This window comes from Bacillus sp. PK6-16 (genome assembly GCF_056530295.1).
Map to the genome: position 1 here is coordinate 288,358 of NZ_CP096512.1, position 57,671 is coordinate 346,028.

The 57,671-nt window shown below is 32.7% G+C and carries 35 protein-coding genes, 1 tRNA gene and 21 pseudogenes (2 of these 57 only partly in view); 18 read left to right on the top strand and 39 right to left on the bottom strand.

Translation table 11 applies throughout. The features are described from left to right. Positions 1–316, bottom strand: a pseudogene (locus M1D66_RS28700) (S8 family peptidase) (it extends 908 nt beyond the left edge of the window). A 592-nt stretch (positions 317–908) separates the two neighbouring features. Between M1D66_RS28700 and M1D66_RS28705 the strand changes: the two are divergent. After that, positions 909–1,112: a hypothetical protein gene (locus M1D66_RS28705; RefSeq protein WP_479831974.1), complete on the top strand. Its 204-nt coding sequence runs from the start codon at positions 909–911 to the stop codon at positions 1,110–1,112. 362 nt (positions 1,113–1,474) lie between these two features. Here M1D66_RS28705 and M1D66_RS28710 read toward each other — a convergent pair. The 5 genes and pseudogenes from M1D66_RS28710 to M1D66_RS28730 all read right to left on the bottom strand — a co-directional run. Continuing rightward, a pseudogene (locus M1D66_RS28710) lies at positions 1,475–2,463 on the bottom strand (RNA-guided endonuclease TnpB family protein). Between the two features lie 11 nt (positions 2,464–2,474). Then, positions 2,475–2,769: pseudogene (gene tnpA / locus M1D66_RS28715) on the bottom strand (IS200/IS605 family transposase); the annotation flags it as partial. Between the two features lie 334 nt (positions 2,770–3,103). Continuing rightward, on the bottom strand, positions 3,104–3,322 hold the full coding sequence (locus tag M1D66_RS28720; protein ID WP_479831975.1) for a helix-turn-helix domain-containing protein: 219 nt from the start codon (positions 3,320–3,322) through the stop codon (positions 3,104–3,106). Between the two features lie 1,433 nt (positions 3,323–4,755). After that, a pseudogene (locus M1D66_RS28725) lies at positions 4,756–4,900 on the bottom strand (N-acetylmuramoyl-L-alanine amidase); the annotation flags it as partial. A gap of 823 nt (positions 4,901–5,723) precedes the next feature. Next, positions 5,724–5,834 (bottom strand): annotated as a pseudogene (locus tag M1D66_RS28730) (N-acetylmuramoyl-L-alanine amidase); the annotation flags it as partial. A 1,052-nt stretch (positions 5,835–6,886) separates the two neighbouring features. On the opposite strand from M1D66_RS28730, the pseudogene M1D66_RS28735 reads away from it, so the two are divergent. After that, positions 6,887–7,018, top strand: a pseudogene (locus M1D66_RS28735) (IS982 family transposase); the annotation flags it as partial. Between the two features lie 105 nt (positions 7,019–7,123). Here the strand turns inward: M1D66_RS28735 and M1D66_RS28740 are convergent. Together M1D66_RS28740 and M1D66_RS28745 are read right to left on the bottom strand one after the other, a co-directional pair. Then, complete coding sequence (locus M1D66_RS28740; protein ID WP_479831976.1) at positions 7,124–8,182, bottom strand: alpha-helical endospore appendage domain-containing protein; 1,059 nt, start codon at positions 8,180–8,182, stop codon at positions 7,124–7,126. 88 nt (positions 8,183–8,270) lie between these two features. Continuing rightward, a complete protein-coding gene (locus tag M1D66_RS28745) occupies positions 8,271–8,450 on the bottom strand; it encodes a hypothetical protein (RefSeq protein ID WP_479831977.1) in 180 nt (59 codons plus the stop codon). Between the two features lie 115 nt (positions 8,451–8,565). Between M1D66_RS28745 and tnpB the strand changes: the two are divergent. Next, positions 8,566–9,664: pseudogene (tnpB, locus tag M1D66_RS28750) on the top strand (IS200/IS605 family element RNA-guided endonuclease TnpB). A 1,126-nt stretch (positions 9,665–10,790) separates the two neighbouring features. Continuing rightward, positions 10,791–11,795: pseudogene (locus M1D66_RS28755) on the top strand (RNA-guided endonuclease TnpB family protein). Between the two features lie 753 nt (positions 11,796–12,548). Here M1D66_RS28755 and M1D66_RS28760 read toward each other — a convergent pair. The 10 genes from M1D66_RS28760 to M1D66_RS28805 all read right to left on the bottom strand — a co-directional run bounded on the left by M1D66_RS28760 (position 12,549) and on the right by M1D66_RS28805 (position 23,266). Continuing rightward, positions 12,549–12,737, bottom strand: a complete 189-nt coding sequence (locus M1D66_RS28760) for a glycosyltransferase (protein WP_479831979.1) — start codon at positions 12,735–12,737, stop codon at positions 12,549–12,551. Between the two features lie 147 nt (positions 12,738–12,884). Further along, positions 12,885–13,319 carry a YncE family protein gene (locus M1D66_RS28765; protein WP_479831980.1) on the bottom strand — a complete coding sequence of 145 codons (435 nt, stop codon included), beginning with the start codon at positions 13,317–13,319 and terminating at the stop codon, positions 12,885–12,887. Positions 13,320–13,843: 524 nt separating this feature from the next. Beyond that, positions 13,844–13,990: an alpha-helical endospore appendage domain-containing protein gene (locus M1D66_RS28770; protein WP_479831981.1), complete on the bottom strand. Its 147-nt coding sequence runs from the start codon at positions 13,988–13,990 to the stop codon at positions 13,844–13,846. Between the two features lie 49 nt (positions 13,991–14,039). After that, positions 14,040–14,297 (bottom strand): hypothetical protein, encoded by a 258-nt coding sequence (locus M1D66_RS28775; protein ID WP_479831982.1) that lies wholly within the window; start codon positions 14,295–14,297, stop codon positions 14,040–14,042. Positions 14,298–15,133: 836 nt separating this feature from the next. Beyond that, entirely contained in the window at positions 15,134–16,273 is a 1,140-nt protein-coding gene (locus tag M1D66_RS28780; RefSeq protein ID WP_479831983.1) for a glycosyltransferase, read from the bottom strand. A 708-nt stretch (positions 16,274–16,981) separates the two neighbouring features. Continuing rightward, positions 16,982–18,553, bottom strand: coding sequence for a YncE family protein (locus M1D66_RS28785; RefSeq protein ID WP_479831985.1), 1,572 nt, complete (start codon positions 18,551–18,553; stop codon positions 16,982–16,984). A 162-nt stretch (positions 18,554–18,715) separates the two neighbouring features. Continuing rightward, a complete protein-coding gene (locus M1D66_RS28790; protein WP_345742480.1) occupies positions 18,716–19,513 on the bottom strand; it encodes an alpha-helical endospore appendage domain-containing protein in 798 nt (265 codons plus the stop codon). 293 nt (positions 19,514–19,806) lie between these two features. Further along, positions 19,807–20,820, bottom strand: coding sequence for a glycosyltransferase (locus M1D66_RS28795; RefSeq protein ID WP_242555251.1), 1,014 nt, complete (start codon positions 20,818–20,820; stop codon positions 19,807–19,809). Positions 20,821–22,148: 1,328 nt separating this feature from the next. Then, positions 22,149–22,595, bottom strand: coding sequence for a hypothetical protein (locus M1D66_RS28800; RefSeq protein WP_242555252.1), 447 nt, complete (start codon positions 22,593–22,595; stop codon positions 22,149–22,151). A gap of 5 nt (positions 22,596–22,600) precedes the next feature. Further along, the gene (locus M1D66_RS28805; RefSeq protein ID WP_242555253.1) at positions 22,601–23,266 is read right to left on the bottom strand and encodes an alpha-helical endospore appendage domain-containing protein; all 666 of its coding nucleotides are present in this window, start codon (positions 23,264–23,266) and stop codon (positions 22,601–22,603) included. Positions 23,267–23,994: 728 nt separating this feature from the next. On the opposite strand from M1D66_RS28805, the gene M1D66_RS28810 reads away from it, so the two are divergent. Beyond that, positions 23,995–24,195 carry a hypothetical protein gene (locus M1D66_RS28810; RefSeq protein WP_242555254.1) on the top strand — a complete coding sequence of 67 codons (201 nt, stop codon included), beginning with the start codon at positions 23,995–23,997 and terminating at the stop codon, positions 24,193–24,195. Positions 24,196–24,947: 752 nt separating this feature from the next. On the opposite strand, the pseudogene M1D66_RS28815 reads toward M1D66_RS28810, so the two are convergent. The 4 genes and pseudogenes from M1D66_RS28815 to M1D66_RS28830 form a co-directional block, all read right to left on the bottom strand. Then, positions 24,948–25,190: pseudogene (locus M1D66_RS28815) on the bottom strand (IS200/IS605 family accessory protein TnpB-related protein); the annotation flags it as partial. 32 nt (positions 25,191–25,222) lie between these two features. Continuing rightward, a complete protein-coding gene (locus tag M1D66_RS28820; protein ID WP_242555255.1) occupies positions 25,223–26,335 on the bottom strand; it encodes a glycosyltransferase in 1,113 nt (370 codons plus the stop codon). A gap of 481 nt (positions 26,336–26,816) precedes the next feature. Continuing rightward, positions 26,817–27,866 carry a glycosyltransferase gene (locus M1D66_RS28825; RefSeq protein ID WP_242555276.1) on the bottom strand — a complete coding sequence of 350 codons (1,050 nt, stop codon included), beginning with the start codon at positions 27,864–27,866 and terminating at the stop codon, positions 26,817–26,819. 354 nt (positions 27,867–28,220) lie between these two features. Further along, positions 28,221–28,349: a hypothetical protein gene (locus tag M1D66_RS28830; RefSeq protein WP_281976287.1), complete on the bottom strand. Its 129-nt coding sequence runs from the start codon at positions 28,347–28,349 to the stop codon at positions 28,221–28,223. Between the two features lie 83 nt (positions 28,350–28,432). Here M1D66_RS28830 and M1D66_RS28835 point away from each other — a divergent pair, with 83 nt between their 5' ends. Then, on the top strand, positions 28,433–28,699 hold the full coding sequence (locus M1D66_RS28835; RefSeq protein WP_479831986.1) for a hypothetical protein: 267 nt from the start codon (positions 28,433–28,435) through the stop codon (positions 28,697–28,699). Between the two features lie 381 nt (positions 28,700–29,080). On the opposite strand, the gene M1D66_RS28840 is transcribed toward M1D66_RS28835, so the two are convergent. After that, a complete protein-coding gene (locus tag M1D66_RS28840) occupies positions 29,081–29,401 on the bottom strand; it encodes an alpha-helical endospore appendage domain-containing protein (RefSeq protein ID WP_437263820.1) in 321 nt (106 codons plus the stop codon). Between the two features lie 826 nt (positions 29,402–30,227). Between M1D66_RS28840 and M1D66_RS28845 the strand changes: the two are divergent. Next, positions 30,228–30,671, top strand: a pseudogene (locus M1D66_RS28845) (CotG/ExsB N-terminal domain-containing protein); the annotation flags it as partial. Between the two features lie 98 nt (positions 30,672–30,769). On the opposite strand, the pseudogene M1D66_RS28850 reads toward M1D66_RS28845, so the two are convergent. After that, positions 30,770–31,411 (bottom strand): annotated as a pseudogene (locus M1D66_RS28850) (helix-turn-helix domain-containing protein). 405 nt (positions 31,412–31,816) lie between these two features. Here M1D66_RS28850 and M1D66_RS28855 point away from each other — a divergent pair. Beyond that, complete coding sequence (locus M1D66_RS28855) at positions 31,817–32,611, top strand: hypothetical protein (protein WP_242555257.1); 795 nt, start codon at positions 31,817–31,819, stop codon at positions 32,609–32,611. 418 nt (positions 32,612–33,029) lie between these two features. After that, positions 33,030–34,712 carry a CyaA/EF/ExoY family adenylyl cyclase toxin gene (locus tag M1D66_RS28860; protein WP_242555258.1) on the top strand — a complete coding sequence of 561 codons (1,683 nt, stop codon included), beginning with the start codon at positions 33,030–33,032 and terminating at the stop codon, positions 34,710–34,712. 600 nt (positions 34,713–35,312) lie between these two features. Here the strand turns inward: M1D66_RS28860 and M1D66_RS28865 are convergent. After that, entirely contained in the window at positions 35,313–36,674 is a 1,362-nt protein-coding gene (locus M1D66_RS28865; protein ID WP_281976288.1) for an alpha-helical endospore appendage domain-containing protein, read from the bottom strand. Between the two features lie 1,086 nt (positions 36,675–37,760). On the opposite strand from M1D66_RS28865, the pseudogene M1D66_RS28870 reads away from it, so the two are divergent. Continuing rightward, positions 37,761–39,062: pseudogene (locus M1D66_RS28870) on the top strand (IS3 family transposase); the annotation flags it as partial. An 86-nt stretch (positions 39,063–39,148) separates the two neighbouring features. On the opposite strand, the gene M1D66_RS28875 reads toward M1D66_RS28870, so the two are convergent. Together M1D66_RS28875 and M1D66_RS28880 are read right to left on the bottom strand one after the other, a co-directional pair. Next, the gene (locus M1D66_RS28875) at positions 39,149–39,670 is read right to left on the bottom strand and encodes an IS3 family transposase (protein WP_242555259.1); all 522 of its coding nucleotides are present in this window, start codon (positions 39,668–39,670) and stop codon (positions 39,149–39,151) included. A gap of 160 nt (positions 39,671–39,830) precedes the next feature. Continuing rightward, positions 39,831–40,139, bottom strand: a pseudogene (locus M1D66_RS28880) (transposase). Between the two features lie 183 nt (positions 40,140–40,322). On the opposite strand from M1D66_RS28880, the gene M1D66_RS28885 reads away from it, so the two are divergent. Next, positions 40,323–40,396 (top strand) — tRNA-Ile (locus M1D66_RS28885). A gap of 460 nt (positions 40,397–40,856) precedes the next feature. Here the strand turns inward: M1D66_RS28885 and M1D66_RS28890 are convergent. Together M1D66_RS28890 and M1D66_RS28895 are read right to left on the bottom strand one after the other, a co-directional pair. After that, on the bottom strand, positions 40,857–41,033 hold the full coding sequence (locus M1D66_RS28890; RefSeq protein ID WP_425592572.1) for a teichoic acid D-Ala incorporation-associated protein DltX: 177 nt from the start codon (positions 41,031–41,033) through the stop codon (positions 40,857–40,859). Between the two features lie 117 nt (positions 41,034–41,150). Beyond that, positions 41,151–41,984: a polysaccharide deacetylase family protein gene (locus tag M1D66_RS28895; RefSeq protein ID WP_242555260.1), complete on the bottom strand. Its 834-nt coding sequence runs from the start codon at positions 41,982–41,984 to the stop codon at positions 41,151–41,153. Between the two features lie 910 nt (positions 41,985–42,894). Between M1D66_RS28895 and M1D66_RS28900 the strand changes: the two genes are divergently transcribed. Beyond that, entirely contained in the window at positions 42,895–44,325 is a 1,431-nt protein-coding gene (locus M1D66_RS28900; RefSeq protein WP_281976289.1) for an AcpB/EbpR/MafR family transcriptional regulator, read from the top strand. Positions 44,326–44,523: 198 nt separating this feature from the next. On the opposite strand, the pseudogene M1D66_RS28905 reads toward M1D66_RS28900, so the two are convergent. Then, positions 44,524–45,618, bottom strand: a pseudogene (locus tag M1D66_RS28905) (transposase). Positions 45,619–46,216: 598 nt separating this feature from the next. On the opposite strand from M1D66_RS28905, the pseudogene M1D66_RS28910 reads away from it, so the two are divergent. The 3 genes and pseudogenes from M1D66_RS28910 to M1D66_RS28920 all read left to right on the top strand — a co-directional run. Continuing rightward, positions 46,217–46,327, top strand: a pseudogene (locus M1D66_RS28910) (helix-turn-helix domain-containing protein); the annotation flags it as partial. Positions 46,328–46,424: 97 nt separating this feature from the next. Further along, entirely contained in the window at positions 46,425–46,643 is a 219-nt protein-coding gene (locus M1D66_RS28915; RefSeq protein ID WP_479831987.1) for a MerR family transcriptional regulator, read from the top strand. Positions 46,644–47,528: 885 nt separating this feature from the next. After that, positions 47,529–49,040: a BglG family transcription antiterminator gene (locus M1D66_RS28920; RefSeq protein WP_479831988.1), complete on the top strand. Its 1,512-nt coding sequence runs from the start codon at positions 47,529–47,531 to the stop codon at positions 49,038–49,040. Between the two features lie 125 nt (positions 49,041–49,165). Here the strand turns inward: M1D66_RS28920 and M1D66_RS28925 are convergent, their stop codons facing one another. Further along, positions 49,166–49,690 (bottom strand): hypothetical protein, encoded by a 525-nt coding sequence (locus tag M1D66_RS28925; RefSeq protein ID WP_242555265.1) that lies wholly within the window; start codon positions 49,688–49,690, stop codon positions 49,166–49,168. A gap of 881 nt (positions 49,691–50,571) precedes the next feature. Between M1D66_RS28925 and M1D66_RS28930 the strand changes: the two are divergent. After that, positions 50,572–51,186, top strand: a pseudogene (locus tag M1D66_RS28930) (RNA-guided endonuclease TnpB family protein); the annotation flags it as partial. Between the two features lie 234 nt (positions 51,187–51,420). On the opposite strand, the gene M1D66_RS28935 reads toward M1D66_RS28930, so the two are convergent. From M1D66_RS28935 to M1D66_RS28955, 5 genes and pseudogenes are all read right to left on the bottom strand, one after another. Beyond that, positions 51,421–51,561 carry a L,D-transpeptidase family protein gene (locus tag M1D66_RS28935; protein WP_242555266.1) on the bottom strand — a complete coding sequence of 47 codons (141 nt, stop codon included), beginning with the start codon at positions 51,559–51,561 and terminating at the stop codon, positions 51,421–51,423. Positions 51,562–52,081: 520 nt separating this feature from the next. After that, positions 52,082–52,234, bottom strand: coding sequence for a BC1881 family protein (locus M1D66_RS28940; RefSeq protein WP_242555267.1), 153 nt, complete (start codon positions 52,232–52,234; stop codon positions 52,082–52,084). Positions 52,235–52,427: 193 nt separating this feature from the next. Then, positions 52,428–53,540, bottom strand: coding sequence for a transposase (locus tag M1D66_RS28945; protein WP_242555268.1), 1,113 nt, complete (start codon positions 53,538–53,540; stop codon positions 52,428–52,430). 16 nt (positions 53,541–53,556) lie between these two features. Continuing rightward, a pseudogene (gene tnpA, locus M1D66_RS28950) lies at positions 53,557–53,921 on the bottom strand (IS200/IS605 family transposase). A 425-nt stretch (positions 53,922–54,346) separates the two neighbouring features. Beyond that, positions 54,347–54,712: pseudogene (locus M1D66_RS28955) on the bottom strand (hypothetical protein). Between the two features lie 336 nt (positions 54,713–55,048). Here M1D66_RS28955 and M1D66_RS28960 point away from each other — a divergent pair. Beyond that, on the top strand, positions 55,049–55,264 hold the full coding sequence (locus M1D66_RS28960; RefSeq protein WP_242555269.1) for a hypothetical protein: 216 nt from the start codon (positions 55,049–55,051) through the stop codon (positions 55,262–55,264). Positions 55,265–55,366: 102 nt separating this feature from the next. Here M1D66_RS28960 and M1D66_RS28965 read toward each other — a convergent pair. Both M1D66_RS28965 and M1D66_RS28970 read right to left on the bottom strand, forming a co-directional pair. Continuing rightward, positions 55,367–55,728, bottom strand: a pseudogene (locus tag M1D66_RS28965) (hypothetical protein); the annotation flags it as partial. 169 nt (positions 55,729–55,897) lie between these two features. Continuing rightward, complete coding sequence (locus tag M1D66_RS28970) at positions 55,898–56,053, bottom strand: hypothetical protein (RefSeq protein ID WP_479831989.1); 156 nt, start codon at positions 56,051–56,053, stop codon at positions 55,898–55,900. Between the two features lie 463 nt (positions 56,054–56,516). Between M1D66_RS28970 and M1D66_RS28975 the strand changes: the two are divergent. Beyond that, a pseudogene (locus tag M1D66_RS28975) lies at positions 56,517–57,005 on the top strand (tyrosine-type recombinase/integrase); the annotation flags it as partial. Here the strand turns inward: M1D66_RS28975 and M1D66_RS28980 are convergent. Further along, positions 56,935–57,671, bottom strand: a pseudogene (locus M1D66_RS28980) (N-acetylmuramoyl-L-alanine amidase); it runs 62 nt beyond the window's last position. The pseudogenes M1D66_RS28975 and M1D66_RS28980 sit on opposite strands and share 71 nt — an antisense overlap.

Below are 57,671 nucleotides of genomic sequence, written 5' to 3' on the forward strand. Positions count from 1 at the left end.
CGATTTTCTTTTCATAATACGGATCATTCGTTTTGCACCCACAGTGCCTATATTTACACCTTGAACACATGCATGATTTTCCATATAAATTTCGAATCACATTATATTCAACAAATTGAACATCTGGGTGCTGTTCATATAAATTTTTATATTTTGTTTCTTCTCCTACAGGGACTTCAATCAGCTCTACAAAAATTTCGGTAACTTCCTCTATTTTTTTACCACCAAATTGAATATGAGTTTGTTTTTTCATTTTGGAGTTTACTTGCTCATAAAATTTGATTAATAATTGTCCTTTTTTATCATACTTTCTCATCCTCTTCAGTTTGCTACTATAACGTATGCAAACAATCGGACAAGTGTTTCCCTTATGGATAAAATAGGTCTATATATCATACTTCCAGTCTCCCCTTTTATTCTAACCGAGCTACGTTTTGATAACGGTGTAACGCTATTCCCACAAGCTATTGTTTTTTCAAAGAATAATCCACTTTAGAAATGTCGCAAATTTAAGAGTGCCTAATTGTCTTTTTCATAAAATTTCCGTCGCACATTCGTACGCACACCCAAAACATACATATAATGTTAGTGTAGTAGCTTTTTTGATATAAGTCTTGGTCATAGAGCGCCGTAAAAAGCACTCTTTTTATTTAAAATAAGAATTTTTTTACATTCCATTCATCTTTTGCATTCTTTCGAATAGACTATTATCATTCAAAGGAATACATGGTTATCCTGGGCCCGTCTCCTTGAATGTCTTGTGCAAGAAACCTGTTATCCCTAACAGGTTCTTTAATTTTTCCGTCATGCAGTAACTATTGTATTAACTTTCTCCGCATACCAATGAAAAAATTCATATAAATTGAACAATTGCCCTTTAAACTCTTTAAAAACACACATTTTAGGAGATGATTAACTTGGAAAATAAATTAACAACATTAATAATTCCTCCTGATACGAAATTTGATTTCACTTTTTTTTCTTCCTCTGGCGAAATAATTTTCAAACAAACTCTTGCCAATGAAACTTTAAACCCCATCACAATTCCTGTTCATTTTCCTATTAAATACGAAAGATTTAAAGCTAAGAGAATGCCATTATCAAAAAAATAGTTCCATCTAGATATTTACGAACCCCCTTGAAATTTAAGGGGATTCCATACCTATTTTTTTGATGAAAAATGCCTTTAGTCCGGCTCCATAATTTCTTTTAATGTTCGGTTGGATACATATGCTTTAATAATTTGAATTCTATCGTATGCTTCTCCTGCCTTTTCTTTTGCTTCAGATTATTTCTTTAAATTGTCTCAAACAAATATTTTGCTGAATTGACGTCGCAAATTTCAAACTTGTGACAATACTTCTTTTTATTTGTAGTAATATCTAGTGAACTCCCCCCACTTAACGTCCTAACGGACTGTTTGAAGTGGGGGCTTCTCGGTTAGTCGTTACTTTTGGTAGCTAACGAATTCGTCCTAAGACAACCGGGCTAACACCCTTATTTTATTGCTATCTACGTACGCTAACGCTAATAGGCGTATTGCTTCATTTTTGATATTGATAGCTGCGTTAGATTTACACCGCATATACAAGAATAGACTCGCTCAGACAATGACATATTTTTCACATTTCCACAACTGCTACATGTTTTGGTAGAAGGAAACCATTTGTCTATTTTCACAAGTTGTTTTCCTTGTTCATTTAGTTTATAAGCTAAGAAAGAAGTGAACATACCCCACCCATTATCAGCGACACTTTTTCCAAAATGAAGTGCTTGCGACATTCCTTTCATGTTTAGATTTTCAATAGCTACGACATCAAAATGAGTAGCTACCTTTTTAGACTCATGATGAAGGAAATCCTTACGTTGGTTCGCTATTTTTTCATGTAACTTAGCTACATGTTTATGCCAACGCTCAGAACTGACGTATAATTGATCCATCGCAAAGTCTAATCCAACAACTGTTTCTACTTCTTTTTGTACGATCTCTTTTTCGTATTCAGGCAAAATGGACACATAGTATTTACCAGTAGGTGTCATAGAAATCGTACATGACCTGATTATATGGCCTTGTGGTATTTCTCTATGCTGTTTGATACGTACCATTTTCAGTTTTGGCAATTTGATATGACGGTTAAGCAACACAATATTTCCGTACACTACATTCGTTGTATAAGACTTTCTGCCTTTATAGGCAGTTTGCAAGTGTAGTTGAGCATTTGCAACAGCTAATGAATCCACTTCTTTTAACCACTCAAATTCTGCTTTGTATTTCGCAGGAGTGGGAAGCTTTTGTTTCTTTAGTTGATCCTTATCATCTTTATATTTTTCATACGCTTCTTTCCGTTCAGCTAACATTCTGTTATACACGAAACATACACAACCGAAGGTTTTACGCATAAGATGTGCTTGGTCTTCTATTGGATACAAACGGAATTTATATGTTTTATTCTGCTTTGTCATATCATTTCACCTCACTTTTCACTTTGATTTTCAATATATGTTTTTTACTACGTCTATTGGCGAACCACCAGTAGTTAGTAAGCAAAAACTCCTTGAACAAAACATCTCTTTCCAAAGTTTCTTTTTCACTTGTGGAAAGTCTCTTTTCATAAGTCGAGAACTTGTATTTTTATAAGCATTGATGAATTTTGTCATTTCTGTATTAGGGTGTGCCTTGAACAAAATATGAACATGGTCTACATCATGATTCCATTCAACTAATGTGATGTTATAGTTTTCAGATAGTCGAACAAACATATCTTTTGCAATAACTTAGCTATCAAAAGTAACAACTAACCGAGCCAGTCCGTTAGGACGTTAAGTGGCGGGCTGTTCACGCTAGAATAATAGGTATTCATACAATGCCCCATATATATTCATGCTGTAACCTCGCTCAATAACTTTTTACAAATCGCTCATCGAGTTCATTTTCGATTGCAGATGTTAAATAAAATAAAAACAAATAACCATTTTGTCTATTCGACGGACAAAATGGTTATTTGTTTTTATTTGTTAAAATTTTATAATAAATTTTATAATTTAATAAATTACATCCTACTTCTAATTGAAATTTACATAGAATAGATTATAAATACCCGCGCTATATTTCAAAGAAATCAGAGCTTTTAACGTGAGGGTCTACAGTCTTTATAGCTTTTATTACCGCTCGAATAACAGGTAACGATGGAGTGTGTTCTGAATCATTACACAAGCGATAACATGTAGTCCTGCTTATTCCAGATGCCTTTTGTAAAGCAGTTTGATTAATTCCCTTATAAGCTAACCATTGACCTAGTTTTGTTTTTTTCTGTTGTTTCATATATATCCCTTCTTTTAATAAGTATTATTGTAATTAAAAAACCTTCCATTTAAATCCGTGCATAAAATACAAAGCGCAATGTTTTAATTCTTTTTCCTGTTATATTACATTTACCATGGCTCATATAGATAAAATGATGTGTAATAATGAATTAAAAATAGCTTACAAATTAAAGAACTAGCTTTGTTGGATAAATTTCTTCGTAAAAATGTATTTAATTTTAATTCTTTTTCTTCTTTAGTAAGGGACAGTTATATATCTTGGTGATTTTTTTTAGATAGCCTTTCAAATTTTAATTTTTTATAGAATTTATATTTAATCGCACCTCCCTAAAGAAATTTTAATCCTCAATTATCCAAAAGATAATACCTTTCATTTTAAAACATAGTCCATCTTTTAAAATAAAAGCTAATTTATCTAAGGTATCGTATATTAATAATCATTCAGCATTCTTACCATATTCCCTTCTTATCTTGTTTTAAGTATCAACAAAATGCATTCATCGGTTAAATAGTTGAAAAAAAATACTTAAACTTTTCTCAGGACTAAAATAGTAATTAACTACAACTATAACGCATTATAAATCGAACACTTTATTCTCTACATGCTGACAAAAACAAAATATCCACCGTAAAATAATGTATCATACAATCGAAAGTAGGATCGTATCATCCTACTTTACAAGCTAACGCATCGCTTATCGACGGGTTGTTTTGCTTTATATTCAATACATTAGGTAAAAATTAATAGATTCTAAAAAATAACGGGACCCTCACAAACACAGCACAGGCTTTATTTTCTCATGTTTATTCGAAAATAACATCCAAACCTGTCTAGAATTCACCGAAATTCTAATACAAGCTCTTTTGATTCTAAAACGATTAATGAGGTTTTCAAAAATGCTAAGAACATCACGGAAAAAGCAGAAAAAAATGTAGTTTACTAGCAAACACAGTATATTTCGCAACCGCATTGCGAATACTTTTCCTATCCTGTTCTCTAAAACGTATGAGCACGAGCGTCACAGTACTCTGAAAAAAACAATTCACTATTTTACACGAATGTTCAAAAAGATAGCATATGATTACATCGATAACTTTAGAAAAATACATATTATTACACAGTGAAGGGAAAATGTACTCATTTATAGTCTGGGAGGTTATACATTTTTTTGAGGAGCAGAAGATACGTACGAGGCAAACAATTAATTTACGTATGTATACCGCATAATTTTCTAGATATAAATATCCATTTTATCTTTCATGATTTACGAAATTCTTAAAATACACACTTGTCAAAAACGATATTTTATCAGGATAGCATATTTCTTCCTACTTTTATTACATAATTACTCCTTTACCAAATGAACAATTCACAAAATTAATTAACTAAATAATTGTTACCACTGGAATATCGTGTTTTTTCAGGAATTACGCCGCAACAATAGCTGAATTATTTTCTGCTTTATAATACCTATCTCCACAAGCTCATACACTCCGTTCTAACAGAAGACCTTGTAAAACTTCTATATCATCTACCGCAATATTAAAATGACACTTCATTATTATTTCGTATCATGCAGGTTTATTGTATACGGACACTTATACATTATTAAAAGTTGGATTAGAAGCCATCCCCCTTGGATTTATGAATCCAGATATTGTAGCAATTCGAGAAAAATTTGCAACATCAACCACCGAGACAGATCCATTTCCATCATTATCTATAAAAACATTACAAATTTTCTTCACTCCGAAAGTGTTTTTTATTATAAAGCACCCCACACATCGATATCTTATTACTCATACTAGGAACCAATTTCATATGCTATGGCTTCTTCACACGAATTTTTTTGCTTTTTTGGATTGGGGGATGATTTTCTCATTCACTGCTATCATCATGCTTTCTCTTGACCTCTTGTGATCAATTTTATAATAAACCTTCAATTTATCATCTAACATTTCTAAATTACATTGATATTGGTTTACTATACATACCCCTTAGAGAATTACTACCTAAGAGAAACCTTCAACTGAGGAAAGTGTATTTTTTTGTTCTATTTCATATTCATTGTCCATATACTTGTATTGCCGACTCCATAAAGCATTATAATAAGCGACTGAGCAATCTCTCCCAACCTGAGATTGCTCTTTTTTTGTGGGCATATTTCCGCATTTCAGTGCATATATTTCTATTACTCCTAGCGCTAGGCATACACAAAAAGGCATTCTAGTTCACCACCATGCCTTTTTGTATATTCTCACGTATGATTTTACATACACTTATACTACGCGATCAAAACACCCACAATTCCCTTCACCCGAAGGGCACCTTCTACTCACTCCGAAGACGCTCTTTTTTATGTGATTCCCTACACCTCTTTAGGATTTCTTAATCTTCTTTATCCTTCAAATCTCACATACTCCCCAGATACCCATTGATTTCCCCCAACGTTGTACTAACCATTTTAAACGCCCCAAGATTGATATCGTTCCCCTTGGTACACCTCCTCATATGGTAGCTTGAGAGGAAAAAAATAGATTGTTGATTTAGACTGAAATCAGGCTGAAAACTAGGTAACCAAGAAAAATTTATTTGCTTTAGTTGGTACACCAGGGTTTGAAGAATTAAAAACAGAATTAGAAGAGCGTTTAAAATAATAGTAACTACTCAGCCTCCTCACGGGGGCTTTGTTAATTTACTAGTCTGATATGTACTTTTTGTGTGAATACTATATATACCCTATTGAATAAATATTTAAACAAGGAATTGAATAAAAAAAATCTCAAATACCTTATAACTGTAAGGATGAGATGTCAAAAATGAGTTCTAATATGTTTAATGGGTTTAATTTTTTAAAACAGGATTTAGTTAAAGAAAAGGATTCCTATTCTTCATACAAATAAATCCGCATAAGAAACACGAAAACCCCTCTTATCAAGTTGATAAAGACTTTATTCACTATCGTACCCCCATATCTTATTCGTACAAATTTGACTCCTGCATTTGATTCAAAAGTTAATAACAAATTGTTCCATCATCCTGTAAATATTGCTAATAAAACTCCAATACATAATTACGGGCATAACAGAAAATCGATAAAAACCCGATTGGCTACTTTACACGAACATTCAAATGTTCAACATGTGGTGAAAAAGTAAATATCCAGACTCGCAAATACTTTTACCTTGTGAATGTGGAGGACGCTGTCGAAGAGCATAACCGAATGATGGACCTAATAGACGAATTCAATAAAAATCAATAATTCCAACAGGATTGTAAACAACTTAATGGACAAGATTTATTTTAACAGTGAGTTTATGAGTATAAAAAAACACCCAGTTCTAGTAACTAGGTGTTCCAATTTTAAAATATACATAGCATGAATTTCATTTTATATTTCTTTTTATCTGTGGCGCTAGTTGATTTAGAATCTTAAAAGATACTGGAAAAACAAAAAAAGATTGCATATATTGAACTCAAAACGCTTAAGAAATGAGTGAATGATATGCAATACCCTAAATACACACATAATTATACTGGTACCTATACCGTTTTCAATCAAATTTTCGAAGTCGCTCTACAGCAAGATTTGAAAGTAAACTAAAAATCATTCTACTTGTTTATTGTCTCCTATTATATAAAACGAGGGAACAATTTGAAAATACTTTGAAGCACTCTTTAGGATGCTTCTAAATCAACTAACACCACAGATATCTATTTTAGAATAACATAAATATTCCTAAGTGGATGTTCGAAATTGCTGAATATACAAAATTCAAAATAAAATTATTTACTTCATTATGCTATTTGTATGATTGTAATCGAAGCATTGATAGAATTTGTTGCAGTCCAATCTCCAGTATAATCCGTAGGCGATTGCAATGTCAATGTAGTTGTATTCGCAGCATTAAAAATACTTATTTGATCACCTGCATTCAACGGTAGTATAATAGGTTGCGTCAAGTTTTGTGCATTTACTCCTGTAAAACGAAAATTATTACCTGGCACAGCCCCATTTACTCTTAATCCTAAATAAAAATTATTAAAGCCTGCATTCACATTTATATCCAATCTATATATCCCCGTATTATTCACTGTTACTACGCTTGATCCCGGAACAAATATTACATTATTTAAAGTTAAAGGATCTGCATTTGAAAAACTAATACTCGATCCTGCTGAAATAGTTCTTTGAGCAGTAGTGCCCGTTGCAATATTGAAAATATAACCAAAAGCTTGTGCTGCTAATCCTGTTGCTCCCGTTGGACCTGTTAAGCCTGTCGCCCCTGTTGCAACAGGACCCGTTGCTCCTGTCGGGCCTGGAATACCTTGAATCCCTTGTGCACCTTGAGGCCCTTGGACACCTTGCACTCCTTGAGGACCTACTGGACCATCATTACCTTGCGGACCTGCTGGTCCTTGAATCCCCGCTGGTCCTGTTGGACCAGTAGGCCCTGTCACTCCATTTCCTGTTCCCCCAGTTCCTGGAGGTCCCTGTGGTCCTGTTGCCCCCGTCGGTCCTGTTGCTCCGGTGGCTCCCACACCTGTTCCTCCTGATGCGCTAATTAATCCACTAACAGTATTTAATTTCGAATCCAACAGTAATTCTTTTTTCATTGCCACATCAAGTGTATCCCGGACACTATTATTAATATTCAAAACATCCTGCAACGAAGCTCCTGGTCCTGTAACTCCCGGTAAAGTCCCCAATACAAATTGAATTTTTTCCCCTTCTGCGTTTATAATATGTGCTAACCCTAGCTCTTCAAATGCGATGGAAGATAACAATAAATTTAATGCATCATCCCTTGTTAATGTAATATTCGGGGTTATATTTGGCAAATTAGGTTGTGACACTATCTCACCTCTCCTTTACATCTATTAGATACCTTATAATACTTAGCTATACTAATCTCCGACTTTTTGAAATCTGAACCGTATTTCCTTACCCTACACTAAATATCATAAATCTCACTCCCATAGTATGATGAGGAATAAGATGATGTTCGTTCATTTTTCTTATTTCCCTAAAAATAAGAAAAATCGATTGGTTAGCTGCTACATCAAAGTGAGAAGTCGTTCTCATTATAAATAATGCGATTTTTGTTTTTATCATTTTAGCCAAGAAGACTCCTTCTCAAGGAGCGTGGAGGGTCACAGCCCAGTAAATAGGTGAGAGATGAATTGTTCGACATACATAAAGTATCACTCCGCTACATACCGAACGGAAGGTGAATGAAATGATGATTCATAAAGCCTATACGTTTCGTATAAGCGCAAATAATCCTAATCAACAAAACGCTTGGTTGTTCTTACTTTGTATTCAATCATTTCCTATCTTTATGGGCTCACGCATACAAAGAGACAGGAAAAGGCTTGACCTATGGTACATGCTCTGCCAAACTTCCTGCCATGAAGAAAGAGTTTGTTTGGCTAAAAGAAGTGGATCGTATTGCGATTCAGTCGTCTGTCCGCAACCTTGCGGATGCCTATACACGCTTTTTCAAAAAACCAAACAGCCCCCTCCCCGCCGCTTTAAATCTAAGAAAAATAACGTACAATTTTACACCACAAAACAAACAAATGAAAACATTTCCGTTATAGAAAACAAAATTTAATCACCAAAACTAGTGCTTGTTCGATTTACCAAAAGTCGTGACGTAAAGGGGCGTATTTTACATGCTACAGTTAGACGGAATCCTTTTGGTAGATATTTTGTGTCAATATTAGTTGAAACAGAAATACAAGAATTTCTGAGAACACATTCTTACATTGGAATAGATGTAGGGCTAAAAGATTTCGTTATTCTGTCAGATGGAACACCCTATAAAAATCCGAAGTTTTTCCGATCATTAGAAGAGAAGTTGATAAAAGCACAGCGTGTTCTTTCTAGAAGTATGAAAGAATCTTCTCGCTGAAATAAACAACGAGTAAAAATAGCTAGAAAAGATGACTTAGACAAAATCTCAACTGAAACCATCAAAAAACACGATGTTATCGGTATGGAGGATTTGCAAGCATCGAATCTGTTAAAAAATCATAAGTTAGCAAAAGCAATTAGTGAAATATCTTGGTCACAATTTCGAATTATGTTGGAATACAAAGCAAAATGGTACGGCAAACAAATCATTGTTCTATCGAAAACATTTGCTTCCAGCCAATTATGTTCTGGTTGTGGATATCGAAACAAAGACGTTAAAAATCTAAACCTACGTAAATGGGGCTTTCCTTCTTATCGTACACACCATGATAGGGATAGTAACGTAAGTATCAAATGAAGCGATACGGCTTCTAACATCAAGCACTGCTGGGGTAGCCTTATCAATTAGAGTTCAATAGAACTTTTTACTTAGGAATCCCTCACTTCTAAACAAAATGAAAGTGGGGTAATTCAATTGTTTAGGCTAAGTAAATAAGAAACTTTTCAAACAACAATAAAATAAAAACCTATTATGACTCAATATCATTACTTGAAAACATCACTAAACTTATATATATCCAAAATAAAATTTATAAAAAATCTCTCTTAAAAAATTGCATTACAATTAAACGCCCCTTCAGCTAACTTTTTTAATTTATGAAATTCTGTGTTATCCCCCCTAATATCACCTCTTATTTGTCTATTCTAAAGACAAATAAGAGGTTTTTTATTCTTTCCTAAACAATAATAATAAATTTGTAGTGTTTTAATTTAATTAATTTTATTATTCACTTCCATCATAATAAAAACAGCACCACTAAAATCTAAATCTGTTAATTTGAGTTGTTTTATTTGATTAAGTTCTTTTTGCTACTTAATTATTGATCTATGTTTTCCAACCTAATATTCTTTTCCTTACAGATTTTTCATTCAGATTATAAATTTCATATTTTATATCCATATTTGAAACATAAGTTTATTTTATGAAACATATAATAAACTATATTTTAAATTTTTGTGTTTTTTTCTCGGAATATAGCATACATATACATTGCAACACTTGTTGTTAAAATCATGTGTAGTGACAAGTGTTGCATATCCACTTTCCTAAATAAAAAATCGAATTATCACTATAATAAGTATTTTTTCGATTTTTTTGTCGATTATCATTTTAAATGGTAACGCTTTGAGAATTGTTCGGCCCTTGATACTGCACTGATACATATCAAAATAAAACATAATAATATAATAACTACATTCTAGTTAAAAAACAGACTACAACTAATAACGATTCATTTTAATATCACTTCTAAAGAACGTAATTTCCAGACAATTAACACCTTCAATTATCTGATTTTACCATTTTAGCCAAGAAGACTCCTTCCTCAAGGAACGCGAAGTGAGTAGCTGGAAGATGAATTGGATTTGGACAAGAGATGGCAGAAAGCCACCTTAATTGTTCGATATACATAAAGTGTTACGTCATTATCTGTCGAGTGTATGTTCGTTATATAATAGGCACATGCCGAAATGGAGGTGAAATGAATGATGATTAATAAAGCATATAAATTCCGTATCTATCCAAATAAAACACAAGCAACCCTAATTAATAAAACAATTGGCTGTTCTCGTTTTATATTCAATCATTTCCTATCTCTATGGGATAACACATACAAAGAGACGGGGAAAGGTTTGACATATGGTACATGCTCTGCCAAACTTCCTGCCCTGAAGAAAGCGTTTGTTTGGTTGGATCGTATTGCGATTCAGTCGTCTGCTCGCAACCTTGCGGATGCTTATACACGCTTTTTCAAAAAACAAACTAGGTCCTGTTCGATTTGCCAAGAGTCGCGAAGTAAAGGGACGTATTGTAAATGCTGCAATTAGACGGAATCCTTCTGGCAGATACTTTATTTCCTTGTTAGTTGAAACAGAAGTACAAGAACTTCCGAAAACACAATCTTCCATTGGAATGGATGTAGGACTAAAAAATTTCGCCATTTTGTCAGATGGAACAATCTATAAAAATCCGAAATTTTTTCGATCATTAGAAGAGAAGTTGGCGAAAGCACAGCGTGTTCTTTCTAGAAGAACAAAAGGATCTTCTAGCTGGAATAAACAGCGAGTAAAGGTATCTAAGATTCATGAATATATGGCAAATGCTAGAAAAGATTACTTGGACAAAATCCCAACTGAAATCATCAAAAACCACGATGTTATCGGTATAGAGGATTTGCAAGTATCGAATATGTTAAAGAATCATAAGTTAGCAAAAGCAATAAGTGAGGTATCATGGTCACAGTTTCGAATCATGTTGGAATACAAAGCAAAATAGGACGGCAAACAAGTCATTGTCGTATCGAAAACATTTGCTTCCAGCCATTATGTTCTTGTTGTGAATATCAAAACAAAGACGTTAAAAATCTAAGCCTACGTAAATGGAACTGCCCTTCTTGTCGTACACACCATGATAGGGATAGTAACGCAAGTATCATTCTAAAAAATGGAGCGATAAAGCTTCTAACCGCAAGGACTGCGGAGATAGCCTAATCAATTAGAGTTCGGTAGAACTCTTTACTCAGGAATCCCCCTCTTCTAAACGAAGTGAAAGTGGGGGTAGTTCAAAGCTTCAAAAAACTAAATGAAATTCTTTTTCAAAGCATCCATGCAATAAAACAAAAAACAAAGCTTCTTGCATAAAATTTTCTTATACTAATAGGTGTAATAAGCATTACTTGAAATATTAGTTTCAGCCTTTTTCCATTTAGGGTATATAAAATTGAATTCTAACAAATCATTAAAAACCTCCACCCGCAGTTACATAATAAATAATTTACAGTCGATTATCGCGCAAAAGATTTAAAAACTTACCTTCCTTTTCATTATAAATTTCAAATATATATTCATTCTCATTTAAATGCTTAATAATTTTTGGTAAATCCTTAATTAACGGTATATCTCATACACTAATATAACTTCTTTATTATTTTGTTGCTTTTAGGGCTAAAAACACTTACTCACCAAACCGTAATATCTGCCCCTTCTTTTTTCCAACTAAAAATATATTGTTAGTTAACAATACTTGAAAAAATGCGTACAAAAAGAGCACCCACTCTAGTAGATGCTCTCAATATGATAAAGAATGAATGTAAAACAACGGAGAGATGGTTCCATGCTCTAATATATGCTTACCTTTTTCAAAAGGTGACCCATATTAACACTCCCACGGTTAAAGTCGCAAGCCACACATCTGGTGGTGTAACGGATGGGATTCTTGAATGACTAACCGTTCGCAGTTCATTTTTATTTTGAACAGCCTTCATTTCCGGAATTTTCTGCTATTAATATCTCATCTGCATCTAGCCAAATTATATATCCCTTTGTTGCCTGTTGAAAAACAAAATTACGTGCTGCTGAAAAATCAGCATTCCACTCAAAATCTAGAACATATGGGGGCCACTTTAGTGCACATTCTCCCCTTTCAAAAAACACTCTGATTAAACAGTTTATTCCCCTTGAATGTTTAATAAATCTACTGATTCATTAAACATTCAAATTATATGCATTTATTATTAATATGAAAAGAACTTATAAAAAAACTCTAAATCAAACGTCTACACTTCTTCGCTTTATTTAAAATCAAAAAGTTGCATTTAAAACAGCAGTTTGATATGGAGTATTACCAGGTATAGAATTGACAAGATTATTGGTACTTGGGTCAATCGTAACTACATTATTTCCAGTTGATACAGACACATAAACAATGTCGGTTGCAGGATCGATGTTAATTCCTCTTGGATTCGCACCTACTGTTACAGTTGCTATTGGAGCTATTGGAGCTAGCGTACTAGAATCAAAAATGCTCACAGTTCCTGACCCAAAATTAGATACATACACTTTACCGTTGGCACCCACTCTGAGATCCGTAGGGAATGTCCCAACAGTGACAGTAGCCGTTACCGAATTAGAAGCTGTACTAATCACAGAAACATTACCATCATTTACAGTAGTCACAAATGCTCTCTGTATACTCGGAACTACAGCAATATTTAATTGAGCTTCTGGTGAGGCCATATTCCCACGGTATCGTAGTAATAACGGTATTAGAAGCTAAATTGACAACGGCTACATTACCAGGATTTTGAGTTTCTGCAACATACAATAAATTAGCGGTAGGGTCTAGCGCTATAGCATCTATTCGGGGGCCAATCGTAATAGTGCTCACAATCGCTTTAGTCAATGTGTTTACTACTGAAACATTACCCCGACTCCAGTTTGTCACATAGAGCGTATTTGTACCATCGTTTCCCAATAGCTCAAACGGGCCAGCTCCTCCAACAGTAATAGTCGTTAAAATTGTATTAGTTTGTGCATCACCAACACTGACACTCGCTAAAGTTGAATTCCCTACATATACCCTTTTTAGCGCGGTATTAGTAACAACATCTCTTATGCTAGGGCCCCCAGTATTGTAATTGTACTAATTAGATTAAGGGATGCTTTATCAAATACAGATACCATATTACCGCCCAATCCTGGTATATTAGACACATATAATCGCGGACCTGTTGGACTAAGAGGAATGCCTGGCGCTCCTGTTACTCCTGTTGCCCCATGCCCGTTCCCCCTGATGCACTAATTAATCCACTAACAGTATTTAATTTCGAATCCAAAAGCAATTCTTTTTTCATTGCCATATCGAGTGTATCTCGAACACTATTATTAATATTCAGAACATCCTGCAAGCTACCCGGCCCTCTTCTAAGAATAACCTGATTACTATTTGTTACAGTACTAGCAACAATTTGAGTACCAGTTACTAGCGTTCCATCTAAATAAAAAGCTCCCCCCTACCGTTTCTGTTACTTTGCTTACTTGTAGAGAATACATAATAAGATAACTTTGATTTCCATTTAAAATTATTTCCCCATTATTTAAAGGATACATAATATCTGTACCTTGAATTGACGTTGTATCAAAAAGAACAAAATTCCCTTGTGCAACATTAATATCTGTGCTTAATAAAAATTCGGCATTACTTTCTGATGCCATTGGGCTCTCTAAAAAATAGACTATACTATGAAAAAGAACTAAATTAAACTCATCTCATATTCTATGCACATTTTATTTGGTTTGTTATATAATCCATTACGATATGTGCTATTCCATCCATCTTGATGATTACTATTTAAATTCTAATCCTGTACTATTTTCACCTATAATAAAGGTACATTCTGATATTTCACTAAACCCACCTCTTCAATCACTGCTATGCTCTGAAGATTTATAATAATATTTACCTTATTCCATGTTTTTACGTTTATTTGCTTGTCATGGATAAATTTATGTTTCTTTATTTACAAATTCTTCGAAAAAGGATACATTCTAACTTAGATTGTATGGTACTTCATTTCTTTAAATTTATGTATGTCCCCTTTCAAACTCATTTTGTACACCTTTTAATTCATTCTCAATTGATTCGGTCATAGATGCTATATTTTTTGTTTTAAAAAATGAAAAGAGTTAATATAGCTAGAACTCGTGTTTTGGTCTCTAAGCAAACAACTTCAACGGTTTCTAATGGCATTAATAATTTTATTTTTTTGAGTGCTCGATCTGTTTTGTCATGTACTTTTATGTACCTGTATTGTAGGCAATAAGTTTTTTAGTAATAACTCGTATCCTCCAGACATAAAAAACAACAGAATGCTAATATAAGCATTCTGTTGTGGAGAAATCCTACTGAGAAAACTAAAACGTTTACATTCAAATAACAAGATTATCTTATTATTTAATCTTTACACGGATTCAAAACAAACCCAACATCTGTGTCTCTTTTTTGTCTAGCATCGTGTTTTTAATTTAAAAATAGTTCACACAAATATTATCTATATACTTTCTTGCGAGTAATTAACATCACACTCGTCACTATCCGGGAGAATGACTCCCTGCTCATGTAACATTCCCTTTAAAACTCTCACATTATTTAATGTTTCATTGTCATCTGGTATATATTTAAGAACTTCTTTATTATGTTTGTAGGAACTCCTATAATCACCTATTTTATAATAGCACATACCTAATTGTTTGTGAGGCAACCATGTTTGATAAATAAACTGTTCAATATGATAATTTTGATTCAAAATTCCGTTTTCTATAGCAAGTAAATACCAAAAAATCGCTTGCTTAAATTGCTCTTGTTTTATAAAATGCTCCCCCATTCGACAACAAAAAACTGGTTGTGGTATATCGTACTTAAAGGACTCTACTGTCAATTCAAGCTCCTTTTCCGGTTTCTCAACCTGAAAATAACAGCATGCCAGGTTATGATAAGTAAAAACTCTTAATTCCTTAGGGATATTTTTCGATTCTAAAAAAAGATTATGAAATTTAATTGCTTTTTCATACATCTTATTTACTTGTAATTCCCGTGCATAGTTAAAATAATCTTGTGATGTAAACTTTTCCTCACTTCTTTCAGCCTTCTCATAAATCTCAAGATTTCGCTTAGATGGACTATGGTCTTTCGTATGCGTTACTACAATATCACTATTATAGCAACGATATATTTCTGATGTATTCACATCTTCATGCACCATCCCACTCCATTTAAAACCTTTGCCTTTTTTCAATAATCTAAGTCTATGTGTACTTGTGATAACATTATTGTGTTTATCTAATAAGGTATGGTATACCATCGATACCGCATCTATCGATTCATCTAAGTTTTGTTTTAATTCCAATAATTTTTTCTGCTCCTCTGGCAGCAGTATATCATCCGCATCTAGCCAGAATATATACTGCTGAGTTGCACACTCAAAAGCATAATTCCGTGCTGCCGCAAAATCATCAATCCACTTAAAGTCTAAAACATGCGTTGTCCATCTTCGTGCAATTTCTTTCGTACGATCTGTAGACCCAGTGTCTACAATAATAATCTCATCTGGAATACCTTTTATTGACTCTAAACATTTCTCTAAGTTACTCTCCTCATTTTTCACAATCATACATAAACTAATTGTAACCATCTGCTACCTCCTTTTGGCCCTTTCCATCTCCTTTAAACCTAAGTCCTTTTACGATACTTTATTAAAGCGCATCATCAAAATTATTCATGATACTATATTCAATACATCACCTAAACCTGAAAATGAGCTTCCAGTTTATCCTCACTATTTATGAATTTTACTTTGATAAAGTGACTAGATAGACGCATTCTACCTGAAAGTAATTTTGTCCATGATACTTCTGTAACTTATCATTCAAACAGTCTATATTCCCAGGTATAGTGACAACTTCTTTATCTAACCGTATATCATTATTAGCACTAGTAAATACAACCCATCTGGAAATATATCCCATTTACAGGCCCTTCCGTACAGAAGTAACTAGTAATACACTAGCTCTAACTGCTTATAAGTGTTTGTTTATACCTTTGGAACAAGCTTTTTATATACTGCTTAACTAGCCCTATGGTTTTGCAAAATATATAAAACGCATTAAATACCCTTATCGAATTCCATACAGTATTCAACTATAAAATGACGGAATCGATTTATAATTTTTTAATATGTTCTATATAGTTGTTATAAATAGGATAGTTTTTTGATAGACAAAAATTCTTTTTATTTGCGAGCTCAACTAGCACCACAAGTTAATAAAATATATGCACAAAAGTTTGATATATTTATTACTCCCGCAACTTTTGTGCACATCATAAAAATCAACGATTCCCTTTAGCTTGGGAATGTAGTATTTAAAATTGTAGTTTGATAAGGTCTATTTCCTGCAGGTATAGCATTAAGAAGCGTATTTGTTGCTCCATCAATTACCACAACACTGCCAATGCCGTCGCCAGTAGCTACATAAACATTATTTGTAGCTGAATCTACATACACTCCTCTAGGAGGAGACGGAACTGTAACTGTGACTATTACAGAATTTGAAGTTGTATCAATAACAGAAACATTTGAGCTACTAAAATTCGATACATAGGCCCGGTTCAAAACTGAATTTACATCTACATCGGTTGGATTCACTCCCACTGGGATGGTAGCCGTGATTGAATTAGTCCCACCGTCAATAACAGAAACATTGTTACTGCCGACATTTGCTACATATACCAAGTTTGATATCGTATTTATGGCGATATTTAACTGATCCTCCCCAAAACCGTTAGGCCCCACTGCAAGGGTCGCAATAATTGTATTAGTCGTTAAATCAACAATTGCGACTCGGCTACTATCATCCTCCGCCACATAAAGTCTATTTCTCGCTGGATCTAAGGCAAGGGCCTCTACTTCTGTTCCAAATGTAATTGTTCCAATTATTCCATTAGTTGCAGTATCTATTATTGATACATTACCTAAAGCAAAGTTTGCTGCATAAAGTCTATTTCCACTATCATCTATTGCTGAACCTAATACAATTCCCCCAGTTGGAATATTGACTAACAAGCTGTTTGTATCAGCATCAATCACGGCAACACCGGTAGATATCGAAGCATATACCCTATTACGACTTGGACTGGATACGATATTTCTCAGATTAGGAAATCCTGGTATCGTAGCAATACGAGCGAAAGTTGTTTTATCTACAACAGAGATATCCGAACCAAAAGCATTAGAGATATAGACCCGCGGACCTGTTGGACCAGCAAGTGTACCTGTTGGACCGGTTACTCCCGTTGCTCCTGTCACTCCCGTTGCTCCTGTTACCGAAGGGCCTTGAGGTCCTGTTGCTCCCGTCGGGCCAGGAACCCCCTGAACTCCTTGTGCACCTTGAGGCCCTTGGATACCTTGCACTCCTTGAGGACCCACTGGACCATCATTACCTTGCGGACCTATTGGTCCTTGAATACCCGCTGGACCTTGGGGACCTGTTGCTCCCGCTGGACCAGTAGGACCGGTCACTCCACTGCCTGTTCCCCCAGTTCCTGGAGGTCCCTGCGGTCCTGTTGCCCCCGTCGGTCCTGTTGCTCCGGTGGCTCCCACACCTGTTCCTCCTGATGTGCTAATTAATCCACTAACAGTATTTAATTTCGAATCCAAAAGTAATTCTTTTTTCATTGCCATATCAAGTGTATCTCGGACACTATTATTAATATTCAGAACATCCTGCAAAGATGCTCCTGGTCCTGTAACTCCCGGCAAGGTCCCCAATGCAAATTGTATTTTTTCCCCTTCTGCGTTTATAATATGCGCTAACCCCAGTTCTTCAAATGCGATGGAAGATAACAATAAATTTAATGCATCGTCCCGCGTTAATGTAATATTCGGCGTTATATTTGGTAAATTTGGTTGTGACATATTTCGTGTTTCACCCTTTCTTTAAAATTTAAGAACATATACATATATAGGATTCAAATCTCAATATATACACTTCTTTCAATCCTATACAAAAAAGATACTATTATTATGCAAAAAAACATAGTTTATAATTTTTATAAACTATGTTATAGTATGCAACTATTAAGAAATTCGTACTATATTTACGGTAGTAATATTATAATTTATTGTAACCGGATTTATATTACTTTGGGTAACACGCAATTCTAATATATGGCTACCCGGTCCTGTTCTAAGAATAGCCTGATTACTATTCGTTACAGTACTAGCAACAGTTTGAGTACCAGTTACTAGCGTTCCATCTAAATAAAAAGCTCCCCCTACCGTTTCTGTTACTTTGCTTACTTGTAGAGAATACATAATAAGATAACTTTGATTTCCATTTAAAATTATTTCCCCATTATTTGAAGGATACATAATATCTGTACCTTGAATTGACGCTGTATCAAAAAGAACAGAATTCCCTTGTGCAACATTAATATCTGTGCTTAATAAAAATTCGGCATTACTTTCTGATGCTACTGGACCTGTTGGGCCTGCTGATCCTGTTGGACCTGTTGGACCTGTTGGACCTGTTGGACCTGTTGGACCTGTTGGACCTGTTGGACCTGTTGGACCGTTTCTTTCTATGATATCGGAAATTTTATTTAGTTTAGATCCTAAAAGCAATTCCTTTTTCATAACAGTCTCTAATGTAGATTGAACACCCTTATTGACATTTAACACATCCTGTAATGTTGCATTAGAACCCGTCATCCCTGGTAAAGTACCTAGTGCAAATTGTATTTTTTCCCCTTCGGCATTCACAATATGGGCTAAGCCAAGCTCCTCAAATGCAATTGATGAAAGTAATAAATTAATTGCATCATCTCGAGTTAACGTGATGGCTGGCGTTACATTTGGCAAATTGGGTTGTGACATAATAATCTCCCATCCTTCTCTATAAAAATTTGCACACAATAAATTTATGCTACACATAATATAATTAAACTTAAATTTTTTTAAATTAATTACCTTGCATAGATAAAACATTTTATAATAGCATCATACAATCAAAAATACACGTCAGTCCAATCCCTTTAATCAATATGTACTGTAAAATATTTTTTAAATTATTCACCAATTAACATCCTAACGAATTATTCAAAATAGGAGATTCCTAAGTAATTCCTGCGGTTAGAAGGCGGCGTTTTTATTAGACATTCTATTGATTTTTAAGGTTCTTTGATTTTTTTTAAACATACATTTATATATTCTAAAGCTCTAAAACTGCCAACACCTTTTAAAATCAAATATTTAGGATTATTTTCACCTAAATTTAGACAGAGTTCAAAAGTTTTTAATGCATCTGTATAATTTTTTAGTTGAAATAATGATAATCCTTTATAATAATATAAATCTACATAGTCAGGATATAGTAATATAGCCTTTTCAATATTTGGATAAATTTCCTCTATAAATCCAGCATCAAAATAAATGCTATATTTTAGCCTGTAAATTAACGACGGTGGTTTAATTTTATTTTTTATAAACTTTAGAATAGTCACATTCAAAAAATATAGTGCCAAATTATAAAACTTCTCTCGGTATAATTCGCTAGCAATATGATAATCTATCCATGGGTTTGGATTTCTAATTTCTGCTATTAATAATTCGGTATTTCTTTTATTTTTCTTTTTTAATTTAACAACAGGGTTTAAATAACCAAAATGATGTATGTTAATTTTTAAAGTTTCAATATCAGATTCCAAAATTTCATCAGGCATACAAAGAGTTTCGTGCACACGCCCATGGAATTTTATCCCAATACCATTTTTAAATATACGTGTTTGATAAAAAATAAAGATTTGATCAGTATCAATCAAATTTTCTTCTCCTACATAATTTAAAATAGGAAGACTAATAATAGGGGCTTCGGTTTTTTTTAATAATTCTTTTAGACTAGCTGGTTTAATTTTTTCAATTACTTCATCTGCGTCTAAATAGAATATCCAATCTTTTGTTGCTTTTTCTATTCCAAAATTCCGTGCTTCGGCAAAATGATTATTCCAAGTTTTACAATACACATTTTTTGTGTATTTTTTACATATATTTATGGTATTATCAGAGGATCCTAAATCCACAATGATAATTTCATCTACTAAATTATAAACATGCTTTAAACATTCTTCGATACAATGTTCCTCATTTTTTACAATCATACATAAAGAAATAGTTGGGAATGACATGCAGCAACCCTCCTCATAGAATACAGTTTAGAAAAGCAGTTTTGCTTTTCACCAATTTTCCTTAAATTGTACAACAGGGTTCCTTACCGAAAATTTTTAAGTGAATGGATTTATGAAAAAGATGCATTGGAAATTTGTTATCTTTTCCTACAAGCTTTATCTATAGCAAAGAATTTGTTAACCGATCCATTATTATCACTATCAACACACTAGCTGCTTCGATAACTTGATTGGGATTTTGAATAATTGTTCAAAAGATAGTAGCCTAAATTTAGCATTATCTTTTTGTAGGCGAGGTTATGGTTATGTAATAAGCTTTAGGGAGATTTCTTAGCATCCATTTATCTGAATAGTCAGCAGTTCCTTTACAAATAGATCTATTCACTATTTTAGATGTCAGCTCTAGGAAGTGACATAAAAGATGTCAAACAAATCAAATGAAAAATCTCAGTGTTTCAAAAAATTTCACTCTTTTATATAAAATTATAATTGGCATGAAAGCCACCTATATGTGTAGCACCCTCTCTGTAAATTTTTAAACGCGGATAGAAAATATGCAATATACCAATACCATCGTTACAAGTGGAAAAGCCTCCTCGCATCAAAGAATTTAGTTGAACATTTGATAAAATTAAGGATAAAACCAATGCCATACGAATCATCGATTTTAAAGTAAACACAATTTAACAGATGATTACTACGTCTTACAAAATTTACGATACGAGAAAGATCACACAAGACTTTAGTCCGTCTTTAGACGTGGAATGAAAGCATCATTTTTGCATAAAAAAACATGGGATACGTTATTCATAGTCATGCAAAAGACGTTAAAGCATTTGAGAACCAACAATCTGCACGTTATGGTCACAGTACCGTCGCCCACGAACCTATAGTGGTGATGGCACACCGCATTCTTGCACGTCAGCGATACCAAAAAAGGACTTCGCCTTTGGTAGCAAAAATCTCACTACCTGTTTGAAGTGGGTGATCCCTACCAACACCGATGTTACCCACCGGATAATCTTAGTAGACTTAGCCCGCAGTCCCTACAGTGAAAACCTAAATGTCAAGCCCCACGCTGCTTACTGTAGTTTGATTTTCGCACCTCCAACATGCGTGGGGTAGATAGAACGTGAAAGTTTTTACAATTGCAACGTTTTTCTGCAACTAACCTTATATCCAGAATTTTCAAACGATATTCTGTACAAGTATATGATAGCGGATATATTGGCTTACCCCTCATGCATCTCCCACCTAAAATGAGTATTTCACATTTTTGAGGATGAATTTTTTTGATAAGAAAACAATAAAAATACAGTTTCTTATTTTTACACATTTGCTGAAAAAATGGAAATATCTTTAGCAATCCAGGTCTGATTAGGATAATTAATTTCTGTGTGTATTTTACTATGCATGTCTAACTCTAATATGTTATTTATAAATTTTTGAGCAAGCTTTTTATTTTTAAGAAATGGGTGGTTTTTTAAATGTTTTTTATATTTTTTTAAGCAAGTTAATTCTTGCTTCGAAAAAAAAGGGAGCTGAGAAGACCCTTCAAAAATCAATTTACTATGAGAAAAATTAGTGTATATTTGATACAGCAAATGTAAGGAATTCAATATATTTTCTTCTGTGGTTTTTTTTTCTTGCATATTTCCCTCTTCACTTTGATCCATATAATCTATGAGAAATAATAAAAAGGTTTCTAAAAAATCTATAGATATTTTGGATACGTTATGTTCGGCAAAATGTGATGGATAATGATAAATAACCATGTTGTTTATCTCCTTCTTTTAGTTTGTTTGTATTTTTTATAATTAGTCTGATTATGTTTACAAAATTTCACATAACACTCCATACACTGACAATCATTATCATGCTTATTCCGACACTCTACACAGTAGCAATCATTATTACGTTTATTACAACATTCCATACACTGACAATCGTTACCATGCTTATCCCGAAACTCTACACAGTTACAATCATTATTATGTTGATTACAACACTCCATACACTGATAATCGTTACCATGCTTATCTCGACATTCCACACAATAACAATCATTATTATGTTGATTACAACACTCCATACACTGACAATCATTACCATGCTTATCCCGAAACTCTACACAGTTACAATCATCATAATGTTCTAGGTTTGAACGCGATTTTAAACTTAGTACATCTTCTAATTTAAAATGTAATAACATTTGATTTTTCGCAACATTTCGCAAAGTTTCATTTATACTGTTATTAATATGCATATAATCTTTGAAATTTGTAGGGCATGTCGAGAGAAAGTGTTGTAATTTTTCTCCCTCAGCATTTAATATGTGGGATAATCCAATTTCCTCCAGAGCTATGGAGGCAAGTAATAAATTTAAAGTTTCATGATGATTTAATGAAATTATCGGTGTTACATTTGGAACATTAGGTAAAGACATGAGGTCCCCTCTTTTCTAAAGAAATATTGTAGTCTTTTTATCTTATTATTAAATCTTTTTTGTAATGCAATTTTGGATACTTTTTTATAAAAAATTGTGGGTTAAATCAAAGTAAAGAATACTAGTATAAATATATTATATAATATATTTTTAAAGGGGGAATTTATGCTACAAATCATCCCTCCAAGGATAAAATGACCTCCCAGGCTTCTATTGCAAAATTTTTTACAGATAGAAAATTAGGTTAGAGTATTACTGGACTCTACGGAATTGCGAATAATTGCTATGATCTATTGTATTGTTTCATTTATATATAGCCTGAATCATTTCAATAATTTTCAAGGTACACAAAACGCGGTAAAGATTTTGAAATCCTACAACGGTAGCACAACAGAATTTTACATGTCTACCACCTCATTTTGTTATATATAAATATTAAAGTTATTTATTGTAAAAACTTGTTCCTTTAATTGTACAAAGTAACACATGCTTTTGGTCTGTTGTTAGAACCGTTGATTCTCCAAACGTTTTTACGAATCTTTTTCTAACTTTGATAGATATTGAGAAAAAGCAGTGTTTGTTGTTTTTATCTATTTTAAAATGTTGTACATTATATGCGATATTTATTTTTATAATAATTGATTCTGTATATACATAGAATATTACTAAATTGATTAAAAGTTTTTTAATAGTGTTTAATAAATTATTTTTTCGGAGGAGGAAAGTATTTGGAAAGAAATGTTGATGCTATAAGAGAAGCTATTATTAAACAAATAGAAAAGGATATAAGTGATGGTGGCATAAAAAGACATTACCAGACTGTATGTCCATTATGTCAAGGGGAAATTAATATTATTTTGCAAGACCAATCCCAAAATAAATGTTCACAGTGTAATCAAATAATTACTTTACATATAGAGTTTGATTAGACTTTTTGTTGATCAATGTAATTTTTCAATGTTGATAATACTATTGTACTTTTTATATTCTATTGGCGCAAAACTAAAATAAAAATTAAATATTATGAATCAGGCAAACTAGTTAAACATGTAGGAGATGACAATTTTAATCATACCAACAGGGCAGCTCTAATTTTTTATCATTTAAATTACTAAGCTGTTGTTCATTTCCCCTTGGTTTTCCCGAAATTATATTAACAATATGAAATAATGTGCGATGATGTGAATTTTTGTTTTATTACCGATTACATGGAATAATTAAATTCACCGCAAAAATAGCAAATGTTTTTACAACTCTATAAATGTGTTGACTATTATAGGCGGTATCACAACGAAAAACCATACATTTGGTTCCTGTATATCTCGAAGTGATACAGGAACCACCTTTCTATAATACACATTCACTGCTGTGAATGCATACGCCCGTAGAGTATCTTACGGTTTAGAGCAGATATGAACTTTATATCAACCATACGCAATGAGTAGATTTTCGCCATCATCTTGAAAGTCATATAAAAGCTACCCCATAAGGTAATATTTAATTGATACTCAAATTCATCTCATATAAGTCTTGATCGTGAGTAAGAAAATCGCCTTCTTCATAAAAAAAGTACCTACACTCGCAAACGCGGAAATATGACGAACAAAAGAGCGGCCTCAAAATACGTTGAAACAAGAGGTACTGATGTAAAAAAATTTTAAGTAAAGTCTTTTTATAAATTGTTAGACGCCCCGCAACAAGAACACAATTGACGGGAATGAAATGTTTCTGATACGACAATGACTTGTTTACCGTACCATTTTTCTTTAGCTCGAAACTGTGACCATGATACCTCATTAATCGCTTTTGCTAGCTTATGATTCTTTAACGTATTCGATACTTGCAAATCCTCTATACTAATAACATCGTAGCTTTTAATGATTCCAGTTGAGAGTTTGTCCAAGTCATCTTTTCTAACATTCGTCTAATTTATCTTTATAAACCTTGATCTGCTATTCATTGCTTTTGTAAAGCCATATAATTATCTAAATTTATTTTAGACATAATTGTAGTCCCATTTGGCACTAAAATCTGCGAAATAGATTGTATCACAGCCTTCAATTGTCCCTGCTCAATTGACTGTGATAATAGGATAATATGAAAAAAATTTTCATGAAATATTTCATGTAACTGGTCATATTGAATACAATAAGTAGGAGCTATCATATTAGCTATGGCGACAGCATTTTGATTTCCCTCTACACCAAATATTGAAGCTGTTGGATAACGTACTTTCATTTCTAGTAATGTCGCACCACAACCAGCTCCAACATGAAGAATGTTTACTTGGTCTTCCATACATTTATCTGCAAATTCTAATAATTCATAATGAATATATAAACTTTCTGAAGTAAACCCCCATTTTCTATAGAATTTCTCATTATTTTCATCTAAAGTTAACGAGAAATTAATTGCATCTGCTTTCCACGAAACACTTCCGTAATGATGAATAAATGTATCTCTACATAAATATAATTTGTATCCTTTTTCAAACATTCGTAACGATAAATCATCATCTTCATAGTTTCCTGGTGTAAATTGTTCATCCAATAATCCTATTTCATCTAAAATTGTTTTCTTGATAAGTATACAAAAACCTATTAGTTTCATACGCTCTTCCCATTTAGTGCCATCACTTTGGTTATATAGCCTTGCAAATTCTTGCATCTCTTGAATATCCTTGTAAGAGGTAGGAATAATACTATAATAAGAGGCATTATTAGTTACAGGCCCTACAGCCGCAGTATTTTCTTTTGCATACAAACACCTCTGCAAGTTCGTTAGCCATTGTTCCGTTACAACCACATCGTTATTCAATAATAAAATGTTCTCACCCTTTGCTTTTCTAATTCCTTGATTACAGCCTCTAGGAAAACCCATATTCTCTTCATTTTTCACAAGCTTAATATCAGGCTGCATTTCTAGCCATTCTACAGTACCATCTATTGACGCATTATCCACTACAATTAATTCGTAATCTTCCTGTACTGTATATTTCCTAATACTATGGATACATTCTTTAGTGTACTGTAATTGATTATGGGTTAATATAATTATACTTGTTAACATAAACATTCTCCTTTCACCACCCAAGATAATATCATCTTACAATGAGCTACCCGCAACTGCTTCGTGCTTTTATGGAAGGAAACCATTAGTCTATTCTTACAAGCTATTTTCCTTGTTCATTTAGTTTATAAAGGTAAGCAAAAATTCAACCTATCCCTGCCATAATCAGCGCCACTTTTTCTAAAATGATGTACTTGTGACATTCCTCTATATTGTTTGATACGTACCATTTTCAGTTTTAGTAATTTGATATGAACCTTTCACAATATAACATTTCCAGTAATTATATTGCTTTCTAACTTCACTAATATACCAATCTTTATAATTTATAAGACTGATTATGTCATAGGGGAAATAAAAAAACACTGTTAAGCACTTTATAACTACAACAAACCGAAATACACCTCCCAGCTATCGTTAGGCCATCAACGTGCATAAACTTGAAAAAAGAAAATTCTTTAAATAATTTATCATTAAAAAACTATTTTTTATACAAATTATCAAAATATTCCCTGTTATGTTTAATGCTAGGGTGATTAGGAAGGAATTGTGCAGCCTGTTCATTATGATAAATTGCTTTTTCATATTCTTTTATACAATCATAGCAAATGCACAATTGAATGTGCGGCAACCATGTATAACACGCTTCACAAATGAATGGAGAATCTTTTGGCTTTGGTCCTTCAATTGCTGAAAGGTACCAATAAATAGCTTTTTGGTACTCCTCTTGTTGTAAAAACAGATATCCTAAATGGCAACAAATTTCCGCTCTAGGTGTATCAAACATAAATGAGTACAAACAAGAATAAATAGACTCTTTCCACTTACCTAATTCTAAATAACATTTTGCTCTTTTCAAGCAAGCTTGAATATTATCTTCAAACCACCCTTCTCCCTCATCTAAAAATTTTGAATACCACTTAATTGCTACATCATATAATTGATGATCTTTACATTCATTTGCATAATAATATACATCCCGAGGATTTAATATTTTCCCATCCGCCAGATGTTTTTCATATATTTTTAAATTACGGTCAGTATGCCCTTTTTCTTTTTTATGTGTAACACCTATATCACTGTTTATCAAATTTCCATATACGGCTAAATATTCATGAACAAAACCATTCCATTGAAAATCCCTATTTCTCTTGACTAATCGATACCTCCTCAGCTGATATGTAGGATTCCCTTCTGCATCAAAATTCAAATAATATTTCATAGAAACCGCATCAATGCTATCATCTAACGTATGCTTTAATTGGAGAAATTTCTTTTTATCTTCCTCTGCAATTACGTCGTCTGCATCAAGCCAGAGGACATATTCTTTAGTGGCCTTAGAAAACGCAAAATTTCGTGCTGCTGAAAAGTCATCAATCCATTTAAAATCATAAATTTCCGCCTGGTATCTTGTTACAATTTTTTTCGTGGCATCTGTTGAACCAGTATCTACAATAACAATTTCATCAACTATATCTACAACAGAATCCAAACACCTGGAAATAGTTTGTTCTTCATTTTTTACAATCATACATAAACTGATTGTGATCATACGTTTTTCACCTCTACCCAATGTATTTTGGATACATCTATACAGAAAATTATTTCAACATCCCCTCTTACCATTGCATTATATGCAAAAAACTTTAAGTGTAGCATAACACCTAAAGTTTTTGTTTATTTTTTGATACGGCACGCTTTTCTTTAGCTTGAAAATATAAAGTTCAAAACTGTTGTTATATTTAGTACCAATCCTGCCAGGGTATTGTTATAATTAACATATTATTTATTCTGTCAATAACGACCGCACTACTTACTCCTTGTACGGCTACATAAACATCGACCGTTGCTATAATTGCACTAAACGGAGATATAGATCCATCAATTACGGTATATTAAAATTCGTTACATACACCTTATTGTTAGCTGAATTAACCGCAAAACAACATGGATCGGTTCCAACTTTAATTGTGCCTATTACTGTATTTGTTGTGCCATCGCTTGCTACGATCAATACAGGACTACCCTACGTTTCAGCTATATAAATTCTATTTAAATGATTCTATTAGCCTTCTACTTAGCACCTTCATCCGAATTATGCATACCTCTCAAGCTCAAGTTAAAGAGATTAGAAAAGGAATACAAAGTTTAATGTCATCATTTCTTCAGACATTTGAAAATTTTCTGGATATCGGACCTGTATTCCCAGCGGGTATTATCATCAAGATTGACCAAATTGAAAAATTTCAGGATGAAACCAAGATAGTCAAATACACAGGACTACCTTGGAAAAATTATTCATTAGGGCAATTTATTGCAGAAAACGCATCCCTTATCACGAGCAAGAAATCAATTTTTACGTAATTGCTTTGTTATGAAGCCGCCACCTATGTAAGGCGTCATATCCCTGAATATAGTGATTACTTCACAACACACAAATTTACATATTTGAAAAGAGCGCCAATAGAAAATGTCTAATAATATTATCCCTTTTTTGAAATTTCATTAACTCACATGCGATTAATTGTCTAGCTTCATATTGGTATTTTTTAAGTAGTACTGGTTCATTGAACTCTTGAATCCTCAAAAATGTTACTTGATATTCCACATCACAGATTTAATTATTCTCATTCTAAATTCACTTAACTACAATCCATCGAATACGTTAATACGCAATCCCAAAAAGAGGATTATCTCCGCAGGGATGATTCAAATAAACCACACTTCTCCCCCTAAATATCCCCATTATGGTCCTGTTATTCCTATAATATCAACTACGCTCTGTAATTTTGTTTGAAGTAGTAGCTCTTTTTTCATAACAGTATCTAACGTAGCATTCACCGCCTTATTAATCTTTAAGATATCAGTTATTGTAGCTCCAGGTCCCGTGATACCTGGCAACGTCCCTAAGGCAAACTGTATTTTCTCCCCTTCAGCATTAACAATGTGCGCCAACCCTAATTCTTCAAATGCGATGGAAGATAAAAGTAAATTAACAGCATCATCACGTGTTAATGTAATATTCGGCGTTATATTTGGTATATTAGGTTGAGACAAATTCATCATTCCCTTCAATTTAATTCATCTTGCATATAAGTACTTTATGACATAAAGCAAGTCCATCATTCCTTTTTTCTTTCACTTCGTAATACTATCCCTTCTGATCTATCTAAATTCTAAATTAAGATAACCACACTTCGTAGATACCACCAGTTATCATGAAAGCTTCTATATTTGTAATAATTTCTGATTTTAGACTAAAAAATAGAGTAGACACAGGTTAATATAACAAAAAAAGAAACAAATGGGATGTCTATATTAAGAAGGCTAAACATCAAATCGTTAAATACATTTTACAAACTGAAAAGACTGTGGCTCAAATTGCTCGCGAATGGGAAGCTTCAGTAAATACCCTTCACGGTTAGGTAAAGAAGTAGAAATAAAAACACAGTTATAAAGCATCGTACATTCCATCCCAAAGACAAAAGACATCGGAAACAATATGCATCATGTTCGCAAGCACAGTTAAATATTTGGGGATAACTTGAAACTTCCTATAATCTTAAAAGAATCTATTCAGTGAATGATTATTTATTACATAATAAAAAGAGAGCACCTACATCAGTAGATGCTCTTAATATGATAAGGAGTTAATTTTGAGTAAATATAAAACAACGGAGGGTTGTCTCATACCTGATTAATATATGCATATTATTTTCAAAGTGTGTAGGAAAATAAAAATTTGTGCCATTGTGCTCTTTTCATTAATTATTTTTTTATAATATTTCCTGTTAAACTACTTACTTTTTTATAAACACCTATCCCACACCAATGTTTCTTTCTCTCATATACTATTCAATATAAAATTCAAAAAAAAAGAGGAGAAATTTCTATGCAACGTGATATTCGAAAGGCCGTCGAAGAACTAAAGAGCTCAGGGATGGAGGATTTTTTACATCAGGATCCTTGTCAGTTCGATTACGATGAGGACTGCTCTCCAAGAGAAAGCTGTAAATGTCCGAAAACTAAATGTCCACGTGTAAAGAAATGTACGTTTTTCACAAAATTTACACATGTAAAAAAATTCACATATATAACACGATATACTCGTGTACGTGTAAAAAAATGGACATTCGTGAAAAAACGTGTTCGTGAAAAAAGATGTATACTTGTTACGAAACGCATCCGTTTAAAAAAGTGTATATCCGTAACCACGTGCACCCGTTTTAATAAAAAATGTTATTGGACAAGAAAATGTGTCTGTGAAAAAACCGTAACTTTTCCTCATTGTAATCATCATCCTGCTAGATGCCCTAATTCCCCTCCTTGTTGCGACGAATGAAAATACAACACCATATGGATCTTACATCCAAACCAAATCAACAGGGATATTTGTCTCCCCCAAATTACGCAATTGAACTCTAATTGATTAAGCTATCTCTGATTCCTTGCGGTTAAAAACCTTATCGCCTCATTTCTTATATTGAGACTTGCGTTACTATCCCTATCATGGTGTATACGACAAGAAGGGCAGTCCCATTTACAGGAACTTAGTTTTTAATGTCTTTGTTTCGATGCCCACAACACGAACATAATTAACTGGAAGCAAATGCTTTGAATACGATAATGTCTTGTTTGCGGTATATTCCAACACAGTTCCAAATTATGTTCATAGCACCTCGCTACTTGCTTTTGCTAATTTATGATTTTGGAACACATTTGATACCTGCAAATCTTCTATACCATTAACATGGTGGCTTTTTTGTGGTATAAGATTGTACGTTGTTCTTAGATTTGAAAAAGCGTGTATAAACATCCGCAAGGTTGTGAACAAACGACTGAATCGCAATGCAATCCACTTCTTTTAGCCAAACAACTCTTTCTTCATGGCAGAAAGAGTTGTTTGACAAAGCATGTACCATATGTCAAACCTTTCCCTGTTTCTTTGCATGCGTAATCCCATAGGGATAAGAAATGATTGAATACACAGCGAGAACAACCAATCGTTTTGTTGTTTAAAATTGTTTGTGCTTGATTTAGATAGATTCGAAACATATAGGCTTTATGAATCATCATTTGATTCACTTCCATTTCGGTATATGACTATCACACACCAAACACACATCCGGAATATAACATTTTTACAATTTATGTATATTGAACAAGGGATGGCTTCCTGCCATCCCTTGTTCAAAGCCAATTCATCTCCCACCTACTCACTGGGATGTGACCCTTGAGGCCCCTTAAGAAAGGAGGCTTCTTGGCTACAATGATAAATATCACTTTTTTCAAAAAAAATTTTAATGTGCATAATTTCAGTTATTTTTTAAGTCCGTAAAATTATTACGTTAGTTAAAATTATTTTTCGTTATATACAGCCCCGATCATCTAAACTATAATCAGAGCACATCACCTCTCCTCTCCTCTAATTAGATGGGATGTGACTATTGGCAAGATAATATAATCAGAAAGGACGATTTGATGAAGTATAAAAACTGCACACAAACAAAACGAAAATACAAACAAGCACTTCTTGCAACCGTAGCAACCATGTCTTTAGGAGTAAGTGCATTAGGAGGAGCTACTTCTGTATTTGCTGATGAGGTAATTCCTATAGTAAACGCTAATACATTAGAACAAATCCCTGAAGATTCTCAGGAACGCACAAAAAAGCAAGATGAAACACGTGAACATTTCAAAAATACACCCCCAAAAACACTTACTGTTTTAATCGCAGCGGATAAACAGTATCGAGATGCTCATTCGGATTGGAAAGAGCGCACAAAAGAATTAATAGAAAAAGGAACAGCAGATTTCAAGGAATATTATAAAATTAAATATGTTCCCATCCAATTTTATGAATGGGACTCCAAAGGAGAGAATCGCTCTGATATAATGTATAATTTTGCCGATGATTACACTACATATATAACTGACAACTCGAATTTTTCGGGTAGTTTCAGTCTTGTCGTTGGGTTTACTGCTAACAAAAAATATGGTAGTGCTTACGGAGGAATGTTGCCACAAACAATAGGACTAGAAGGGATTGAATCTATTCCAGTAATCACTATTAAAGATGTCCCAAGTAATAATATAATTTGTAGTATGGAAAGCACAATTAAGCATGAATTATCACATACTTATAGTGTACCGGATGACCATAAAGCAGTAAGAAATAGTGTAATGTCTTCTAAAGCGGGGATTACTGAGTGGTCTTCAGCTGAAATGGAAATTATACGTAAAAACAGAGATCGTTATCAGAACCATACTCTTTAGAAAATAACTGTACTATTTTATAGAAGATGCTAATTTGTTTTTCTATCATGTAAGCAAGTCTTAATGTAAAAAATCAAACTCTTTATCAGTAACAGAGGACTGAGCACTCAAAAGAGTGCTTTTTCAAAATTGAACCTTTAGCTCAGCTGGTTAGAACAAACGACCCATAACCAGGCAGTCGTAGGATATATAATCACTATATACCAGTATACTATAAAAATCCGTCTGCAAAATTTTAAGGTGACAAAAGTACAGGTATTATTGTGAAAATTACTGGTATCGATAACAGAAAAAATTTATACTTCTCTAAAAATACTCATCTACATATAATGGGGAACACCCAAACCTAATAAAGTGAGCATTTCTGATTTATTGCCGTAGCATTCCCCATCAGCAATAAACGAAAAGGAGATTTACCATGAAATATAAAGAACGAACACATGCAAAACGTAGGTTCAAAAAAGCAGTATTTGTTACTGCTGCAGCTATGTCTTTAGGGATGAGTACATTTGGAGGTACTATTTCTGCATTCGCTGCCGATAATACAATAGAAACAACTACCTTTAAGAAAAACATACAAACAACAGATGAAATCCATGTAAAAAAAGGAACAGAAGCAATAGTTAGGGCTGGCTTAGTACCTAGTCATGTAGAAAATTTTAAAACCATCGCTAAAAATACTCATACATATATTTTCTTTCGACCGGTTAATACACTATCTACAAGTTTGATTAAACAGGGTGCCTCAACGAAAGGGCTAAATGTACATGGAAAAAGCTCCAATTGGGGACCTATGGCGGGTTATATTCCTGTTGACCAAGACTTATCTAAAAAATATGGAAATAAAAAAGCAGTCGAAAAAGGAAATAAGGATAATGAGGACTCTTTTGTCGCAAATAACGGATTAAACGGGAAAGATCACATAACCAAAATTATTTTAACTCTAAATCAAGAACGAATAGAAGAACTGCAAAAAGAAAAGCTTTTAACAAAAGGCATAGAGCAAAAAGAAGACAGTCATGTATACCTTATGTTCGATGTAAAAAACCTTTCTTATGAATTTAGAATGGACAAACAAACTGGTCAAGTGCAATACAAAACTAAAAAAGAGCAAACTACGACATTAGGTAAAGAATTAGAAAAGTGGACCTTTTTAGAAGTAATGGCTAAAGTGGTCAATGGAGGGGCTAAAGCTCTTACAGCTGACTATGACTTATTTGCACTGGCACCTAATTTATCAGAAATCAAAAAAAGAATTCCAGTAAGCGAATGGGAGCAATTATTAGGAATAGAGAAACCTGTAGAAAAATGGAAAACTACAACCCAATTAATGATTAAACATGGGCTGACTAGAGAAAATAAAGAAGATGGAAAAGGAACATTAACAGATTGGCAAAGAGATATGATTGCTGTTTTAAATCAAGCTGCCATTGACAGTGGTTATACTGGTGGAACTGTCATTAATCATGGGACCGAACAAGATAATACAGAATTCCCAGAACAAGATCAAGAAATTTTCGTGATTACACCAAATGGAGAAACATTTTTAACAAAGAGTTGGGAAGATACCCAAAACTTTATTGCAAAAAATGTTATACAGGAAGGGTATTTATTTTACCAAAATAGGTCTTATAATACAATCGCACCTGGTAGGAAAGCACAGATTCAATGGAAAGCGTCTATTCCGACGTCTGTAGAATTTGTACAGGAACTATCAAAAATCAGAACTGCCACCAATAATACGGAATTAAGTGAAACAGTGACAACTGCCTATACAAAAGAGATTATAGTATTACTTAAGCAATACTATAATCCAGCGACTCAATTTTTAAAGCAAGAACGTAAGCAAGAGGAAGTTTCTTTATTCCGTGGTTTACAACTTCTAGAAAAAGTAAATCAGTTGCTCAATAATGTGAGTTTACCAAATAAAGAATATCAAACATATTTTGAAATGTTGAAAAAAATAATAACAAATCAAGTTCAATTGATTCGAAAATCACAAAATATTAAAATTTCAATTGAATCTCTACAGGAAAAGTTGAATCTGAATAATGCTAATATAGATGAAGTCTTTGCTACGTTTCATGTATTAATCAAATAATTCTTAAAGCATAGGGAACTATTCGAACAGACAGAATATTATCGGAAATCACAATAGTTTTTTTTGAAGTAGCAAAAATGTCCCCCCATGCGTCTTGCCACTTCAAAAAAAACTATATTAAATGGCTAATCTATGACTATGTGGATAGCTTTAGAAACATATATAATATTTCGCATCGCAAGGAAAAATTCCACTTCTCACGCCAGAAATATAAACTCGATTTTACACTATCACCTCAGTAACAACAGTAAATCCTCTGTTAATACGTATAGGTTGAATGATACAGTTTTATTGATTTTAACCCATTTATTTTTTTACAGCGCAATATACATACTACTATATCAATACTCACTTATTTCACTCTAATCATGTCCCAATTAAACTCGCATTCTTTAAATATTTCTAACGCATAATTTGTAAAACCAGCTATTTTTCTTATCTTACAAGAAAGCTCCTATAGGATAAATTATTTTATTCTATAGGAGCCATTTTATTTTTGATTATCTTATTCTAATTACGTTTTAAAAGATACATTTATAATATTGTTCAACTTAATTTGTCCAATAAACACCTATAAAATTACATATTTCCGTTGCTTCTTTAAGCTATTTGGATTATCGTGATAGTTGCAGCAGGAATATCAAATGGCATCCACCCAGGGTTACTGAGAAGACTATACCCTGGGCCTTCTATATAAAAATTCGGATCATTTAATGCCGTATTAGTATTAACTACCTCAAGAGCATCGCCCGCACTCAGTGGAATAATAAGGTCCCCACTTGGCTTTGTATCCCGAATACTATATACAGTATTCGGCGGAGTTGGTGCAGCTCCATTTATTGATATCCCCCAACTAACTCCAAGTTGCGTTGTGTTCCCTGATTGAACTGTAAAATTAACCCGATAAACCCCAGTATTTGGTACGGTTATAGTCGGAGTTCCTGCCGTATGAGTAATCCCCCCAGCTAATACAGCATTATTACTCCAAGGTATAGGCGCTCCTGTACTAAACTGCTGAAGATAATTATTAGCTGCCGGCACCACGTGATAGATATATCCATATGCAAGCGCAGCTAATCCTGTTGCTCCTGTTACCCCTGTTGCTCCTGTTACTCCTGTTGCTCCTGTTACTCCTATTATTCCTGTTGCTCCTGTTGCTCCTGTTGCTCCTGTTGCTCCTGTTGCTCCTGTTACTCCTGTTGCTCCTGTTGCTCCTGTTACTCCTGTTGCTCCTGTTGCTCCTGTTGCTCCTGTTACTCCTGTTGCTCCTGTTGCTCCTGTTACTCCTGTTGCTCCTGTTGCTCCTGTTACTCCTGTTGCTCCTGTTGCTCCTGTTACTCCTGTTGCTCCTGTTGCTCCACTACCTGTTCCTCCCGTTCCCGGAGGGCCTTGAGGACCTGTTGCTCCCGTCGGACCGGGAATCCCCTGAACTCCTTGAGGACCTTGAGGACCTTGAACACCTTGTACTCCTTGAGGACCTATTGGACCATCATTACCTTGCGGGCCTACCGGTCCTTGAATACCCGCTGGCCCTTGAGCCCCTGTTGCTCCCGTTGGGCCAGTAGGACCGGTCACTCCACTGCCTGTTCCCCCAGTTCCTGGAGGTCCCTGCGGGCCTGTTGCCCCCGTCGGGCCTGTTGCTCCCATGCCCGTTCCCCCCGATGCGCTAATTAATCCACTAACAGTATTTAATTTCGAATCCAAAAGTAATTCTTTTTTCATTGCCATATCAAGTGTATCTCGAACACTATTATTAATATTCAGAACATCTTGCAAAGATGCTCCTGGTCCTGTAACTCCTGGTAAAGTCCCCAACGCAAATTGTATTTTTTCCCCTTCTGCGTTTATAATATGCGCTAACCCTAGCTCTTCAAATGCGATGGAGGATAATAATAAATTTAATGCATCATCCCGCGTTAATGTAATATTCGGGGTTATATTTGGTAAATTAGGTTGCGACACTAACTCATTCTCCTTTACATCTATTAGATAACTTATAATACTTAGCCATAATAACTTCCTATCCTATGAAACCTAAAATGTATTTTCTTACCACAAACTAAATATCATAAATCTCACTACCATAGTATGATGAGAAACAAAATGATGTTCGTTCATTTTTCTAAATATAATAACAGCGGATTGTAAAGTACTTCCTAGACTCACCTACTGTTCTTATTATTAACTGAATTAACAAAATTACTGTTGTATTAACTAGCCCATTGATAAGTTCTTACTTGCTTGTAATCCTACAATTACCCTCCATATTTTAATGTTTGCAAGTCAAAAAAGTGACCTTATACAGGCTAAAGCATTCACTTTAGCTTAGACTTCTTCTAAAAAGGGCCATATACTTTATCTTGCAAATCATACTACTGTCGGAAAACACACTCCGAAATTTTTTTATTCCGTTCTGAAAGTGCTCTTTATTACAAAATACCCCACGCCTCGCTATCTGACTTATTATTTTTCTATACGGTCATACTAAAAGCAATTTCATATTGGAGGTGTAGCTTACTATATGATCTTTACATCTTCATTTTATTACTCATACTAGGAACCCATTTCATATGCTATAGCTTCTTCACACGGATTTCTTCGCTTTTTTGGATAGAAAAAATCCTCTCATGTGCTGTCATCATCATGAAGTTACCTAATATCTTTGAAGAAATTTTATCATACACTTCCAATTTATCATCAAGCATTCATTCTAAATTACATTGATATTGCCCAGAGGAGAAAGTACTTTTGTTCTATTTCATATTCATTGACCATATACTTGTAATGCGGAATTCCATAAAGCGTTTGACTAAGCGATTGAGCATTCTCTCCTAACCTGAGATTGCTCTCTTTTTAAATTATCTCATCTGCTATGACGGAAACAGTGAGGTTAATTTTAAATTCCTTACCCACTTTTTCATACAACACCTTAGTAAAAACCTTACATCAATAATTAAAATGTACCCTATCGAATAGACACTCGAAAAAAGTCTATTCGATAGGGTACTTCTTGTATAATAAAAAAATTGGGATCGGAGAATCTTGAAAATGACAAAAAATCTATTTACAGAAAGCGAAATTCAAATTCTATCAAATAACCTATATGTAAAATATGGAAGACAGAAAGATATCACCTATACAGAGGAATGTAAGCATATTTTTATTGAGGAAAATAAAAAAGGAAAGCTACCTCGAAATATTTTTGAAGAATGTGGTTTTGATATAGATATGATTGGAATGAAACGAGTTATGTCATCGGGAAGTAGATGGCGTGCTGCTTATAGAAAAAATGGTGTATTGGGTTTAAGGGATACACGTATCGAAAACGCTGGAAGAGCTCCTGAGAGAGAGCTTACGTTAGAAGAAAAGTGTGCTTGTTTAGAAGCCGAACGAAACTTACTAAAGGCGGAAAACGAATCGCTAAAAAAATCCAACTTATGGAAGAGAGGATGAGAAGGAACTAACACTACCACCTAATCAGAAATTCATTTTGATTCGCTCTGTCATCATGAAATACAACTTAAGGAATATGGTCAGTCACTTGTGTAAAGTAGCTGGTGTATCCCGTTCGGGATACTATAATTACTTTTCAGTTTCATCTCAAGAACAACGGAAACAAAAGAGTAATCGAGATGAAATCTTGAAGGAAACTATATTAAAAGCACTTCTATTTATAAATAGAAAGGGGATCGTCAGATAAAAATGACATTGGCGGGTCAGTTTCAAGTTGTCTACAATTTAAAGCGTATCCGTAGAATTATAAAGAAATACGAAATTGTTTGTTCGGTTCGCAAAGCGAATCCTTATAAAAGAATGCTTAAAGCTACAAAAGAACATCGAATAGTACCGAATCAATTAAATCGGGAATTTAAACAAAATACCCTAGGGAAAACATTTCTTACAGATATCACCTATTTAGTTTACGGTAAGAATCAAAGGGCCTATTTATCTACAATTTTAGACGGCTCAACTAATGAAATTTTAGCTTACCATGTTTCTGAACAGATGACATTAGAGCTCGTAACGACAACTCTCCATAAACTAAAAAGGAATCCGCGGGTTCGATTGACTGAAGGTGCTTATATTCATTCAGATCAAGGAGCCCACTACACAAGCCCTACCTATCAAAAGCTAGTCAAAAAGCTAAACCTTGGACAATCCATGTCAAGAAGAGGAAATTGTTGGGATAACGCCCCACAAGAATCGTTTTTTGGTCATTTGAAAGATGAAGCTCATATAAAACCTTGCACGTCCTTTAATGAATTGAAACAAGAGATTAAGAAATATATGACGTATTATAATCATTATAGATATCAATGGAATTTAAAAAAGATGACTCCTGTTGGATGGTCTTACCCCTGTCAAGTAGACAGTAATAGATTAGATGCCTTTTCATTAAGCAGCCTTAGTTCCAAATTCAATAGGACTAAGGTTGTTTAATCTTTTTTGAAATCTTTTGTTATTGTAATAGCTAGTAGCCTTAAAAACTTCTGCCTTTTCATGAAACGTATGTCTATAGCCTTAAAATGACTAAAAAAGCTCTCTATACATGCATTATCATAACAATTTCCCTTCCTAGACATACTTACAGTTATTTTGTTCTTTTTAAGTAATTGGTTATATTTTTTTGACGTATACTGATAACCTCGGTCGCTATGTAATACTGTTTCGTGGACTTTTCTTTTTCTCAAGGCTTTATTGACTGTATCTGTAACTAATTTTAAATTGTTGTATTCACCCATTTGATAGGCCACAACTTCGTTATTGTAAAGGTCTAGTATCACTGAAAGATATATGCGCTTAGTATTAAAGGGAAGATAGGTTATATCTGTAACCCATTTTTCATTTGGTCTTGTAGTTGAAAACTCTCTGTTTAACAGATTTTCCGACACGACGCATTGTTCTTTTAAACCAAAATGTCTCCACTTTTTCTTTCGAATCTTAGCTTGTAGCCCCATTCTCCTATTTTAGACATGATAAATTGGTTCTCTTTCATCTTTTCAGTGGAATCGTTGATTCTTTTTTCCCACTTATAATATCCACTTCTTGAAACACCTGCAATTTCACAAAGCAATACAATTGAAAAATTCTGTTTTAAGGTATGAATGACCTCATATTCTACTGATTTACTTTTTTTGACCTCATCCCCCTTTTCGTAGCTAATAGCTTTTTTAAGTATGCGTTTTCCGCCTCTAATCGTTGTATTCTAGCATCTTGACTTATTTTATTTGTTTATTTGAATCCACCACGTTTTTCTTGTAGGCCCAGAATACCCTCATTTTTATATTTTTTAATCCATCTATCTATAACTGAATATGTAACTCCTAATTCCTTTCCAATTAACTTGCTTCCAATTCCTCTATGTAAGTATAATTCAATGGCTTTCATTTTAAAATCAATTGAAAAAGTTCTTCTAATTTTCCCCATAAAAAATCCCCTCCATAATAAACAGTAAAGTAACTTTCTTTCAACTGTCTACTATAAGGGGATCATATCAGGATACAGAAATCATCTTCTTAATGTTGCCTAACTTTTTTCAAATGTCCTTTACAAAGGGTACAGATTATGTGTCTTTTTTTATATGCGCTGATATACTTATATACATTCAGGGGACCTTTAGCTCAGTTGGTCAGAGCAGGCGGCTCATAACCGTCCGGTCGTAGGTTCAAATCCTACAAGGTCCATTTTAGTTTTTAACGTCAGATGTTATAATCAAATCATCATCACAAAATATCTTAGTCGCTCTAAGCTTCTAGGAAAGGAATCCGTTGGATATTGTAAAGGATTCTTTTTATTAGACTGGCTCCTTTTATTAACAAATTTCATAATATAAAATTAGCCGTTTACTAATTGTTATTTCTTCAAATTCAAATCCACTATTAAGGTGTTCTCTTCAGGACATCTTTTCTTTTTATAAAACACAATGATATACTTTCAAAACAATAAATTTATATATAATCAGCTGGATAGATAAAGCTACAGGAATGTAAGCATGCCCAGTTCTTGCTCAACCTAAAAAGTTAATAATCATTTCAGGTTGCATAAAACCATACACCATAATCGACGAGCGATCACCTGGATACTAAAAAGAAATCCAATGTGATAACGCATCAAAATCTTCTTTTAATTGTTTGTACATAATTTTCACATCTCGCCAAAGAAAGGCGATTTAATAAGGATTTCTGCAGCCACCTTCCAATTCCCCCCCAATAACTTCATAACGTTCCGACCATAGAATTCATTGTAACTAAATAGGATTGTATTTGTCTCATGAAAACCATACAACCAAATTAATACAAATAAAACTGGAAGGTAATAGATTAGTTTTACGACTCCTTACGCAAGAGAACGATACCATATTTCTTTTATAATTTTACTTCTAGACGGAAAATGGAGTGTGAATTCATACCAAATTATTACACAAATAGCTCCATACCTTTACAATCGATTGTCATGCCAAAAATTTAATATCAGATGTTCTTTTTCACTATACGCTTTGAATATATATCCCTTATTCTTTAGCTGCTTAATGATTTCCTGTAAAGCTTTAACCGATTGGAGATGTATGTCATGCATTAATACAATTTCTTGGTCTTTATTTGCTTGTGATACAACATTTTCAACTATCTTAGGAACAGATTGTTCTAATGGGATTTTGTTATACTTCCAGTCTAAAGAATCAATTGTCCAATCCCAAATTTTAAATCCAGCTTCAGCTAATTTATCGCGCAAATCTTGAATTAATCCAGGCTTTGATCCATATGGTGGTCTACAAAGTATCGGATTCTTATCTATAATACGTTGAAGGATTTGTTGAACTTGTTTCATTTCAGCCAAAAAACTTCCTTGCGTGTATAATTTTTTGTAATCATGTGTCATACTATGCAGACCTACGTAGTGGCCATTTTGTTTTTCACTTTTTATTAAATCTGGAAATTGTTCTGCATGTGAACCAATTACAAAAAATGTCGCTTTTACATTCTCTTGTTTTAAAATATTTAAAACTTCTTGTGTATATTTTCCTGGTCCATCATCAAAAGTTAAATATATAACTTTTTTATTTTGCGTTTCCTTCTTACCTTCTCCTTTTTCTTGTTTAGTTTTTATCTGAGATTCTTTTTCTTTTTTTAATTGCGCTACATCGGATTTAATACTAGACTCATTTTTTGCTCTTGCTCCAGCACTAGAAAAATAAGAAAATACAAATACCCCGATAAAAAATAAAATTAAAACCATTACGCTTTTTCTTATCATTCCAAATACCTCCTTCAATTCTATACAATGATTAATAATTCCCTATCTTTCTAAGAAAATCGTAATCATTACTGTTTTCAATTTAAAATACGTCTTTTATAAACTTTGATTCCAACAACCACTATCACTTCCCTACCTAATTAAGTTGATTACGAGATAAGTATATGTTTCTGGAAACAAACTGTAAAATAAGTACAATTGATTTCACCCATCATTTTTTATGATGAATTTTATACACACTTTTTGCATATTAAGAGTTATGTATAATAAATACTCTAAAAACACCATAACATAAACAATTTTTTGGGATTGATAACATACATTTCACCTTGAATTTTCTTAAGATTAGCACCTTTTCAAGGAGAATACCTATTTAATCGAAATGAATAAGTACAATATCACATTTGCTAATTCCAACACCAAATCCATACGGTAATACACTCCATTTATTAACAATAAAACAATTAGAAATTAATCTTTTCAACTTTCCTTCCTCATATAAAAACAAAACTTATCATTAAATTAAATAAATTTAAAGTTATACATAACTCATTGATATAAAAACTGAATATAGCATTTTATTAATCAGTGATTTTATAAATACCTCAAATTAGAAATTTAATAATTATATATCATATATAATTATTAAATCCGCTCTCAATTTAATGTAGAACTGTAAAAATGTCCATTTTACAGACAATTTAAATATTGTCGAGAGAGGCTCAGATTAATTACAATAGTTGCACACTATAATTAAGAATTTTATCCTTAACAAAATCTTAAAACATTCCATATCAATTAAACCTTGCTTTAAAGTGCACTTCAAGGTTTAGAATGTCTTTGTATTTTTTATACCAATCTAAACAGGAGGTCAAGAAGTTTATTGGACTTTTGCAAATTAGCGGAAAACCAATAAAAACAATCCATTATGCTAATTCAACGTCAATACAATATTCTAAACCATTTAGTATCTGAAGATCGATGGTTCTCAATGAATGAACTAGCCCGAAAACTAAACTGTTCGGTCAAAACAGTTCAAAGAGATCTACTATATTTACAAAAAAAATTACCGGATAAATGGCAGATAAAAAATAGTAAACATGCAGGTGTAAGATTGTACAAACCTTTTAATTCATCTATTGAAAACATAAATTATCTATATATCCGGCACACTCTACTTTTTAAAACATTAGACATATTAATGAATGATAACGTAGGGTCTAATTCAATACTAGCTGAAAAATTGTATATTCAAAACAAAAAGGTTAAAAAACTTTTAAAAGAAGTTGATTTGTATCTAAACCAATATAAGTTATCTCTAAAAAGGCGCCCTCTAAGAATATCAGGAAATAATATAAATATTCTTCTCATGTACCATAAACTATACCTTGATGCGTATAATGATGAAGAATGGCCCTTTGAAGAATTTAATCAAAAGCTTTATATAGAATTATTAAAACAATTAGAAAGATTAAAACAAAATAATTATTGCAAAGAAGCAACTAAAGAAATTTCATTCTTCATTTCTTTATACTTAAAGAGAAAATACAGAGGGTATTCAATAGTATTAAAGCATTGGCAGATAAAAAAAATAGAAAACTCAAATGATTACATAAAACTGAAGGGCTTGATAAAAAAGATTTTTCAAAAATATAATATTCAGTTATCAACAGTAGATATTACTATTATAATTTCGATAATTAATCGTTCAAAATATGCTTATACAAACCAAAATTATATAGAGTCTATTCAATCTATTACAAAACCTTCATGCCCTTTTGTTAAACAATTTATTCAGGATTTAGAAAAAAGTTTCAAACTAGAATTATTAAACGATACTAAGTTTATAAAAGTTTTAAATAATACCATTACTACTTCTAACACACATAACAACTGGATATTTAGCGATTATAATGATCATCCCGCTCTTATAACTCACATAAAAAAAAATCATTCTTCTGTATTTTTTACTATAAATAAAGAATTAATTAAGTTAAAAAATACATATGACAAGCTTCATATTCCTTTAAATAATTCAATACATACTACTATTTTATTAACAATGTATATTGCAACAAAGGAAATGAATCTTGAACGAAAAAATCCCCAAGTGATTTTGTATACAAAAGAAGGTGAGTATTGGAAACTCTATTTACAAGCCTTTATTTCATTGACTTTTAAAAAGACTATTGATTTTTTAGATATAAATCTTGAAAATTTAACTGAAGCATATATAAAATACCCAGAAATTTCTTGTGTAATAACCGATACATCTATTGAATGCGAACATATTCCTGTAATCCTAATCTCTTCAGTTCCCACTCAACGTAATTTAGAAGAAATAAAAAAAATTTTATAATATCTTTTATTACTAAATAATACTTTTTAATAATTTTTATACACAAATAAATTTCTAAACAAATACGGCTTACTTATTTCTAAAGTAAATTGAAATAAGTAAGCTGTATTTTTAGCTATTAAAAGAAACACATTCAATACAGTAATGAACACTCCCCCACTTAGCAAAGCTTGAAGTGGGGGTTTCTAACGTTTTGACCTAACGGACGATTAACGTCAGGGGAGTTAACACATTAGCGAGCTGTTTCACGCTTAACCCCTCTATCCCATTTGTCCATGCATTTGGGATTACTTTTCGTAAAATGTTAGCCGCAGCATTTACATCTGCATCAATTAAAGTTTTATTTGCTGAACGATATATGCCGCGCTTTATTTGTTTTCCATTTCTAAGAATGCTTGTAAAATGACTCTTCATTTTGTTGTAATATTGATTTATGCTTTTGACATGTTTGCCCTTAACAAGGACAGGTTTCATACCTGTGTTTGTTACGATGGTTGCAAGATTATCAATCCCTAAATCAATACTCATATAACGAGCATTCTCTTCAATCATTTGTTGTTCAGAAGGAACATCAATTACCAATTCCACTACATATTCATTGTATTTCGGAATCACACGAACTTGTTTCAGTTTACCTTCAGTGAAACCTAGTTTCCCAATATTTAATTGCAATTTCGTCTTTGGAAACTTTAAAAATCTACCGTTTTTAATGATGCAATCTTGGTTTGTATACAGAATCTCTTTTTCAGAAGAACGAATATACTTTGGAATCCTAGGCATTCCATCATATTTGTTTGGATTCTTTTTATAGTCCTTTAAACTAGCAAAAAAAGATTTCCAATTTTGGAACAAACCTTTCATGATTGACTGGCTACATTGCGTAGGCAAAGCTCGATAATCATTTTGAATCATAGCCTTAAATAGTGCATCTAGAAAGTTGTAATCTACATAAGGTTTTTCAAAATTAGGTTCTGAAAACAAATTACACTTAATCTCTTTCTGTTCTTCTTTAGGCATTAATTTCTCTTTTTCCAATTTCTTCTGATAGGCAAGAAGTTGTGTGTCATTCATCTTACCAATATTTTTATGAATATTATCCAGAACTTCTTTTTGCAAAGGCTGCAACTCTTTTTCTTGTGTTAATCCAGTGTACACCTGACGTATATAAAAGTTTGTGGTGTTGTACATGTTCTTAGCGTTATGACAACATTCTTAAAAATAAGAATACATACGATGCCCTTTTTTAATCCAAATTTGAAGAGTTTTATAGTTTGATGGATTTTCCTTTGTCATTTTATTCACCTCCTTGTTAAGGATATTACAGCAAAAAGAACATACGTTTCCGTTTTTTCTCGAAAATAAAATATTTCTTTCGATTCACCTCACCGCCTTCACTTACGTTTAGAGGTGGGAGTCCTCTCGAAAGGAATGATAGAAAATAATATTTCTTACTTTAAGTAAACGATTTCTCTAACTCACCCAAAAATAGGATTATCTTACAATTACGACAAATAATCCGTTTATACACATGATTATTTGTCGTAACTTCATTATTCTTCACAATACATACGAAGTAGAAAATTAGCTGAATTATAAAAAAAAAATATAGATACATTAGAGGTAAGTATTCAATGACTATTTCCATTAAACACGTTACAGACAGATTAAATATACCTATATCTACTATTCATTATTATGACAAAATGAGATTATTTCCATTTATCATTTTAGCCAAGAAAACTCCTTCCTCAAGGAGCGTGAAGGTCACAGCCCAATGAGTAGGTGGGAGAATGAGTTGATTTCGAACAAGGAATGGCAGGAAGCCACCTTAATTGTTCGAAATACATAAAGTGTTACTCTACCATTTATCGAAATGGAGGTGAATGAAGTGATGATTCATAAAGCCTATACGTTTCGTATCTATCTAAATCAAGCACAAGCAATTCTAATCAATAAAACGATTGGTTGTTCTCGCTTTGTATTCGACCATTTCCTATCCTTATAGGATCACGCATACAAAGAGACATGAAAAGGTTTGACCTATTGGATATCGTTGTTTTACCGAGGATGATTTATTTTGGATTGATTTAGTTACATGTATGAGATCTGTAGAAATGTCTATTACAACATTACAGCATCTTGTACACCTTTATATGCAAGGACCTAAAACCCTTCCAGAAAGAAAAGAAATTTTCCACAACCAAAAAGCAAAATTATTAGTAGAGAAGGAAAAAATAAAACAAGCAATTTATAAAGTGGATGAAAAAATGACTAGGTTAGATTCACTTAATCAGATATATAATAATAGTCTATTTTAGCCGATTTCCGCTCAATATTTCTCACTCTTGAAGCTTTTAATTAAAGAGTTCGATCAAACTCTAATTTGTTAAAAACTATCTCCGCAGTCCTTGCAGTTAGGACTATTAACACCTCATTCTCTATATTAAATACTCGCGCTAATATTCCTATCATGATGTACACTACAAAAGTGCAGTTCCATTTATAATTCACACCAAAACACATGACTATCATTCAAATACTTAGAAACCTATTCATATTGTAGAAATATCCATTTTTAAAATTTTGATATGCAGGTAACCTAGAGAATGACGGATTTTTAATGTCAGCTTCAACATAGTTTTCCGTATGAATTTATCTTAGATGTTCGATGATGCCATGAGTTCGTTAAAGTACCTAGTGGGATAGTCTGTGGATTACATTTGGTTTCTATTGCTGAGATTTCATTAGAAAAATTCTTTAAATATATATCATCGATTACAAACTCTTCTTCTCCTTGAATATATTCCTATCTGTGAAAAAACAATTTACAAATGAGGTACACCCTCTCTTTTGACTTCAAAATCAAAAGAGAGGTAAATTAGAATGAAAATAAGGAGCACGTGCCCCATATTCAATGATTTTCTTTACGTTTTAGTTAATTGTAAATTCCATCCATTTAGATATATTTTTCAAATTGCAAACTTACACTCCAGATTAATTCATATCTCACCTACTTACTCACATATTCCTTGAGGAAAAAACCCGCTTGACTAAAGTGATAAAACCCTATAAATAAAAATCACAAAAAGTGATTGCAGCAATCATTTTTTGTGATTTTTATTTATATCAAAAGTTATATATAATACTTCTACAAATTAGAAAATACTATATTTTCTCGCATACTAAAAATCCAGGAGGTGACAATGATGCCGCTAAAAATTTATAATGAATGTGTTGATGTACATATTAGAAGAAAAGAAGAAATATTAGAATTTTTATCTCAAGAAGATAGATGGTATCATTTATTAGAAATTAAAAATAGTTTAAATTGGTCTAGTAATACCTTAAGAAAAGATATAAACATTTTACAAGATTTCCTACCAAGCACCTGGGAAATCCAGATGAAAAAAGGATTCGGGGTCCGTTTAAAAAAACCTACAAATTCTACAATTGAAGATATTATATACAATATTAGAAACCAATCCAGTTTTTTTAAAATATTTTGTTACATATTAAACCATAAAAATGTGACTCTTTCATCACTGTCAAATGAATTTAATTTTTCTTACTATACTATTAAATGTACGTTAAATAAAATTGAAGCATTTATACAACAATATAATTTATATTTAACCAAGCGCCCCTTACAGATTAAAGGCGAAGAATGGCTAATTCGAAGATGCACTGTTGATATATATTTAAATATATATGGGCAAAACTGGCCTTTCAGTTATTATGAAAAAAATCGAATCCATTACTTTATTGAACTGTTTGAAAAAACATGGGATATTACTTTTTTCCAAAATGATAAACATTTGCTATCTTGTATATTAGCAATAACTGTGTCTAGAATTAAGACCAATAACCCTATCTATATTGATTCGAGAGATTACAGTATATTACGAGATACATTATACTATACAACTTGTGAAAAAATTATATCGCCTCTTGAAAAGGAAACAAATATTTCGTTCTCTACTGATGAGATACTATATTTTACCATCCATTTAATAGGTGCAAAATATTGGGGTGAAAATCATGATCTATCTAAAAGTATTACATTAAATCAAATATCAAAACAATTTATTTGTTTAAATAAAAATATAAATTGTTTCTTATCTAATCTAGAAAAAGCTTTACAGATTCCCCTACTTCAAAATGAAGAATTACTTAATCATATTACAAAGTGTATACAAAGGGTATTTTACTTAAGCAAAATACATTCTTTAAGTAAGTTCACACCCTCTTTAGAAAATAGTTTATATGAAACAAATACTTACTATATAAAAAACAATTTCCCTAATACATTTTTAAAAGTAAAAGACGAATATAAATTATTGTTTAATGAATATGATTTTAATATCCCCGAAGAAGAAGTCGCGATAATCAGTCTATTGATAGAATCCGTAAGGGGATATACAGAGCAGAAACCTCTCAAATTATTATTATACGTTTCTACTGATTCAGGAATACTTTTCTATTTAAAATCATGGTTGGATAAATATTTTCCTTTTCAATTTGAAATTATGATTTTTACACAACCTTTATCATGTTTACATAGTTTTATAAAAGACAATCATATTGCACTAGTTGTTACGAATACAAGTCTCCCTATTCAAAAATCAATACCTGTTATTAAAATTTTCAATTTACCTACTAAACGCGATTATAGATGTATAACACGATTTATTGAAAATGGTAAACTAAGTATATAAAATTATGCAAAAAAGGTTGTATTCGAATGTCTAAAATACAACCTTTTTTTACAACTTAATAAACGCAATAAATATATATTAACTTTTCACAATGCAGGTAATAAACCCTAACAAATCCTAGAAAATTAATGGGCGATTTTCTTGTTTATCTTCCCCTTAACCGCTATTATAATCTTAATGCAATTCATTGTTTCATTTCTATATTCCTCGTTTGTCCAGCGCTTTGATTTGGCCAATAATTTAACTTGACGTGTCTCTTCTACTATTGAAAGTAACAATTTCTCTATATAAATAGTCTCTAATTCTATAGACTCCAATTCCATTCTAGTCTTAGATAAATCTTTAACTACTTGCGGTAAAAATCCTCCTTGCCCATATCTATTGAAAAGCCCTACACTCCAATTTAAATTTAATACCCAATCTACCCATTTAGAAGTTGTAAGATGCTCCTCAATAGAGCCGGAACCTATCAAAGATTTCGAAAGTATATCTTTGATTAACGGATCCATGTCTTTCAAAAGTTTTTGTATTATACTTTTTTTTTCAATAATATTGGTAAATATATATTTACATTCATTAAATACCTGAATTGTTCTCTCTTCTTGTTTTTTAATTTCCATAAATAGTGAATTAGAATGATCAACTTCCATAAAATTCCCTCTCTTAAATTTAGTATTTACATAAATAATGACTAAGATGAAAACTACAATTTTTTTCTTTGATAATACGCTTTTTTGTAGTGTCTGAATTGTTCATACATAAGGTCTACTTTTATTTCCACCTGAACCTAGTCAAATATCAATTTCACCCTTTTAATCATTATATATAAATGTAGCGATTGTATCTCAAACTACCACTACTTTGGCTATATAACAACAGCCGATTAGTAATTCTTAATTTTCTAACCATCAATTATGATTAACCTTAGGATTTTTTATTTCACAAAAGTTTTTATTTTTATACTATCAAATACAAATTCTATCTTTTAATAAACTATTCCTCAAAAAACTCCCAACACTCTATAGTTAGAAGGGATAAATTTTTATCCCTATACTAAGACAAACTCCTTAACGCATACGAAGTTTGTCTTAAAAGTAATGCACCCAGAGTAATAGTCATGCTAATAAATGTAACCCAAATAGGTTTAAGAATTAATTTCAATAATTTCATTTTCCTTCTTTAAGGATACAAGAAAAGAAAAAATTACCCTAGTTGGGACTTTTCGCTCTTTAATTAGGGGGTACCTCTCGCGTTACAAAATAGTCCCAATAACCCATTTGAAATAATATTGTTTCTAAATTAAAATTATTGATTATTCCTCATTTAACACATTCTATATCCTCTAAATTTATTAATAAATTCTAAGGTGCACACTTTATATTCTATTGATTTCCTACCCATAATAAAATTAAAATAATGTCTCAAAAAAAGACAATAATAACATTGAAATTTATTTAATTTTAATATAAAAAAATTAAAGATTAATGCATTTTCGGGTAATTTATTCATGTTAGCCAAGAAGAAAGAGCTTGTTTGGCTAAAAGATTTCACTATTTTGTCTGATGGAACTCCCTATAAAAATCCGAAGTTTTTCCGATCATTAGAAGATAAGTTAGCAAAAGCACAGCGTGTTCTTTCTAGAAGAATGAAAGGATCTTCTCGCTGGAATAAACAGCGAGTAAAGGTAGCTAGAATTTATGAATACATGGAAAATACTAGAAAAGATTACCTAGACAAAATCTCAACTGAAATCATCAAAAACCACAATGTTATCGGTATTGAGGATTTGCAAATATCAAATATGTTAAAGAATCCTAAGCTAGCAAGAGCAATTAGTGAAGTATCTTGGTCACAATTTCGATTCATGTTAGCATACAAAGCAAAATGATACGGAAAACAAATCATTGTCGTATCGAAAACATTTGTTTCCAGCCAATTATGTTCTTGTTGTGAATATCAGAACAAAAGCGTTAAAAATCTAAACCTACGTAAATGAAACTGTCCTTCTCATCTCTACACTCATACTTCACCCTCCTCCCAAATAAAAAAAGTAACCCTTCGGCTACTTACTCACAACTTGACAAACTATTATATGAACTTTCTAAATCCAACGATAAATGTGTTGAACAAGAAGATAAATAAATAAACAAATAAATACCACCATCATAGTTTCCATAACCCAAATTAGAATTAATTGTATTGGATGTAGTGTATGATGAAACAACATATCGTTTGTTATGCAATGGTTATTTTTTTACATAATATTGCTTCATTTTCTTATTCTGTTCCTTCTTTTTCTTTCTTTTAAAAACATATTTCTTCATCTACTTAAAACAGTACAAGCAGCTAAATGGACGCTCCTTTTCAATCCCAATCTTCACTACCAAATAATAATAGGTGTTCCTTTTGCTACATGAGCGTTTAACCACTCCACATCCGCATTCTGCATCCGAATACACCCCTCACTTACTTTCGACTGGATTTGTTTCATATATCCCATACGTATTGCCCTCGGTTTCATTTATAATTAACCCCAACCACCTTGTTCTTATTGGATTCTTAGGTGCCTCTTCTTTATATACATCTGTACATCTTCCTGTAAGCGTCGGATTTTCATCTTGCCTGATTGCAACAGAAAATGATTTAAGCAGCAGCTTAGCTTTCACATAATACAATTTTTGTTCTGATTGTTTGATAATAATATAATGACCAGTTCTAGTTGATGTCTGTACTGATTAGATACAACTACATACTATTATCAATATTACTATGAATTTACGGATAAGCTTCAACTTTTATCACATCTTACCTATATTTTTCAACAAGAGGTAGTATTTTATGCACTACCAAGTTGACCGCTCTCCTTTAAGAATCACAGCTAATTTGGTATATAAATTAGTCTTTTTATTCTGTCATGAATTTTCTCAGATTCCTGTTTTCAAAACAGTAACTAAAAAAAATATCATACTTTTGATGCACCTATAAAATTGCCTATATTCCAACTTACGTAGTAACCATCCCTCTTTTGTTGCAATTGCTTGTTACTCTTTACAAATGTGAATTATTGCAGGCCCTTCCACAACCACTCCACCAACCTCCAATTTTTCGTAAGCCTCTACACAAATGGTAGTCACCTTTTCACGCTTTGACAGCTCTTTACTCAGATTTCTTGTGTCTATATACTTTGGGTTCATGTTGGCACCTTCTCTACTTGTATTTTATACAGAAATATATACACTGTAGGTCAGTGAACTACCCGCCACTTAACGTCCTAACGGACTGTTTGAATTGGGGGCTTCTCGGTTAGTCGTTACTTTTGGTAGCTAACAAATTCGTCCTAAGGCAGCCGAGCGAACTCCCTTGTTCCAAGGGTTATTTTATTGCTATCTATGCTAACGCTAATAGATGTATTGCTTCATTTTTGATATTGATAGCTGCGTTATAATCTCTATCGAGATTTACACCGCATATACAAGAATAGACTCGATTAGACAATGACATATTTTTCACATTTCCACAACTGCTACATGTTTTTGTGGAAGGAAACCATTTGTCTATTTTCACAAGCTGTTTGCCTTGTTCATTTAGTTTATAAGCTAAGAAAGAAGTGAACATACCCCAAGCATTATCAGCGACGCTTTTTCCAAAATGAAATGCTTGCGATATTCCCTTCATATTTAGATCTTCAATAACTACAACATCAAAATGAGTAGCTAACTCTTTAGACTTATGATGAAGGAAGTTCTTACGTTGGTTTGCTACTTTTTCATGTAGCTTAGCTACACGGATACGTTGTTTATTCCAACGCCCTGAACCTTTTGTACGTCTTGATAATACTCGTTGAGCCTTTGCTAATCGGTCTAACATTTCACGATAGAACTTAGGATAATTGGCTCTCTCATCCTCAGAACTGACGTATAATTGATTCATCGCAAAGTCTAATCCAACAACTGTTTCTACTTCTTTTTGTACGATCTCTTTTTCGTATTCAGTCAAAATGGACACATAGTATTTACCAGTAGGTGTCATAGAAATCGTACATGACTTGATTATATGGCCTTGTGGTATTTCTCTATGCTGTTTGATACGTACCATTTTCAGTTTTGGCAATTTGATATGACCGTTAAGCAACATAATATTTCCGTTCACTACATTCGTTGTATAAGACTTTCTGTCTTTTTTGCTTTTGAATGTTGGGAAGTCATTTTGACCACGAAAGAAATTTTTATAGGCAATTTGCAAGTTTAGTTGAGCATTTGCCAAAGCTAATGAATCCACTTCTTTTAACCACTCAAACTCTGCTTTGTATTTTGCAGGAGTGGGATGCTTTTGTTTCTTTAGTTGATCCTTATCATCTTTATGTTTTTCATACGCTTCTTTCCGTTCAGCTAACATTCTATTATACACGAAACGTACACAACCGAAGGTTTTACGCATAAGATGTGCTTGGCCTTCTGTTGGATACAAACGGGATTTATAGGCTTTATTCTGCTTTGTCATATCATATCATTTCACCTCACTTTTCACTTTGATTTTCAATATATGTTTTTACTACGTCTATTGGCGAACCACCAGTAGTTAGCAAGCAAAAACTTCTTGACCAAAACATCTCTTTCCAAAGTTTTTTTTCACTTGTGGAAAGTCTCTTTTAATAAGTCGAGAACTTGCACTTTTATAAGCATTGATGAATTTTGTCATTTCTGTATTAGGGTGTGCCTTGAACAAAATATGAACATGGTGTACATCATGATTCCATTCAACTAATGAGATGTTATAGTTTTCAGATAGTCGAACAAACATATCTTTTGCATAGTCTGCCATATCATCATGGAACACATTTCTTCTGTATTTCACGACCAACACAAGGTGATAATACAACAAGAATACTCAATGGTTATTACTATCTAATTTCATTTATATAACAGCCTTTATAATTTATAAAACTGATTCTATCACAAGCAAAATAAAAAGGAATTAAATTATCATTTTTGTTGTTTCCACAACTTTAAGCGTACAGCTATTACAAGCTTTATTATTAGATCTTGATTTACTATACGCTCAAAGAAAGGAAAATACCTCCCTTTTTATGAAAATAATTTAGTCCCATCGAAGTTCTAAACTTATTATCATTATTACAGAAACCTACCGAAAAAAATTCCGTTTTTTTACGTTTGTTAAAGACAAAAAATTATATTCTCTTGCTAAAATGATAAAAGAACAACCGTGCATCAGTTGCCCTTTCGTCATTTTCTTAGATTATTACTATAAATCATTTTTTCAACAGCTTGTATAAGCCTAAGTAGATATTAAGTTTTATTTGAATATTCAATCCTCTCTCGCATAGCAGCTTGTTTGTTATAAATATAATGTGGACTGGAGTTAAATTCTTCAGCAACCTTTTCTAATATCCTCCCCTCCACCACTTGAGATAAACAACTTTATATTCCACTCCTTTGAATGTATTAATTAAGTTTATTTATATCATTCATTTTGTGCGCTAATTCATATTCAATTGCTTCAATACGTACTTCTATCTTTGCACCTTCCGATTCAATAGTTAAATTTACCTACCGCAAATCACCACTGAGCTAGCGTTTTAATTCAGTTTTTATTTTTTCGACGGTGTAATTTTGATACGCAATGTCCCGTTTTAACTCTTGATATGCCTTCAGCTAGTTAAACAAATGATGATTCGATTCACCTACTTTCTACTAAAAAACTCTAAATCTCACAAAATATGATTATTTTTGTTTCTAAGAAGTTATAATACCTGTACACCAATTTTAGGTACTTTACTGAGTCTGCAACGAATAGTTGAATATTAATTTTAGATTAAATACAAATAGAAACCTTTTTAAAATATATTCATGATTAACTTAATAAAATAAATATTACTTTTATCTAGCCCTCCTTCTTCAATTGGACCAAATTTCAATTCAACAAAGCCAAAAAAAACACACTATAAAAAAGATTCTTATGGTCAATTACCAACAAGGCTATATATAGATGTGCCAACTAGACAGGATATTTATAGAATACCAACATATGAATTACGAAATAAGCTTGATATAGACGTTGCCAATAAGAAAGTATATATAAAAGAAGGTGAAATTTCTTTTAAAGGTGGTGTAAATCGTAAACTAATACAAAAAATTGAGGATGTGGACTCTGGAGATGTTATAAGTTATAGCTCTATATCAACAACTCCAATAATTTCAGAATAATTAAGCTACAAAGATCCCCATTAAATTCACTCAAGTTCTAAAAAAAACGGTATCCTCTCTTTCTAGGATTTATATGGAGAGGGCACCGTTTCCCTAAGTTTTTCACCCCGGCAGATACAAACGCAAAAAGTCTTCTAACAAAAGTGAAGTGACTCCGAAAGTTAGACCAGTCGCTGCCTTAATTTTTTTATAATTATAGTATTCTATATACTTCCAAATTTTTTTCGATACAGAAATTCTGATTTTATGATACCGAAGAAATTTTCAATAACGACATTGTCATAACCATTTCTTTTGCGAGACATACTTTGAGTTATGCCACAATTTTTAAGAGAATGACTGCATTGTTCCATTTGATAGTGCCCACCTTAATCAGAGTGAATGAGGAGTTTATCTGGATCGGTTACACAATAAAAGGCTTTATCACTGACGGTTTGATTTAACGCCCATTGTCTACGAGTGCCCTCGAGCCGCTTCGTATTGGGTTTGTTAGATTATTGCAAAATGATCTACGCTCATTTCAGTAGCATGAAAGAACGTCTTTAATTACCTTTGCAACTGTTGTCCCACTGTCTTAGCTTGTGTAAGCTGTGTTTTATACCTTTGTATTTCACTAGCATTTTTGCCCTGTTTCTATTTGGCTTGATCTAACGGCTTCCGATAGTTTTGTACTTTACTAGCTACAACAGTATGTTGCTTCCCAAGGTTATCTATTTTCAGACGTAATTTCTCTATTTTTGAAGCATTCTCACCAAACGTTACTTTTTGTAACTCATATTGAGCATTCAACTTAGAAAAAGAAGATTGTAATTGCTCTTCCTGTACACTCCTGAAATTTGTAATAAATAACTATTTCACTCAAATATACTCATGATTTATATAAATTAAGCATATATTTATATAGACACAGTTATCCATGGTACATGCACAATTTTTGTGCTTGCTTTTTTCCTCAGTACAATAACTATTTTGCGAAAACCTTTTCACCTTTTAGTCAGACAAACATATGATGTACTATCACTCATAGGGTTCTCTTTTTTTCAAGAGTATATATTTGATATGTACTCTTTTTTTATTCCCCTTTACGAATAATCTCTTTTACATTACACATACTATTTACAAGTCAACTTCCCATGACTACACTCTTTCAAAGCGGAGCTTTACCCTCCGGACTGTTTAGACACATGGTAGGTAATTTAGTTAATTACCTACCATTTTTACGTACAATCGTATTTTTTTACAAAATACTTATTTTGTAAAGAAGTTTTATAAGCTTCACAAAACCGAATATAATCGCCACGTTACAGAATCTAAAACAAAAGCATCTAATTGAATTATAATGTTACCTAGCTTTATAATGAATATGTTAAAAGACACATAAAAAACTGCAGGACTAACTGCGCCGATTAAAAACGATTATGTAGTTTTTGGAAAGTTCTACGATAGTATAGCTGCTAATACCTTACGACAAAAATTCATAAAATATGTAAAAATCGCCTAAGTTAAAAAGATTGTGCTTCATGAGTTCCGACATTCTCATGCATCGTATTTAATAAATAAAAGTGTTAGTCCACTTATAGTTGTACAACGTTTAGGTCATTCAGATGTTGCAACAACTTTAAATACGTATAGTCATTTATATCCATCAAAACAAGCGGAATTGGTTACATTTATCGTTTCTGACAAAAGACTCCTTCCTCAAAAATGTGAAGGTATGAAACAACATGCCTCCCCAAAATAGAAGAAAACAATGTGCTTTTTTACTAAACTTCACATAAGATGGATCCTTTTTAATCCATTGCTCCCCACCAATATTTAATCAACCATCCTTTTCGTTCCATACGACATAAGATTTTGGTTTATTTAGTTGATGAATTTTAGAATATCCTGGTGTCGGGCCCTTTACGTAAATTAACGTTATAGCCTTCAATGTAAGCCATACCGTCTTTTACAACTGTTGGTATTTCTGCCAGTTTAAATAGCTCCTCAGGAACAAAAACATCCGCACTTATTGTGTGCACCTTGCTCATAAGCTTGAAATTAAGTTTATGACACATCCTGTGACTTTAAGGAATCAAATGAATCTTCATAATCTGTTCCACCAAAATATTTTGTTACATCATAGTGAGTCCATAATCTTTTCCCACAGATAGTTTGTAATCTTTTAAAATTTTTGCTAAACGCTTCACGTATTTCCCATATCAACACTTAAACTTTGTATAGTCTACTGTTTCGCATAACTTTACATGTACAAATCGTTTATTTTCTCCTGTTCCTGCATAATGAACGATTGCTGAACGTGATGTATGAGACTCATCTTTTTGAATATTAATAGCTGGAGCTTCTGAAGTTATCGTAAAATGTGCTAAAAGCCCGCATAGCACCTACACCATTACGCTATGGTTGT

Excerpts from the sequence above, each read along its gene's own strand:
- M1D66_RS28705 (WP_479831974.1), top strand. The coding sequence starts at position 909 with ATGATTAACTTGGAAAATAAATTAACAACATTAATAATTCCTCCTGAT.
- M1D66_RS28720 (WP_479831975.1), bottom strand. The coding sequence starts at position 3,322 with ATGAAACAACAGAAAAAAACAAAACTAGGTCAATGGTTAGCTTATAAG.
- M1D66_RS28765 (WP_479831980.1), bottom strand. The coding sequence starts at position 13,319 with ATGGCCTCACCAGAAGCTCAATTAAATATTGCTGTAGTTCCGAGTATA.
- M1D66_RS28775 (WP_479831982.1), bottom strand. The coding sequence starts at position 14,297 with ATGGCATCAGAAAGTAATGCCGAATTTTTATTAAGCACAGATATTAAT.
- M1D66_RS28780 (WP_479831983.1), bottom strand. The coding sequence starts at position 16,273 with ATGGTTACAATTAGTTTATGTATGATTGTGAAAAATGAGGAGAGTAAC.
- M1D66_RS28785 (WP_479831985.1), bottom strand. The coding sequence starts at position 18,553 with ATGTCACAACCAAATTTACCAAATATAACGCCGAATATTACATTAACG.
- M1D66_RS28790 (WP_345742480.1), bottom strand. The coding sequence starts at position 19,513 with ATGTCACAACCCAATTTGCCAAATGTAACGCCAGCCATCACGTTAACT.
- M1D66_RS28795 (WP_242555251.1), bottom strand. The coding sequence starts at position 20,820 with ATGTCATTCCCAACTATTTCTTTATGTATGATTGTAAAAAATGAGGAA.
- M1D66_RS28800 (WP_242555252.1), bottom strand. The coding sequence starts at position 22,595 with ATGGTTATTTATCATTATCCATCACATTTTGCCGAACATAACGTATCC.
- M1D66_RS28805 (WP_242555253.1), bottom strand. The coding sequence starts at position 23,266 with ATGTCTTTACCTAATGTTCCAAATGTAACACCGATAATTTCATTAAAT.
- M1D66_RS28820 (WP_242555255.1), bottom strand. The coding sequence starts at position 26,335 with ATGTTAACAAGTATAATTATATTAACCCATAATCAATTACAGTACACT.
- M1D66_RS28825 (WP_242555276.1), bottom strand. The coding sequence starts at position 27,866 with ATGATTGTAAAAAATGAAGAACAAACTATTTCCAGGTGTTTGGATTCT.
- M1D66_RS28835 (WP_479831986.1), top strand. The coding sequence starts at position 28,433 with ATGCATACCTCTCAAGCTCAAGTTAAAGAGATTAGAAAAGGAATACAA.
- M1D66_RS28840 (WP_437263820.1), bottom strand. The coding sequence starts at position 29,401 with ATGATGAATTTGTCTCAACCTAATATACCAAATATAACGCCGAATATT.
- M1D66_RS28855 (WP_242555257.1), top strand. The coding sequence starts at position 31,817 with ATGAAGTATAAAAACTGCACACAAACAAAACGAAAATACAAACAAGCA.
- M1D66_RS28860 (WP_242555258.1), top strand. The coding sequence starts at position 33,030 with ATGAAATATAAAGAACGAACACATGCAAAACGTAGGTTCAAAAAAGCA.
- M1D66_RS28875 (WP_242555259.1), bottom strand. The coding sequence starts at position 39,670 with ATGGGGCTACAAGCTAAGATTCGAAAGAAAAAGTGGAGACATTTTGGT.
- M1D66_RS28900 (WP_281976289.1), top strand. The coding sequence starts at position 42,895 with ATGCTAATTCAACGTCAATACAATATTCTAAACCATTTAGTATCTGAA.
- M1D66_RS28915 (WP_479831987.1), top strand. The coding sequence starts at position 46,425 with ATGAGATCTGTAGAAATGTCTATTACAACATTACAGCATCTTGTACAC.
- M1D66_RS28920 (WP_479831988.1), top strand. The coding sequence starts at position 47,529 with ATGATGCCGCTAAAAATTTATAATGAATGTGTTGATGTACATATTAGA.
- M1D66_RS28925 (WP_242555265.1), bottom strand. The coding sequence starts at position 49,690 with ATGGAAGTTGATCATTCTAATTCACTATTTATGGAAATTAAAAAACAA.
- M1D66_RS28935 (WP_242555266.1), bottom strand. The coding sequence starts at position 51,561 with ATGAAACCGAGGGCAATACGTATGGGATATATGAAACAAATCCAGTCG.
- M1D66_RS28940 (WP_242555267.1), bottom strand. The coding sequence starts at position 52,234 with ATGAACCCAAAGTATATAGACACAAGAAATCTGAGTAAAGAGCTGTCA.
- M1D66_RS28945 (WP_242555268.1), bottom strand. The coding sequence starts at position 53,540 with ATGACAAAGCAGAATAAAGCCTATAAATCCCGTTTGTATCCAACAGAA.